Genomic DNA, 57,671 nt, shown 5'->3' on the forward strand with positions numbered 1-57,671 from the left:
AAGCTGAGTTCCATGCCTTTTTTGCGTTTACTCCGCTCATAGATTCACCATTTTTTATTAGTAACAAGTAATTGAGGGATAAGTTATGTTTACTTCTCTCGTAGTCTTGATTGTTATATATTTTTTAAAGTCTGCCCTGACAACCATAGTAATAATTACAAATGGTTTAGTTGTTTCATTTGAGTTTGGTTATTGGAATTAGTAATCGTTAGGGCAGCTTTTTATCAAAGATGAATTATACATCTAATTCTTAAAACAAGTAGTAATCAGTAAACCCTATAGCCTATGGTATAACAAACACAATTAAACAAAAAAAAGACTTCCTACCTCGTCGCCAAACTAGTATAGGAAGCCGAAGCTTATTAAACTATTGTTCAATTAAACTAAACCAATATTATGAATAAATTTTCATTATACAAGGGTAGGACAGTAATTGGCTATGCCTTTTTAATATGGGTATATCTTTTCTGCCTCACTTGTTTGGCTCAAAGTCCAAAACCTACTACACTACAAACCATTAGTGGTATCGTATCAGATGCCAACGGAGCACTGCCCGGCGTTACCGTTACCGTGAAATCCACTACACAAAGTACAATCACGGACACAACGGGAAAGTATTCAATCCAAGCGACCGAAGGAGATATACTTATTTTTAGCTACATAGGCTACAAGGAAACCACAGTAGCCGTTACAACAAACAGTGTGATCAATATTACGATGACGGAGGACGCCACTACTTTACAAGAGGTAACCATAAATGCAGGTTACTACACCGTAAAAGACAAGGAACGCACCGGCAGTATAGCCAAGATAACGGCCAAAGATATAGAGCAGCAACCGGTGAGCAATCCGCTGGCAGCCATGCAAGGGCGATTATCAGGGGTTAACATTATTCAAAATTCAGCCTTGCCCGGGGGGCGATTCAGCATACAGGTACGCGGATTAAACAGTATCCGCTCCGATGGTAACGACCCATTATATATTATCAATGGAGTGCCTTACTCGTCACAATCGCTTGGTGACAATACGGTTTCCTCGGCTGCGATTACTGGCTTGACCAATCCGCTTAATAACATCAATCCGGCCGATATTGAAAGCATCGAAGTATTAAAGGATGCCGATGCTACGGCCATTTACGGATCTCGCGGGGCTAATGGGGTAATACTGATAACGACCAAAAAAGGCAAGGCAGGAAAGACAAGCTTTATGGTAAACGCATTTTCAACAGTAGGCAAGGTTGCCCTAGAGATGGACATGATGAATACGCAACAGTATTTAGCAATGCGTACCGAAGCCTTTGCCAATGATAATATAGCAACCTATCCAGCCAATGCTCATGACATTAACGGAAATTGGGACCAGAGCCGCTATACCAACTGGCGCAAAGAACTCATAGGAGGCACAGCCAATATTAGCAGTGCACAGGCGTCGGTATCTGGCGGTAGTAATAACACCCAATTCCTGGTGAGTGGCACCTACCGCAAGGAATCAACCGTTTTTCCGGGGGAGGCGCACTTTGGCCGAGGTGCAATACACAGCAGTATTAACCATAAATCGGAGGACAATAAATTCAGTATAAACTTTTCGGCCGACTATACCGGTGATAAAAACACCTTGCCGGGAAGAGACCTAACCTCGCGCGCCTATACCTTAGCACCCAATGCCCCGGCACTGTACGACGAAAACGGCAACCTAAACTGGCAGAATGGCACGTGGATCAATCCCTTGGCTACGATTGAAGGCGCCTATATTACCGCGAATCAAAACTTAATTGCTAATACGACATTATCCTATAAAATAATGCCCGGTTTGGAAGCCAAAGCCGCTATAGGGTACAATGAGATACATACCTCACAAAATGTAACGGTACCCTTGAGTACTTACAGCCCCTTTGATACGGCAAACCACGAAGCTTTGTTAATGGTGAATGCAGGAAACGGACGTTCCTATATTGTCGAACCCCAGTTAAACTATGGTAAGAAATGGGGTAAGCTAGACAGTAAAATTTTAGTTGGTGCCACGTTCCAAAGTCAGAAATCGACCAAATTGGCGCAGACAGGTTCGGGCTTTACGAGTGATGCGCTAATTAATAGTTTGGCTGCCGCTACTACAGTACGAGTGCTGAGCCACACGGTTACTGATTATAGATACAGTGCACTTTTTGCGAGACTCAACTTGGATTGGGACAATCGTTACATACTAAACTTTACCGGAAGACGGGACGGCTCAAGCCGATTCGGGACGGCGAACCGCTTTGCCAATTTTGGCGCTATCGGTGCTGCTTGGATTTTCAGTAACGAAAAAGGACTGAAGGACAATAAGCGCGTTTTGAGCTTCGGCAAGCTACGAGCCAGTTATGGCACCACGGGCAATGACCAAATAGGGGATTACCAATATTTAGATACCTACCAAGTCTCACCTTATTTGTACGATGGAGTAGTAGGATTAACTCCCGCACGCTTGTTCAATCCCGATTTTGGTTGGGAGACCAATACAAAATGGGAAGTAGCGGCCGAACTTGGATTTTTACAGGATAGAATTTTCCTCTCAGCGGCTTATTTTAAAAACCGCTCGGCCAATCAGTTAATTGGTGTTCCGCTTCCGGGGACTACAGGATTCCCAACAATACAGTCTAATTTTGATGCAACAGTAGAGAACACAGGCCTTGAACTTGAGTTGCGAACAGAAAATATTAAAAGCAAAGACTTTTCCTGGACTACCAATATAAACTTTACGGCACCTAAAAACAAGCTTGTTGCGTTCCCTAATCTTGAATTGTCCACTTATGCCAATTTACTGGTTGTGGGCGAATCATTGTTTATTACCAAAGGATACGACTATACTGGTATAGACCCGGTGACAGGCACTTATACCTTTAGGGACTATAATGACGACGGTCAGATTTCTACTCTCGATAAGCAAGCCATTATGGATACAGCACCCGAATTTTATGGAGGTATTACCAATCAGTTGAATTATAAAAATTGGAGTCTGGATTTCCTTTTCCAATTGGTAAAGCAACAGGGCAGAAATTACTACTTAACATCACCGCTGGCTGGTACTATGGCAAATCTTCCTGCCGATTTTACCAGTCATTTTCCATCTAATGGTACTGCGAGTGCCTCACAGATATATACTACCGGACAGAATGGTTCAGCGGTGGATGCATACTATAATTTACTCGACAGTAATGCAACCGTAAGTGATGCTTCCTATGTTCGATTAAAAAGCATGAGTATTGCGTATACACTGCCTTCCAAATGGTCTAAAGCACTAAGCGCTAAAATTTACCTGCAGGGACAAAACCTCTTGACTTTTACAAAGTACAAAGGCATTGACCCCGAAAACCAGTCGATGAGTTCTTTACCACCGCTAAGACAGTTCACACTTGGAGTACAATTGGGATTCTAACTTTAAAAAACAAACGATGAAAACACAAATTTACAATAGTCTAATGGCAATCCTTCTGCTTTGCAGCAGCTTAGGTTGTTCCGATTTTACAGAAGTGGATACACCACAATCACAACTGACGACACCCGATGTTTATCAAAATGTGGAGACTGCAGAAGCGGCTGTTTCCGACATTTACGCCCATATCAGAGAACTAGGAATGGTCAGTGGCACACTGGGTGGGGTCTCGGTATTGCTCTCCTGCTATTCGGATGAAATGCAGTTCACCGCTCAAAACGCTGATATTGCACAATTTTATGACCACACCATGGTGCCGTCAAACGGCTTGCTAAAACCATTATGGGCCAACACGTATACAGAAATATATGCTGCCAATATGGTACTGGAAGGATTGGCAGGCGCTACGGCAATCAGCACGGCAGATAGGGAAAGACTGACCGGTGAAGCGTACTTTTTAAGAGCGTACCTCCATTTTTACCTGATCAATGTTTTTGGCGACATTCCGTATGTGACCACCACCAATTATGTGACAAATGCAACCATAGGGAAAACACCTGCCTACGAGGTGTTGCAAAAAGTATCGGTCGACCTTTTATTGGCAGAATCGTTGTTAACGAACACCTATCCATCCACAGAGCGGGTTCGTGCCAATAAAGCCACTGTGCAGGCATTACTGGCAAGGGTGTATCTGTACCGAGAAGATTGGACGAATGCCGCCGCTAAAGCAACAGCCGTTATTGACAATCCAACCTATGTTTGGGTGAACAATCCTGCCACGGAGTTCCTGCGCCAATCAACTTCCACCATATTGGCATTGCATCCCGGTACTCCGGGCTTAAACGCCAAAGATGGTCGTACTTTTATTTACTCCAGCGGACCGCCATCTAAACCGTTTTTGTCGCCACAGTTCGTCGCCTCCTTTGAAACCGGAGATTTACGACGAACCAATTGGGTACGCACAATCACTACCGGCGGGGTGAATTGGCACATGTCCTACAAATACAAAAAGACCGGTGCCACGGCAACATCAGAAGAATACACCATTTTGTTCAGACTGCCCGAACAGTATTTAATCAGAGCCGAAGCCTATGCACAGCTTAACAATGTAAGTGGAGCGCAAGCTGACATTAATAAAATAAGAACTAAAGCAGGATTGCCGGCCACAACAGCAGTAACACAAACCGACCTGCTGGCAGCCGTAGCCAAAGAGCGAAAATACGAACTGTTTACAGAGCAGGGGCACCGTTGGTTTGATTTAAAACGAACAGGGCAGGCTGCGGCCGTGCTATCCCCAATCAAACCCAATTGGGAGGCTACCGATTTGCTTTTTCCGCTACCGGCGACCGAACTGCTTTTAAACAATAACCTATTACCCCAAAATCCCGGATACTAATGAAACAGACTATGTATGTGTTGATGATGATGGTGTCGCTTTTACAGGCGGTACCCTCTTTAGGTCAAAATAAGACCAAAAAACAGCTAACCGTGGCCGACTATGCCAAATGGAGTAGGTTGGTGGACGAAAAAATTTCTGCCGATGGCAAATGGGTAAGTTACAAACTCAATTATGATTACGGAGCAGACACCCTTTTTGTACAGCAAAGCCAAGGAAAGAAAAGAATCGCATTTCCTGAGGCTGAGGAGGGTTCGTTCAGCAAAGACGGGAAGTATTTGGCGTTGGTAGAAAAGGAAGGCAAACTCAGAATACGGGACCTTGGTAATAATCAAGAAAGGACCTACTTAGACGTAATAGACTATGAGTTTACCGAAAAGGATTTGGCGATTGTAAGTAAAACCGAAAAAGAACAGACGCTCACGGTATTCAATTTGGATACCGGTCGTGAAACCGTTTTTGAGGACTGTAGCGAGTGGGCAATCAGTAAAGACGGCAAAATTGCCATGGTGTCAAAGCAAGCGGTGCAATACTACCATAAGGCAGCAACAACCAAGCTGCCATTTTCTGATACAGGCTACAGAAAGCTAACGTGGAATGATGCGGCAAATGCCATTTGTTTTCTGGAACCGATGACAAAAGCCAATGATATTGTCTCTTTCAAGATTTACCACTACAATTTAGAAAGCCATAAAACTAGCGTACTAAATCCGTTTGAAAGTCAGATGCTAAAAGGCCAGGTGATTTTCGGAGAAGGAAACGCCGCGCTACGATTTTCAAGTGACGGGAGTCAGGTTTTCTTCAGCTACAGCGAACCCAAAAAGAAAGAGGTCAAACAATCCTTTGAAGTTTGGGATACAGACACGGTGTATGAATACGGCTGGAACAAGTTGTATGGCGACCCCAAACCCTTGAACAAAGTAGCCTCATGGATTCCGGCAGAGAATAAAGTGGTGCTGATAGGTACCAATGAACGTCCGAATGCCATGCTAACCATTGATGGCAAACATGCCGTTTGTTACGACCTCAAGCAGTATGAACCCCAGTATGGGCATGTAGCTCCGGCGGATATGTATTTAAAAAATATGGAGTCGGGAGAAGAAAAATTATGGTTGACCAAGCACACTACAGCACCCGGCATGACCGGAGTCTCGCCAAAGGGCAACTACCTGTATTATTACAAGGAAAGAAATTGGTGGATTTATGATATTCGAAAAGGTAGGCATCAAAACGCAACCGCAACTATCCCTATTGCCGTTACTGACCACCAACGCTATGAAGCCGGACCACCTTATCCGTATTATAGTCCGGGCTGGTCGGCTGACGAAAAGTACTTTATAGTGTATGACCGCTACGACTTGTGGCTTATTAATGTCCTTGATTATTCTGCAAGAAGGATTACACGAGGGAAGGAGATGAACGTGCAATTTAGAATGTGTGAAGAATTGTATCCGTTAGCAAGAAAACAATATAAAGACGAATACTTGGTCAGGGACATTGATTTCTCCAAGGGATTGCTTTTATACGCAAGGTCTGATAACGGTGAAAGTGGCTATTACAAAATGAACCCCGATTTTTCAGTATCAAAAGTCCTCTTTAGTAATTCGGGAAAAAACAACGTGCAAAAAGCAGCGCATACCGAGGATTATATTTTTGTGGAGGAAACTGCGGTAAACCCGCCAAAGCTAATGCACTTTAAAGGCAGTCAACCGGCAAAAACTGTTTTCCAATCCAATCCATTGGCCAAAAACTACAGCTGGGGAGAGGCGGAATTAATATCCTATCAAAATAAGGAGGGTGTACCGTTAAAGGGCATTCTATACAAACCGGCTGATTACGTTCCGGGTCAGCAGTACCCTATGGTGGTTTACATTTACGAAAAGCAATCTTACGAATTTCATGATTACATTGCTCCAACCGAATATGATGTTATAGGCTTTAATGCGGCCAACTATTTTCTGGATGGATATCTTGTGTTGTTTCCGGATATAGTTTATACTCCGGGTGAAGTAGGGCTGTCAGCATTAGATTGTGTGGTGGCTGCTGTAGATAAAGTTAAAAGTAGGGGTATAGTCGATGACAATAGGATTGGACTTATTGGTCATTCCTTTGGAGGATATGAAAGCGCCTTTATCATTACACAGACGAATGCTTTTGCAGCGGCAGTCAGTGCCTCCGCCAACACCAATTTGACCTCGAGTTACTTTAACTATTTGACAGAAGGGCGACGCTATAATGCTTGGCGCTACGAATCGCAACAAATGAGAATGGGTTTTTCACCCTTTGACAACTGGGAGGCCTATACTAGGAATTCTGCATTCCCCAATGCAGCAAAATGTCAAACACCTTTGTTAAGTTGGGCAGGAAAGAAAGACAATAATGTCCTTTGGACGCAAGGATTGGAATTTCATTTGGCTTTGCGAAGACTAGGGAAGAAGAATATTTTTATTGCTTACCAAAATGAAGGGCATACTGTAAAAGACCCCAAATTGCAAAAGGATTTGACAAGGAAAATTAAAGAGTGGTTTGATTTTTACCTAAAAGAAAAAGCACAGTAGAGAATTAGTAAAGAAGCCGAAACGATTTCGTTTCGGCTTCTCTTTTTGCTAATTTACTTTTCTGTACAATTCAATGACACAGTCGGTTTGGCCGTTCATATCATAAAGAAAAGCACCGCTGGTACCTATGCGGCATTGCGGTTTGGTATCGTCATCAGTACACAAAGTACTGGTTACGTCACAATCGTCTTCCGGGTTGTGTCCCCAGATATCGACCACTGCACCTGCTTCGGGAGCCGGACTAAAAGCAAATGCTGCAAAAATGGCAAAAGCCACAGCAAATAAAGAAAAAACGGGTTTTAAAAACGTTGTTTTCATAATAGTAATATTTAATAGTTGATGACCTACTCTGTTACAGGTTTTCGGTCTTCCCCTGATACTGCGCTGTATATTGTCATAAAGGAATTTATAATGACCAAGGTTTATAATAATCAGTTTTTAATCGTTCCACGGTGAGATGTTTACCGTTGAGGTTGACAACATAATCGTTAATTACAATAAACTCATCCATACTTATATTTTGCTTATGGTAGATATAGAAACTGAAGGCGTAAGTGTTGTTTTTAAGATGATACACATCAATGATGGAAGCCTTGCCCCACATGATTTTAGGCTCATATTTACCCATCAGAGCTGAATTAACAAAAAGATAATTACCATAGCTAGCCACGAGCCGATTGACCAATAGTGGCTGTTCAGCCAATACATTTTGATTTTTCGATTTGATTTTAGCCACTTTAACCTGAGCTTTGCTGATGGTATCAATAGTTTTTCCTGTCGTTTGAAGTGCAAGATTTGGATTCGTAATCAGGAATTGATTGCGATAAAAATAAGTATAAATAATTTGATGGGTTTGTCCATTGTAGGTGAGCAGCCCACTAGTATCAAATAAGCCATCGACTTGTTTTTGAAGAAGATTTTGGTGTAAGGATAATTTATTTTCTTCACCAAACGACAATAACCCAAGCACATTTTCTTTTGTTTTGGAACTTATAGCCCTTACCACGGCAGTTTGCTGGTTAATAGGTAAGAAGGCACTGAAATAATCATTTTGATGACTTTTCAATTCAGCTTTCCAGGTTAGAGTATCGCCAACAAAAACACAAGGAACAGTGCCATCAGTAAAGTAAAAGTAGGGTGGCTTAATAGTCAATCTGGGTGCTTTGTATTGAAAATCCATTCGGGGTAAATCAATACGAACTTCTTTCTTTTTAGTCAATTGAAGATCGTAAACCGTCACTAATAGTGGTGCTGTGCGATTGCCGAGGTAAATATGTTTGGCATCATATCCGGCGATGTAATAGGAGGAATAGGGAAGTTCTATGCTTTTTTTGGCTGTAGTCGGATGTTTCGGAAAGCGTCTTATAAAGTTATTACGATGGTGAATAGTATTCTCAGATAATAAAAACAATACCACCACCACGACAATCCCCAAAAACATACCGGCCAAAGTAGATCCTCTTTTAAATAGCAATCCTTTTCTTGGATTGTCGTGTAGTAGTAAAGCAATTATATTTAGTATGAAAAATGAAACATTAAAAATCAAATGTTGGTTCCAACTGAGTTTCTCAAGTATCCCGCCACAGGAGCAAGGCACAAACGGACTAAAATGTAGCATGATAAATATATAGGTGGTAAACATCACCATCAAACACAAAGAAGCATACAAACCCAAATACCGTGTCCCACCAAAAAACAACAACCCCACAATCACCAACTCAATCCCCGGAACAGCATAAGAAACAAACCCTGCATAAGCACTCAACAACGGCGACTGCCCCAACTGCACCTGAAAATTCTCAAAATCCAATATCTTATTAACCGCCGCATACACATACAACACCATATGCAACAGCACAACAACATAAATAAACCCGGATTTAAAAGAAGCAGAAAGTTTCATCACAATAGTGTTTTGATATTTACTGTGGTAAAGTTTTGAATTTAAAGCCTTTACAAAAGGTTAATTTTGGAGTTTTTTCAGGTAAAAGCGGAGTGTGCTTATGAAATCAGACCTGAACCGTTTTCTTTGGTTATGCTACTTGGGGAATAGTGGTATTTTTTCTTGAATGCTTTTAAGAAGCTGGGATAATCACTAAAGCCGCAACTAAGGGCAATATCTTTAAAAGGAAGTGAGGTATCCTCAATAAGCAAATGAGCTTTTTTCAGCCGTTCATCATTGTAAAATTGATAAATGCTCGTCTTTTGCAGTTTCCGGAAACTTTCTTTTAAAGCAAATTCGTTGGTGCCAAACATTCGTGCCAGTTGCCTTGTAGAGGGCAGGGGTTCCTCTAAGTTATTATAAATGTAGTCAAGGACCTTTTGAACCATAAGTAATTTGGTGTCACTTGAAATCGCCAAATCAGTCTTACTAAGACTATACGGATGGGAATAATTCATTTCCTCTAGTTTTTCCGCCACCTGATTGAGCAGGGTCACCAAAGCATTAAAAGAGTCATCGGCACCAACCAACACCATTCGATACCTCAAGTTACCATTAGCAATGGCTAACAGCATACGGTAAATGGCTTTAATCCGTTCTTGGTTTTCTGACGGGTGCATAAATATAAAGAGATGAAATAGTCGGAGAGAAATCAGGAAAGTAGAACCAAAACTAAAAAATAAAATTACCGAAATAAAACACTATAGTGTGCGATTCGGGAATTACCTACCCTAATTAGCAAGCAAAAAGCCAATAAATAAAATATTTCACAGAAAAATTCTCAACATGTAAAATTCAACCTCCACAACATTGTCTTACTGAGCTTGCAGAAGGAAAATCACTAATAAAAAAGTACAAAATAAAATTCTTTGCGCCTCCGCGGCTTTGCGAGCCAATTATAAAAATCGTAGGAAATTGCCACCCTGTCCCGATAGCTATCGGTAGTCAAAGCGCTGCTTCCAACTCACAACTCACAATTCACAACCCATAACTCCTAACTCTTAACTCCTAACTCTTAACTCTTAACTCTTAACTCTTAACTCCTAACTCACAACTTACAACTCACAACTCCACAACTAAAAAAAGCCCCCAATGAGCAAAAACTCATCGAGGGCAATTTCTGGCAACAATACCTTAGTTAAACCTTGCTAACCTTCACCACAGCAGAACTATTATACGAACCATCTTGTAAAGCATACATTTCCCCGTTAACCTCTTGATAAAACGCCAAGCACAAAACCAAAAAAAGGGGATGAGTACTGGCAGCCGTTACCTGATGACTGTGATTTAAAGCCACAGTAGGCAATCCATTCCACGGCAACACAGCACTTTCATTAGTGTCAACCACAAAAGTCCGATTCACAAAATCAAGCTCAGCGCCACCGCTGATGATTTTATAATGCGTAGCACCATCTGGTGCCATAATCATTTCCGTCGGAACATAAGCCGGAATCTCGAGTGTTAGAGTTCCGCTCATTCGGTCTATAGTCCCTGAGTAGGGTGCATAAAACGTCGAACCCAACGGAGACCTACTGTTAAATTCAAAATCAGTAAGCAAACCCAAATCACCATCAACAACATTTCTTTGTCCTCGAGCACTACTCATGTCAGCATGAAGTACTTTCATCATTTGTCCATGCAACCTACTCACAACGCGGTTATCAGAATTCAGCAGTAGTGGTCGCACCGCCATTCTCAATAATTTACCGGCCCGTGCAGCCCTGCCAAACTCCATCGCATTTTCTCTCGACCTCTGAAAAACGGGGTCCTTCTTAATTCTCTTTCCGCTCACACCGCCTTTTTCGCGGATAAGGTAACCATCCTGACTTTTATAAAAGTTGATGTCACCCAAGGTGCCCTGCACCTTTAATGGTCCTCTTTGTCTGGCCATAATTTTAAATTTTTACGATTAATATTCATTTTCATTGATCCTCATTCCGATTATCGTTGCAACTAAAATCTAAATAATGAACACCAAAGATTACACTAAGAATCTAATTCTCAAACAGAGAGTGTAAGAAATCGTCTATAATTACCAATAAATACCAATAAATACCAATAATCATTTCTATTGATCTATAACCATAATAACCAAAAACATCTACTGTTAACAATAGAATTGAGTATCCTAGGCAAAGGGTATTGACTAGAGTTAATTACTGTTTTACACTATAATAGGATTTATTTAATAACCTATGTAGTTATTTTAGGTTTGATATTAAGAATTTGATATCAAGAGGACGAAGCCCGGTGAGCTTCAGGCCTGCCTGCCGGTAGGCAGGTACCCGAACTTTAGTTCGTTTCAAATCGTCACATTTTCACCTCCCTGAAGTATAGCTAGTGTATAGCTAGTCCATAGGAAAGCCCTACTTAGTGTATGAGTAGTGTATCAAAACATGCATTATGTCAAATAGATTTGACCCTAGCGAAGCGAAGAAGTAAATTAAAAAGTTGACATTAAAAATTTGATATTAAGAGGAGGAAGCCCGGTGGGCTTCAGGTATGCGAACTTTAGTTCGCTTTAAAATCTTAGCAGGAATGGATTACCTCCGGTGATCCCGTTCTGGGTTGCCCTAAACGATAAAAACCAAAACACGGCAATCAGCCGTGTTTGTTTTTTTATTTTCTGACCATTTACAAAAGCGAACTTTTGACATGGTCAGAAAATAAAAAAACCGAAACGAAAGTTTCGGTTTTTCTCGGTGGGCGATGAGATTTGATATTAAGAGGAGAATGTCCAGTGGACATTCGGCATTACATTTTAAATACTTGTGAGTGATGAGGATTACCTACGGTGATCCCTTTCTGTGGTGCCCTGAACAAAGAAAACCTGTGGCTGATGCTCAGCCTTGTTTTTTTATTTTCTATCCGCTTACAAAAGTGAACTTTTGACACGGCTATAAAATAAAAAAACCGATTAGTTTCCTAATCGGTTTTCTTTGTGGGCGATGAGGGATTCGAACCCCCGACCCTCTCGGTGTAAACGAGATGCTCTGAACCAACTGAGCTAATCGCCCGTCTTGCGCTTGATTGCGAGTGCAAATATAGACCGTTTTTTTGATTCTGCAAATTAAAATGAAAAAAAATTACAAAATTTCTGCAACGACAAAAGTGCTTCCGCCTACATAGATGAAGTCATTTGAGGAAGCTTTTTTTGTAGCGTTCTCATAAGCGTTTGAAACAGAATTATATATTTGACCCTTAAGTTCAAAATTGGAGGCTTTTGTTGCCAAAATTTCAGCTTCCAATCCGCGAGGAATATTAGGTTTGCAGAAATAATATTTTGCATTTTTTGGAAACAAAGGCAGAATGTCGCCTAGATTTTTGTCATTCACGACACCCAAAACAATGTGCAATTGGTCAAATTTTTCCTTTTTCAATTGGTTTAAAACAATCGATAAACCATGGGCGTTGTGAGCCGTGTCACAAATAATCTTTGGATTTTCGCCTAATTGTTGCCAACGACCTTGTAAATTGGTGTTTTGGATCACATTCAAAAAGCCTTTTTGAATATCTACTTCCGAAAAGTGAAGCAGTTGTTTTTCTTGCAATACTTTCAAAGTTTGCAATACCGTTTTTTTATTGTGAAACTGATAATCGCCCAACAAAGTCGTAGGATAATCTTCCTGAACCAAATCGGAAGCAAAGTAAATCTCGGATTGCGTTTCTTTGGCTTTCGCTTCAAAAACCGGTTTGGTTTTGCTTACATATTCGCCGATAACCACGGGAATATTCAGTTTGATGATTCCGGCTTTTTCAAAGGCTATAGCTTCGAGCGTGTTTCCTAAAAACTGAGTATGGTCTAAACCAATATTGGTGATTACAGAAACCAGCGGCGTGATAATGTTAGTAGAATCCAATCTGCCGCCCATACCAACTTCAATAATATTAATGTCAGTTTGTTCTTTAACGAAGTATTCAAATGCCAGTCCAACACTCATTTCAAAAAAGCTCAATTCATGGGCTTCAAAAAAGGATTTGTTTTTGTTGATAAAATCACAAACATAGTCTTCTGAGATAGGTTTGCCATTAATTGTAATTCGTTCTCGATAATCTTTTAAATGTGGTGAAGTGTACAACCCAACTTTATAACCTGCTTCTTGTAAAACCGAAGCGAGTAGGTGAGATGTTGAACCTTTGCCGTTGGTTCCGGCTACATGAATGCATTTTAACTGTCTTTCCGGATTACCTAAATGATTGGCTAATAAAACGGTATTGGTGATGTCTTTTCGATACGCCGTGGCACCCTGCGTTTGGTACATCGGTAATTGGTTAAACATCCAATCAAGTGTTTCTTTATAAGTCATAATAAAAAAAAGAATAGCTTTCGCTATTCTCCTAATTTGAAATTGATAACAATGAATCCAATTTGAGTTTCCGGAGCGTTACTGTCGGGTTGCCATTTGAATTTTCGTGCTGCTGAAAGAGCAGGATTAACTAAACACGGATTGGTATTGGTTGTTCCTTGTGCATATTTTGCCGCTATCACGTTTCCACTTCGGTTAACCGTAACTTGTACTACAACCCTTCCTTCCTCGTTACAATCTTGTACTTCTTTGGCAGGCGAGCTTAATCTTCTTCCTTTTAAACCCCAACTCGTTCCGTTTCCTGAACCATTTCCGGTTCCACTACCATAAAAACTATTGGCATAACGGTCGCCATTTGGGTCACCTTTATCGCCCGGTAAGTTGTCATTACCATGACTGGCTTCAGCACCGGTTGTTTTTGGGCCATTTATTAAACTTTCCAAAGCACTAGTGGTACTTTGTGATAATTTTGGTTTGGGTTTAACGACTTCCTTGACTTCTTTCACAGGTTTTTTAGCGTCTGTTTTCTTGATAACAGGAGCGTCTGAATTATCCTGTGTCGCAACTTCATCTTCTACCGCTTTTTGTGGCGGTGTATATTCCGGTTGTGGTGAAGATTTTACCGGTTCAAGTGGCTGTACTTCGCCTTGACCAACCTCAGAGGTGCCAAAGTTGATGGCTATACCATTTTCAGGTGGCGGATCCATGTAGGTCAATCCGAAAAAGAAGCATAACAAAAGCAATATCACAAAAATTACTGTTGTGATGCCAAATGATTTTTTCTCTTCTTCTGTTTCTAAAAACTTCATAATTGAGTTATTTAGGTCTTACGGCCAATACAATTTTCATTTGATTTCTATTGGCAATATCCATTACATAAACGGCTTTTTCAATAGGCACGCCTTCTTCTGCTCTCAGAATAATTGGCATGTCTTTGTCTTTAGCGGTAAGCGACAATAATTGTGCCTCAATTGAACTTTCTTCCACCGGAGTTTTGTCGATGTAGAATTTCAAGTCTTTATTGATACTTACCGAGATACTTTTGTTACTATCGGTTTTCCCTTTTGCTTTAGGCAATACTAAATCCAAAGCATTAGTGGTGACCATAGTCGATGTCAACATGAAGAAGATCAACAATAAGAATACAATATCCGTCATAGACGACATATTGAATTCAGGACTGACTCTATTTCTACCTCTTAAATTCATCTTATTTCTTTTCGTTTAGTAAGTCAAAAAACTCAACACCGTTCAACTCCATTAAGTGAACTACTTTGTCTGTTTTTACCACTAAGTGATTGTAACCAATGTAAGCAATTAAGCCTACAATTAGTCCAACAACAGTTGTGGTCATAGCAGTGTAAATTCCTTCTGCCAAAGCGCCAACTTCTATTTGTCCACCACCGCTTGCCATTTTATGAAACGCCATTATCATTCCGACTACAGTTCCAAGAAATCCGGTCATTGGACCAGCTCCGGCAATAGTAGCTAGCATACTGGTGTTTTTTTCTAACCGGTAAACTTCTAATTTTCCAGCATTTTCAATGGCTGTATTGATGTCTTCTAATCTGTTACCGATTCTGGAAATTCCTTTTTGGATTAATCTGGAAACTGGTGAGTTGGTGGAAGCGCATAACATCTTGGCCGAATCAATTCTCCCATTAGAGATGTGGTCTTTAATCTGCATCATAAAATTATTGTCTATTTTAGAAGCCGCATTGATGGCCATTAGTCTCTCAAAATACAAATACAACGCAAAGAAAAGCATCACAAATAAGGCAATCATAACGATTTGTCCGGCTAAACCGCCACTGGTTAAAAGTTCCCAAATAGAAATGGTTTTCTCAACGGGTGCTACTTCTGTTAAAGCATCTTTGGCTACTGAAAGTGAGTCGGCTTGAAGAAATAAACTCATGTGATTAATAGGTGTTAAATGGTTATTGGATTGATGTAAATATATTTATAATCTTTTGATGTAAAACAATATTTTAGTTTTACTTTAACTTCTTAAATGTATAACGCAAAAAAACTTAAAATATTATACCAATTGTTTTAAGGCAATTTCAAAAGCAGTTGCGCTGATATTCTTCTTGTCTGAATTCAAAGCGTAGGCTTTATCCAAGGCTTTTTTTATCGTTTCCGAAATGTCATAGAAGATGGCTTCGTCTGTCATTTGTACTTTTTTCTCCATGAAGTAAGCAAAAACTCTGGCCATACCACAATTGGATATAAAATCCGGAATCAAACTTACTTTGCTGTCTGTCTCCTCCATAATCGAGCCAAAAAATATTTCCTTGTCGGCAAACGGTACATTGGCACCGCAAGAAATTACTTCTAGACCATTGGTAATCAAGTTGTCGATTTGGTTTTTGGTTACCAATCTTGAAGCGGCACAAGGCGCAAAAATATCGGCACCCAATGTCCAAATTCTTTCGTTGATTTCGGCAAACGGAATCATATTTTGGGCAACCAATTTATTACCGTCTTTATTTAAGAACAACATTTTAATTTCTTCAAAAGAGAAACCTTCTTCTTTAATCACACCACCATCGCGGTCGATGATGCCGACTACTTTGGCACCCATTTCAGCCAAATAAAAAGCCGCAGCCGAACCTACGTTTCCAAAACCTTGTACAATCGCTTTTTTGCCTTGTACATCACCACCGTAAATATTATAGTAATGACGAACCGCTTCAGCAACGCCAAAACCGGTAATCATATCGGCAACAGTATATTTTCGCAATACATCCGGAGAAAACTTAGGGTTTTCTATTACCTTAATTACACCTTGACGCAATTGGCCGATTCGGTTGATTTTATCGGCTTCTGTCGGTTTGAAATGCCCGTTGAAAACGCCTTCTTGCGGATGCCAAACACCGCATTCCTCGGTAAACGGAATAACTTCGTGGATTTCGTCTACATTCAAATCACCACCGGTTCCGTAATAGCTTTTTAACAAAGGAGAAACGGCTTTGTACCAACGTTGCAACACGCCTTTTTTGCGTGGATCATTCGGGTCGAAATTAATACCGGACTTTGCACCACCGATTGCCGGTCCTGACACTGAAAATTTCACTTCCATAGTTTTGGCCAAAGACAATACTTCATTCATGTCTAAGCCTTTTCTCATTCTCGTTCCGCCACCGGCAGCACCACCGCGAAGGGAATTAATTACGGTCCATCCTTCGGCTTCAGTTTCAGCATCTTTCCAGTTGAATACGATTTCAGGTTCTTTGTTTTCGAATTTTTTTAATAAGTCTTTCATTGTTTTGTTTCATCTGAATTGGGTTCAGATTATCATTTTAGTTAGAGTCAATTTAGTTTGCGGTGCAAATATAGTAATTATGAGTTAGGAGTTATGAGTTAGGAGTTGGGATTTGTTTTTAAATATTTATTTGATTTACTCGGAATTGTATCTTTACTTTTTGTGACCTAAAAGTTTTTTTTTACTTTAGTAAGGTTATAGTTACTGACTTTTTAATAGGTATGAGAAAGAGAGATAAGCTGGCCATCATTAGACAATATTATCCCAATGCTTCCACTACTATAGATAGTGTAAATCGGTTAATAGATTTTGTAGAAGAACAATTGGATTTAGAACCTAATCAAGTTATGTTGGCCGACAGTATTTGTAGTGATGATGTGAATAGTATTCAATATCCGGTTAGAACGCATGAATTTTTAGGGCCGTTTAAAATGGGCGGACTAGATGGTTTTCCATTTACCGGTTTGACCGGAATGGGCGCTTTTGCCAGCCATGTTCCTGACGAAGGCGCTGTTTTTATTTATTATGGTCCGCATATTGGCATTTCAAAAGAAGGATAGTTGGTGAAATACATCGTTTTGGTCAATCTAAAAATTCGGGATGTTGTGGTGCAGCTCGAGCAGCTTTGGGTAAATTACAAAATAATCAAATCCAAGAAGGTAATATCACCGAAATGGATTATCAAATGAATACTTTGGAACAAATTGTCCTCAAAGAGAAAAACAGAATTACATCGGCAACAGTTCCGCTATATGAAACTACTGAGGTTATTTATGAAGCCATAGATAAGCGAATAAATGAATTGGTTGAGGCTACAACTTACAATTGTAAATATGTAATATTGGTAGGAGCCATTCTCATTAATAGTGATACAGATATAGGTTCGTTTAGTGCTACAAAGCGCTTTGACGTGATTGAACTGGCTACTGGCAAACGAATTGATTACCTTAACAAATATCTTTTATAAGCTATGTATACTAAAAGAAATTATGGTTTTTGGCAAACCTTTAATTGGTCGAAAATGCCTTTTATTTATGGGGCAATTTATGCGGGTATTGTTTTATTCGTCTATTATTGGTTAAAAAAAAGTTACGAAATAGACATTTCCTTACCTTGGCAACCCATCAGCGTATTGGGTATTGCTGTTGCTTTTTATTTGGGATTTAAGAATAATGCCAGTTATGACAGAACATGGGAAGCCCGTAAAATTTGGGGTGGAATTGTCAATAATAGTAGAACTTTTGGAGTGGCAGTAACGGCTTTTATTCAAGGATCAAAAAAGGAGGAAATCCAAAAAAGAATTATTTACCGCCACATTGCTTGGATGACTGCTTTGCGCTACCAATTGCGTTTGTCTCGTGAATGGGAACATCAAGAAGAAAGAATCAAAGGCATCTATTTTCCGGAGGCTACGGATAAGTATTTTGACAATCTTGATGGGGAACTTTGCCAACTTTTGGCTAAAGAAGAACTCGAGGATTGTATGGGTAAAGCCAATATTGCGGTACAAATTTTAAAACACCAAGCGAATGATTTACAAGCTTTGCGTGACCAAAATTACTTTGATGATTTCAGACACATGGAGTTTCACAAACTAATAGGTACTTTTTATGACGACCAAGGGAGAAGTGAACGGATTAAAAACTTCCCTTTTCCAAGGCAGTACGCTTCAGTGGCGTTGTGGCAAGCCCTTATTTTCTCCGTCTTAATTCCTTTTGGGATGTTGAATGTTTTTGCAGATGCTAAAGAATGTTCTCATTTATTGGTAGTGCTTTTTTCAGCCTTAGTGATTTGGGTTTTCTTTTTGATGGAAAAAATTGGAGATTACTCAGAAAATCCTTTTGAGGGTTCGTATAACGATATTCCGATTACGGCTATTTCCAAAGGTATTGAGATTGATTTGCGCCAAATGATAGACGATGAAAATATTCCTGCGCCTTTGAAGAGCGAGAATGGTTTTTTGATGTAGTTAAGGTTGAAATATTATTCCACTACTATGATCCTTCTTTGCACCTGTAACACTACTCAAAACATTAATCTCTTTCCTTAATTTCAATACGCCGAGTAACCCAAAAATCAACGCTTCTTTGTATTCTAAAGTTTTAGCATCGGGAACAATTAGTTCTAATTCGGGTAAGTAATCTTGCATGCTTTCTAATAGAAAAGTATTGTAAGCACCGCCGCCGGTTATGAGCATATTACCACTTCTGTCGGGTAAGGCAAAGGCTGTTTGCTTGGCAATGTGCTTGATAAAAGTATGCATTTTGTCTTCAATACTCAGGTCGTAACTTTCCATCAATGGCAACACAATCGTTTTGACAAATTCAAAACCCAAGGATTTCGGATAAGGTTTTTGGTAATAAGATAGGTTATCCAATTCTTCCAATAAAGTCATATCGGTTTCTCCTGAACGAGCTATATCTCCTTTGTCGTCATAAGATAAGCCGAGTTTGTTCGCATAAAAATTCAAAACCGTATTCACAGGCGAAATGTCAAAAGCAATTCGTTTTCCCTCTTGTTCAAACGATACATTGGAAAAACCTCCCAAATTCAAGCAATAATCATAATCGGAGAATAAAATTCGGTCACCAATCGGTACCAAAGGCGCACCTTGTCCACCGAGTTTCACATCTTGCACTCGGAAATCACAAACGATGGTTTCGCCAACAATTTGAGCAATTTCTTTTAGGTTGCCAATTTGCAAAGTGTAACCATTTTGCGGTTGGTGTAAAATGGTATGGCCATGACTGCAAACGGCATCGAGATTTTTGATTTTATGTTTTCGGATAAAATCTTTGATGATATTACCTAATAAAAAGGTGTAATCTTTGTTGAGTTGGGTCAATTCTTTTTTTGAAAAGTCAACCGCTGTTCGCAATTTGTTTAACCAATCGTCGCTATAAGAAATCGTTTCACTTTCAAGGATTTTATATTGCCATTTGGCACCAATTACCCTAAAATGAACATGTGCCAAATCAACGCCATCCAACGATGTGCCCGACATGACGCCGATAACGGTATAACTTTCTTTCAACATTGGCTAAATTTACGAAAACGTTTGAAATTGTAACTTTTAAATCCTATTTTTGCACACCAAAATTAAAGAAACAACAAACATAATCGTTACAATTTATGGATTTTAATTTAACCGAAGAACAGTTAATGATTCAACAAGCTGCCAGAGATTTTGCTCAAGCGGAATTGTTACCCGGCGTAATAGAAAGAGACGAACATTCTAAATTTCCCACCGAACAAGTCAAAATGATGGCTGATTTAGGATTCATGGGAATGATGGTCGATCCAAAATACGGTGGCGCCGGTTTAGACAGTGTTTCTTATGTTTTGGCAATGACCGAAATTGCTAAAGTAGATGCTTCGGCTGCGGTAATCATGTCGGTGAACAACTCTTTGGTGTGTGCCGGAATGGAAAAATACTGTTCGGAAGAACAAAAAATGAAATATTTAGTGCCTTTGGCCAAAGGAGAAGTAATCGGTGCGTTCTGTTTGTCTGAGCCGGAAGCCGGAAGTGATGCTTCTTCGCAAAAAACTACGGCCAAAGATATGGGTGATTACTATTTGTTAAACGGTACCAAAAACTGGATTACCAATGGTGGAACAGCTTCGACTTACTTAGTAATGGCGCAAACCGATGTCGAAAAAGGACACAAAGGCATCAATGCTTTTATTGTTGAAAAAGGTTGGGCAGGTTTCGAAATCGGACCCAAAGAAAAGAAAATGGGTATCCGCGGAAGCGATACACACTCGTTAATGTTTACCGATGTAAAAGTGCCGAAAGAAAATCGTATCGGAGCTGACGGTTTCGGTTTCAACTTCGCGATGAATGTGCTGAATGGCGGAAGAATCGGGATTGCTTCTCAAGCTTTGGGAATTGCCACCGGTGCTTATGAATTAGCGTTGAAATATTCGCATGAGCGTAAAGCTTTTGGGAAAGAAATTTTCAAACACCAAGCCATTGCTTTCAAATTGGCCGATATGTATGTGAAAATCACGGCTGCCAAAATGTTAATCATGAAAGCAGCTTGCGAAAAAGATGAAGGTAAAGACATCGCACATTCCGGAGCTATGGCGAAATTATATGCTTCTGAAATTGCTTTGGAAGTGGCCAATGAAGCAGTACAAATCCACGGTGGAAACGGTTACGTAGCCGAATACCACGTAGAAAGAATGATGCGTGATTCAAAAATTACTCAGATATACGAAGGTACTTCAGAGATTCAAAGAATTGTGATTTCGAGAGGTTTGGTTTCTTAATCAAATCGTTAACAAATAGAGAAACCCTTTTAGTGTAATTACTGAAAGGGTTTTTTATTGGAATAAATTTATACATTTACACTATGTATGAAGAATTAAAATATTGGTATCTCCGCGATCACAAATTGTTTTGGACACTAAGCATGTCACAAATCAAGCAGTTGTGCATCATCACGGGTTTTAAAAAAGCCAAAAAAGGCGATGTGATTTATTTTTCTTCTTCGGATTTGCCTCGCGTTTTTTTACTCAAAAAAGGCAATATCAAAATTGTTTCCATAGATGAAGACGGAAACGAAACCATCAAAGATATCATCGAAAAAGGCGATTTGTTCGGTGAACTTGAACTCGATAGTGATAGAAACTCTAATGAATACGCCAAAGCACTGACAGATGATGTCGCTATTTGTAGTTTTCTCTTGTCGGATTTTGAAGATTTGTTGTTGCGTAATCCGAGTTTGGCGCTGTCTTACACCAAGTTTGTCGGCTTGAAATTAAAACGCATCAAAAACAACTATGCCAATTTGGTTTCCAAAGATGCTAAAACAAGACTACTAACTTTTATTAAAGATTGGGCGGAACGCGATGGCAAAAAAGACGGCAATAGAGTAACGATTCAAAACTATCTTACCCAAAACGATATCGCTCAAATCATTTGTACTTCACGACAAACCGCTACCGTTTTATTAAATGAATTAGAAGAAAGCGGCTTGATGCATTACGGCAGAAAAGAGATTATCATTGAAGATATTTCGAAGCTCTAAGGTTTTTTGTCCCAATTGTAAACTAACCGACAAAACCGCATTTCATGGTGTTATACTTTTGCTTTATCAAATTAGATAATTTAAAATTAAACACATGAAATCAATTTTAATTCTCGTTGTTACTTTTCTTTCTTTAACAACATCAGCGCAAAATTCAAGAGCAACTCATTTCAATTTAGATAAAAAAGTAGCCATTCAAGGGTATGATCCTGTTGCTTATTTTACGCAGAAAAAAGCCGTAAAAGGCAAAAAAGAAATCGCTTCCACTTATGAAGGTGTAATTTATTATTTTTCTTCTCAAGCCAACAAAGAAGCTTTCGCCAAAAATCCTTCCGGTTATGAACCACAATACGGCGGTTGGTGTGCTTTTGCGATGGGCGATTATGGTGAAAAAGTAGAAGTCAACCCGGAAACTTTTAAGATTTTGGATGGCAAATTGTATTTGTTTTACAATGCTTTTTTCAACAATACTTTGAAAAGCTGGAACAAAGACGAATCCAACCTAAAGAAAAAAGCCGATGCCAATTGGAAAAAGATTAGTGTTCAGTAATCAGTAGTAACTTCTAAATAGTCTAGTAATCTGACTTTCTAATAATCTAAAAATGAAAAACCCAATTATATTATGGATTATCAAACTCACCGCCGTGATAATCCTGTTACAAACTTTATACTTTAAATTCACCGCCGCCGAGGAAAGTGTGTACATTTTTAAAACCTTAGGCATTGAGCCTTTTGGTCGAATTGGTTCGGGTGTGGTCGAATTAATCGCTTCGATTTTAATCTTAATTCCGAGAACAACTTTACTAGGTTCATTTTTAGGATTATGCACGATGTTGGGAGCGATTTTTTCTCATATATTTGTTTTAGGAATAGAAGTGCAAAATGATGGTGGAACGTTATTTATTTTGGCTGTAATTACATTAATAAGCTGTTTGCTTTTGGTGTATGCAGAACGAAATAAAATTCCGGATTTGTTACGATTTAAATTGTAAAACTATTTTTTGATCAAAATCGTAACTAATGAATAAACAAACAACAACTAAAATATGCTTATTCCGGCCATCAACAAAACCCTAAACGAACTGTCAAGCTTGGTCTCGCAACTTTCAGATGACGATTATTGTTGTCCATGTCACGACTTGAGCAATGCCACGATTGGTGAACACACACGACACATTATCGAAATGTTTCAATGTTTGGAAAACCAATACGAAAACGGCATTGTCAATTATGATATTCGAAAACGAGATTACTTGATTCAAACCAATACGACTTTCGCCAAAGAATGTATTGATACTATTTTGAACCAAGTCGATAAACCCAATAAAGAATTACAATTGCAACAAATTGTCGATGGCGAAGAATTGCTAATCGACAGTAATTACCAACGCGAATTGTTGTACAATTTAGAACATTGTATTCACCATCAAGCGTTGATTAAAGTGGCGATTCTTCAGTCGAAAACCATTGAAATTGATGCCAATTTTGGCGTAGCGCGTTCTACCATCGAATACCGAAAACAATGTGCACAGTAAGTTTTGTCAAGGCCAATGGTAAAATTATCATTTCGTCAAACCGTGATGAGCAAATCATTCGCCCGAATGCCATTGAACCCAAAACGTATCACCTCAATAATAAAAAAGTCATTTTTCCCAAAGACAACAAAGCCGGTGGCACTTGGTATGCCATTGACGAACATTCTAATGTGTTGGTTTTATTAAATGGTGCCGAAGAAAAGCATTTTTTAAAAGACAGTTATCGCAAAAGTCGTGGTTTAATTGTACTCGATTTAATCGCTGCCGAATCGCCTTTGGAAGCTTGGAAAACCATTGATTTACTCAATATCGAACCGTTTACTTTGGTTTTATTCGAAAGTCAAAAACTATATCAATTGCGTTGGAATGAATCGGAGAAAAGCATTTTAGAATTAGACACCAATCAAAGTCATATTTGGTCATCATCGACTTTATATTCAAAAGAAATCCGAGAAAAAAGAGCGAATTGGTTTTATACTTTTCTCGATATAAAACCTGAAGTCAACGAAGCAGAATTATTCAATTTTCACCGTTATACCGAAGAAGAAAACAACGAACACGGCTTAGTCATCAACCGAAATAATATTTTAAAAACACTCAGCATTACACAAACCATTTTGGAACAAAACAAAGTAACAATTCATTATTCAGATTTAATTGCCGAAAAAGAATATGCTAACGTTTTTATATCCGTATAAATCATAAACCTGAAACCTGAAACCTGAAACTTGAAACTCTGAACCTGAAACTTTGAAACTCTTCCTCCACAAACTCTTCCATTGGGAATATTGGCCGTTCAAAATTGTTTACATCCCGATATATTTTCTTTGGGCTTATTATGCGTTGAAAGCTCGGACGATTTTCTTTTTCAATACTTGCAATCCAACCATGCGAAACGGAGGTTTTATTATGGATAGTAAAAAGGAAATCTATGATTTAATTCCGCAACAGTTTTATCCTAAAACCAGTTTGGTTAAAGAACAGTTGCCTTTTGAAGAAGTCGGAAATATTTTGAGTAATGCCAAAATCGAGTTTCCTTTTATCGCCAAGCCTGATATCGGTTTGCGTGGTTCAGCAGTGAAAAAAATTAACACGCTTGACGATTTAAAAAGTTATCACAACAAAGCCAATTTTGATTATTTAGTGCAAGATTTGATTCCGTTTCCGAATGAAGTCGGGATTTTTTATGTCCGTTATCCGCAGGAGAAGAATGGTAGAATCACCGGAATAGTCGCCAAAGAATTCCTAATCGTTGAAGGTGATGGTTGTTCAACGATTGAAGAGTTACTGAAAACCAATCCACGATACGAATTGCAATTAAAAGCCTTGCAAAAAGAATACGGCAACCAACTCAAAGACATTTTACCCAAAGGCGAAAAGCGCAATTTGGTTCCTTATGGCAATCATGCTCGCGGAGCGAAATTTTTAGATTACAGTCATTTAATTTCTCCGGAATTGACCAAAGTGATTGACAATATGTGTCTGCAAATCGATGGGTTTTATTTTGGTCGAATGGATTTGATGTACAATAATTGGGCAGAATTGGAACAAGGTAAGAACTTTTCCATTGTAGAATTAAACGGCGCGGCGAGTGAACCAACCCACATTTATGATCCCAAACATTCATTGTTTTTTGCCTGGAAAGAATTGGCGCGACACATTACGTATATGTATGAAATCAGCGTGGAAAATCACAAACGCGGTTATGATTATTTGCCGCATAAAATCGGGATGGAACAGTATAATTTACATTTGGAACAAAGCAATAAGATTGTCAACTTTTAATGCAAAACTTAAAAAACATATTCGTTGGATTTATAGTAAGTTTCATCGGGTCAATTCCTTTGGGATATTTAAATGTTGTGGGTTTTCAGGTTTATCAAAAATCGGGTTTGTCGCCAACAATCTTGTATTTATTAGGTGTAATCATTATAGAATTTTTCGTGATTTATTTCACCCTGATTTTTGCAAAACGATTAGCTGAAAATAAAAAGTTAACCAAATATATTGAAGGCTTTTCGATTGTTTTCATGTTTGTTTTGGCCTATATTTTTTATTCTAGTGCCGATACTAAAAGTAATTTTTCAATAACTTTTAATTATGTGCCATTTCTTCTGGGAATTGTATTAAGTTGCCTCAATTTTATCCAAATTCCGTTTTGGACCGGCTGGAATCTTTGGCTTTTGAATGGCCATTATATTGAAATCTCGGGTTCGAGAAAGTATGTTTTTGTTTTGGGAACTATTGCCGGAACTTTTTGCGGTATGCTGACCTTGATTTTGGCACTGCATTACTTTGCTTCTAATGTTGGCTTTTTGGCCAAATATTTAATGCAAGTCATTATTCCGCTTGTGTTTATCGGATTTGGGATTTGGCAAGGATTTAAATTTTGGAAGAAATATTGCTAATGGTTTTCAAATCCTTACTTTTAGTATATTTACGACAAGAAAGAAACTCATGAAGAATATCATCATCACAGGAACTTCGCGTGGCATTGGTTACGAATTGGCTTTGCAATTTGCCCAAGCCGGACACCAAGTTTTAGCCATTTCCAGAAAAACACCACAAGCTTTACTCGAAAACGAAAACATCACCTGTCTTTCGGTAGATTTAGGACAAGAAGAAGAATTGTCTGAGGTTGAAAAATTCCTTTCAAATGCTTGGAAGCAAGTCGATATCATTATTCACAACGCCGGAATTTTAGTCAATAAACCGTTTGCTCAAATCACACAATCCGATTTTGAGAGTGTTTACCGAGTAAATGTTTTTGGTGTGGCCAATTTGACGCGAATTTGTTTGCCATATCTAAAAAAGGGCAGTCATGTGGTTTCCATCAGTTCGATGGGTGGCATTCAAGGCAGTATGAAATTCCCGGGATTGGCGGCTTACAGTTCGAGTAAAGGCGCGGTAATTACGCTTTCAGAATTGTTAGCCGAAGAATACAAAGAACACGGCATTGCTTTTAATGTTTTGGCACTCGGAGCCGTGAATACCGAAATGTTGCAAGAAGCTTTTCCGGGTTACGAAGCCCCAATTTCTGCAGCAGAAATGGCTAATTACATCTTCAATTTTGCTCTAACCGGTAATAAATACCACAATGGTAAAGTGATTCAAGTGTCTTCTTCAACACCATAATTTTTTAACCTGAAACTTGAAACCTGAAACACTTTGAGCGAAGTCCTTTCCAAATATTTACCCGAACACGCAGTGTCGTTTTGCTTTGAACTAATCAAAAGCAACAATGTGCATTTGAAAATCGTCAACGAACGTCAAACCCGTCATGGAGATTATCGCCGCGCAGTAGGAGGAAAGCATGAAATCACGGTGAATGCCAATTTAAATAAGTATCGTTTTCTGATTACTTTGGTTCACGAAATTGCACATTTGGTGGCTTATGAAAAATTTGGGAGATTAATCAAACCGCATGGCAACGAATGGAAGCATACTTTTCAAAGATTGATGGTGCCGTTTATTCGACCTGAGATTTTTCCGCATTCGGTGTTGCCTTTGGTGGCCAATCATTTTAGAAATCCAACCGCAAGTAGCGACACTGATGCCCGATTGGCTTTCGCCCTAAAACAATTCGACGAAAGAAAGCCTGATATTCATTTTGTTCATGAAGTACCAAGCGGAAGTTTATTCAGAATCAAAAACGGCAGAATTTTTCAAAAGAAAGGCTTACGGGTTAAGCGTTACGAATGTTTGGAAGTCAAAACCGGAAGATTGTATTTATTCAACGCCAACGCTGAAGTTGAAATAATTCCTGGATAAGATGATAAAGAGAAAGCCTTATTTGTTGTTGTTTGTGGTTATTGTAACACTAATGATTGGTTATTTTTTGACCGATGCAAAAGCTACTACAATCTTAAATTGTCATGACATTTATTTTGTAACATTAAAGAGGACTATATTCCTTTTTTTTATTTTGCTGTTCGGAATATGTTCTCTCATCTATCTTATTCTGGATATGCTAAAAGTTCAATTATGGAAGAAGAGCATTTGGATACATATTATAGGAATTATTCTGTCAACTGGTTTATTCTTTTTGATAGATTATCTTTCGGAAATTTATGAGTATAGGCAAAAAACAGTTGAAGATTTGATTAGTCCTCCGAATTATCAATTATATTTTGGTGTGTCAATTTTGATTTCAATTTCACTACAATTGTTTTTTTTAATAAATATCTTTGCATCCATAATCAAAAAACTCAGAACCTCGGATTCTCAGTAACTCAGTACCTTAAAAATGAACAACAATTATTACGCAATATTAATGGCCGGTGGCGTTGGTTCCCGATTTTGGCCGGTAAGTACTACCGATTTTCCAAAGCAATTTCATGATATGTTAGGTTCGGGCGACACTTTGATTCAAAAGACCTTTAGTCGTTTGGCTAAGTTGATTCCGGCAGAAAATATTTTCATTTTGACTAATGAACGTTACAATGGTTTGGTTTTGGAACAATTGCCCATGGTGAAGCAAGAGCAAGTGTTATTAGAACCGGCAATGCGTAATACGGCGCCGTGCATTTTATATGCTTCGCTAAAAATTCAAAAACTAAACCCAAATGCCGTAATGGTTGTCGCGCCAAGCGATCATTGGATAGAAGATGAAATAGAGTTTACCAATAATTTACAACAGTGTTTTGATTTTTGCCAAAAAGAAAATGCTTTAATGACTTTAGGCATTCAACCGACTTTCCCCAATACAGGTTTTGGTTATATAGAGTTTGATGAAAAAGACTTAAATCCGATAAAAAAAGTCAGTCAGTTTAGAGAAAAACCCGATTATGAAACCGCCAAATCGTTTTTAGAAGCCGGAAATTTCCTTTGGAACGGCGGTATTTTTATTTGGAGTGTGAAGTCGGTAACCGAAGCTTTTGAAAAATTCCAACCACAAATGAATGCTTTGTTCCAAAAAGGTTCAGACAGTTATAATACTCCAAACGAAAAGCAATTTATCAACGACAATTACAGTAAAGCTGAGAATGTTTCAATCGATTATGCCGTAATGGAAAAAGCCGACAATGTTTATGTTTTGCCGGCCACTTTCGATTGGAACGATTTGGGAACTTGGGGTTCGCTTCATGAAAAACTCGATAAAGACGATCAAAACAATGCCGTCGTAAATGCGACAGTAATTTTGGAAAATGCTTCTAATAATATCATTCGTTCCGATGCTAAAAAGCTTGTTGTTATTGATGGTTTAGATGATTATATTATTGTTGATAATGAAAATGTACTGATGATTTATCCGAAAAGTAAAGAACAAGACATCAAAAAAATCACAGCCAGGGCTAACGAATTATAGATGAAAAGACCTCAATACTCATCTAGAAGTGTTAAAAACTAAGAATTTACGTAACCGCAAAGTTTTTATTGTATCTTTCCATTTAGTTTTGTCAGAAAAAAATAGTGCTAAATGAACGGTTTTAAATTGAAGTTTACTTTTGTCTTTTTGCTTATTACACAGTTGACGTTTGGTCAATTATCCAATTTTACTCTAACAGTCACCAGAACCAATGAAACTTGTACAGCCAATGGAACGTTGACATTCAATGTTTCAGGAACGACAACAGGATCAACTATTTTGTATTCCATATATCGTTTGCCTAATGTTTCCACTCCGGTATCGATTCAATCAACAAATAATTTGGCCGGGCTAATTGCCGGAACTTATAGGGTTATTGCCACTCAGTCTTTAGGCGGTGATAACGGAACGCAACAACAAGATATTGTTATAGAAGATTTGGTTGTTGACTTAACTTATCAAGTAAGTAGTGTTAGGGAAACTTGTGGAAATGATGGAACAATAAGCGTGAATGTTTTATCGGGTACCGTCGCAACCAACGGATTGATTTACGAATTGTTTTCCGGGCCAATGATCAGACCGTTGCAAACCTCCAATGTCTTCAATAATTTAACAGCCGGTGAATATCTGATTAGGGTTTTTGACAATTGCGGAGAAGGTGTTGTACAAACGTATAATTTGCAAAGTGCTGATACCGATTTAGTATTTGATTTATTTCCACCTAATTTAGCCAGCTGCACAACGGTTAGAATAGGCGCCGGTTTTGAATCTGTTTTGCCTTATCCTCAAGGGGTTGTGAAATTTCCTTTGCAAATAGTGACTACGCTTATTCCGCCTTCAGGACCAGCCATAACATATACGCAGACGATTTCAAATGGTATCGAGTTTTCGCAAATAGTTCCTTTGTTTGCCAATCAAAATTACAGCTATACTTTCACAATAACCGATGGTTGCGGCACAGTTTACACGTTAAATGGCCAAATAGATGATTTATCAGTCGAAGCCAGTTACCAAGTTTTACCTGAAGATTGTACGCACCAACAAGTTACTTTCTTTAGGGTAACAGATGTGATTTTAGTTTCAGCACCATCGGGTTTTTCGACAACATTGCCACAGAGTTATACTGCTTCTATTGTCAACAATTCCGTTACAATTGGGGGGTTAATTGCCGGGACTTATGTTTTTAATACCATAGATACTTGTGGGAATCCACAAGAATTTACTATCGAGGTTATAATATCTGAAGTAGCGCCACCATTTACTTTTTTATACAATGTAAATTGTCTTACAGGCTCAGTAATCATCAGCGGAATATTAGAATTGGTGATGATTTCCGCACCACCAACTTATAACGTTCCTTTACCACATGACTATACAAGCTTGATAAATGATGCCAATTATGCCACATTTGAAAATATCCCGGTTGGAACTTATGTTTTTGAGGTGTTGGATTTGTGTAACCAACCACAGCCAGTAGTAGTAGTTATTGCGCCGGTTTCTGTAAATCCAATTCTAACTGTTGCTGAAGGATGTCAAGATGGTTTTGGTACGATTCGATTGACAGGACAATTTACTTCAATTTCAATGACTGCTGCTCCCACATCCTATGGTGTAAATTTGCCGTTAAATTTGATGGGAAATCTAATTTCCAATGGAACTACACTTGTTTTAGACATGTTGCCTGCCGGAAATTATGTCATTCAGTCGATGAATCTTTGCAATGTTCCATACACTACCAATATCACGATTTTGGGTCATCAGGATATTACTAATGTTACGGTTACACCAAATTGCGGCTCATTTAATCTTAATTTAAATAACACAACAAATACTGATATAACAACCTCTTATTGGTTGCAAAAGTTAAACACTGCGACTAATGATTGGGGTCATCCTCTGACCAATGTAGTTTATGACAATGGGACGTACCCAAATAACATTAATTCTGTTTTATTAACGAATAATAGCATCAATTATAATTTAGCTTACCAAGGTCATTTTAGAATTTTAAAAGTATTCGAAAGTTTTGAGTTGAATAATCCGGATCCTGTGAATTGTTTTAAAACGATTTATGAATTTGATTTCAACGGATTACCGCGAATTAATGATGTTTATGCTGTTTCTTGTGGTGGCACTTTTGAAGTTATTGTAATGGCAGAAGGTTTTGCCCCATTGCAGTATAGGATAACTACCAGAAATGGTGCGTCATTTGTAGTTGAGAACGGCAACTCCAATATTTTTACAGGTTTACAACCTGCTACTTATAACTTTCAAGTGGAAGATGCGTGCGGGAATTTTTTAAATAGCGCTTTTGAGATTTTGAGTCCAAATCCACTAACCATTTCCGCTAATGAAATCAATTGTGACGGAGAGAATCTTACATTGTCGGCACCTAATTTTTCCTTTTTTCAGTACGAATGGTGGAAAGACAACAATACTACAAATATTCTCAGTACTACAAGTTCATTAAGTTTTGCGCCTTTTAATTCAGCTGTCAATAACGGAACTTATCATGTTAGAATAACTTATGCCAATAATCAGAATTCGTGTTTAAATCAAGTGCTAAGTTATACGGTGACGGTTACCAATGTTCCTCCGGATGCAGGAATCGGTGGTTCGTTTACCTATTGTGGTCGTCAAGGCAGTATCGATTTGTTTACTCTTTTACAAGGCACATTTGATACCGATGGCATTTGGGATGAAATGACTTCAAGCGGTGCACTTACTAACAATATTTGGGATTCGAGCAATGTCGCTTTTGGTAGTTACGAATTCAGATATCATGTAGATGGTAGTTGTAATTTCTTTGAAGAAGCTTTTATCAATATTACTATAAATGAAATCCCAACAATTCCGACAGCTAGTGCAGCTAGTGTCATTTGCGAAGGCGGAAATCTTCAACTATATGCAACCAATGTTCCAAATGCCAATTACCAATGGACCGGACCAAACGGATTTACTTCAACAGTACAAAATCCTATTTTCAATACTATTTCTCCAAGTATCAATGGAACCTATACGGTTACAGCTTCCCAAAACAATTGTCAATCCGGAAGTTCAAGTGTGGATGTTATGGTGAATGCTTTGCCGGAATTCGAGTTAAATCAAAATTGTATTGAAGGCGAATATGTAGTAACGGCAACACCGGTCAACAATTCATTCGATCCTTTGACCGCTAATTATACTTGGACAGGGCCAAACAGTTTTACGTCCGCTCAAAATCCGATTGTCATTACTCGTGGTGAAATAGGTATTTATAATTTGACAGTAACAGATGGCAATGGTTGTTCGGTGGCTCAATCGATAAATGTGATAAGAACGATTTGCTTTATTCCGAATGTGATAACACCGAACGATGATTTTACTAATGACAGCTTTAATCTTGCCGGTTTTGAGGTAGACAGAATTGAAATCTACAACCGTTGGGGCCGAAAAGTATATGAGAAAAACAATTATATTGATGAATGGCATGGCCAAAACATGAAAGGAGAAAGACTGCCTGATTCGACCTATTATTATATTCTCAGTTTAAGAACCGGTGAAAATAAAGTCGGTTGGGTTTTTGTCAGCAACAATCAGTAAGCTATAAATCGCCTTTGTTCTGCGCTTTTCTGATTTTTTTGAAAAGATTGGAAGAATACACAAAATCGGTTATCGCTTCGTTATCGGTTTTGAAGATTTCTTTCTTCGTTCCTTCCCAAGCTAGAACGCCTTCTTTGAGGAATATGATTTTTTCGCCAATTTCCATTACGGAATTCATATCGTGCGTATTGATTACTGTGGTGATGTTATATTCTACCGTAATTTCATGAATCAAGTTGTCAATGACAATCGCCGTTTTTGGGTCAAGTCCTGAGTTAGGTTCGTCACAAAAAAGATACTTCGGATTGTTGACAATCGCTCTGGCAATCGCTACCCGTTTTTGCATTCCACCTGAAATTTCAGAAGGTTTTTTATGATTGGCATCGATTAGATTCACACGGTTGATTACAAAATTGACACGTTCTTTAATTTCGGCTGCCGACTTGTTGGTAAACATTTTCAAAGGGAAACCAACGTTTTCTTCTACAGTCATACTGTCAAAAAGCGCACTGCCTTGAAATACCATTCCGATTTCGGTGCGCAAAGCTCTTTTTTCATCCGGAGTCAAATCAGAATAAATTCTGCCGTCAAAAGCAATAGTTCCTTTGTCAGGTGTATGAATTCCTAATAAACTTTTGAGTAAAACCGTTTTTCCCGAACCACTTTGGCCAATTATCAAATTGGTTTTTCCGGTCTCAAAAACGGTAGAAATCCCTTTTAAAACTTTGCTTTCGCCAAATGACTTTTCGATGTCTTTTACTTCTATCATTAGGTTAAAAGTAATTGTGTTAATATATAATTGGCCAAAATAATAGTTACCGATGTCCAAACAAAGGAAACCGTACTGGCCTTTCCAACTTCTAAAGCGCCACCTTTCATATAATAGCCGTGAAATGAAGGAATCGTGGCCAATAACATAGCAAAGACAAAGGTTTTGATAAAGGCATAGGCAATATGAAACGGAATAAATTCTTGTTGAATTCCGGTGACAAATTCGTTGCTTGAAGCAAATCCGCCATAAACACAAGCAATATAACCACCAAAAACTCCCAAAAACATCGAAATTCCAATGACAAAAGGATAGAGTAAGAGGGCAATGATTTTTGGGAAAACCAAATAGTTCAAAGAATTAACTCCCATAACTTCCAAAGCATCAATTTGCTCGGTAACACGCATCGTTCCTATACTTGACGTAATAAATGAACCCATTTTCCCCGCCATGATAATTGAAATAAAGGTTGGCGCAAACTCTAAAATTACTGATTGTCTCGTTGCAAAACCGATGAGGTATTTCGGAATCAAAGGATTGGTTAAGTTTAATGCTGTTTGAATAGCCACTACACCGCCTACGAAGAAGGAAATAAAGCAAACAATTCCAAGCGAATCAATGATTAAATCATCAATTTCCTTGAAAATCAATTGCCTCATGGCCGACCATTTTGTGGGTTTGTTAAATACTTCTTTTAACATCAAGAAATATTTTCCTATTTGAGATAAATAGCGAACGAGCATCATAGGCTTAAAATAATGTCAAAAATAGTGATAATAATGTGAAAATATACCAATTAATGAATGTAACAATTTTTGAAATGCATTAATACCATTGTTATATTACTACATTATTTAATTGTTACATTAATTTTTCTTTCATTTTCTTCCAACGGTAATTGCGGATGAATTGCGCTTGTTCTCTGGTGACTAATAATGGTTTTTTGGCTGATTTGGCTTTCCAAAATCCTTTGATATAATCAATAAAGAGTAGCAGTTTTCCTTTTCGCATCGCCAGTTTTAAAGAAGCAATGGCTGTGATGAAAAATCCGTAACCCAAAGAATAAAATGCTTCGCCTTGTTTGTAACGCGCTGTTTTGTTATAGTTCGCGCCGGTTGGTTTGAGGTGTTTGACTTTTAAAGATTCATCGGTAACGACTTTCCAGTTGTAAAATTTACAAAGGAGTTCGTCCACCGTGTCCCAACCCATAGCCGGTTTCAAACCGCCAATTTGTTCGAAAGTAGCTTTTCGATACGCTTTGAAAGCACCGCGGATGTGGTCTTTATCAGTCAGGTTTTCCAAAATCCAGTCGCCGTTTTTCTCGATATAAGCAAAGCCGCCAACCATTCCGATTTGGTCATCCGATTGGAAATGTTTGATTATCGTTTCAAAATAATTCGGAGGAAAAATCAAATCGGCATCGGCTTTCACAATGATGTCATAGTCTTGATTAATAAAATTCAGCCCAAAATTAAAAGCATTGATTACTTTGCTTCCGGGTAAATGTTTAGCATCTGATTTAACGAAAACACTCGAAAAAAGTCCCGGATATTCAAAACAAAAAGAGTCAATGATTGTCTTAGAGTTATCAGTTGAATTATCATTTATAACCATTACATTTTTGGGCAAAACGGTTTGTTCCAACAAGGATTGTAATGTTAAGCCAATGAATGCTTCTTCATTATGAGCCGGGATGATTATTTGATAATTCATGTTTGTTTTTATGAGACTGAAAACTATTTTCGCTCTGCGTAAACCATATAATATCTCGGCGTGAAATACCTCAATAACGGTCGGAAACCTAATTTTTTTACAGGATGCGTAAACTTCACTCGGTCTACAATTTTCCAGCCGGTTTTTTCTAATAACCAATCGAGTTGCCAATCTTCAAATTCGTGGTAATGTCTGTCCCACATATCGGTTTTGCTTCGGTAAGCAGGAGAAAACCACAAACGCAGCGGAATAGAGATTAAAATTTTATCGGCTTTTACGTTTTCTAAAACGGTATACGGATTGAGCAAATGTTCGAAAATTTCAAACGCGGTAAACACTTGGTAGTTTTCGCTTTGCAAAGCTTTTTGGTCATTGTCTACGTCTTCACCTTTGGTATTGATAACAGTATAACCATTGTCTTCCATGATTTTGGAAAATGGGTTGGGTACGCCTAAATCCAAAATAGTTTCAGAAGTAGCAATGTGTTTTTTTAAAAACTGAAGGGTAATGTTAAAGCGTTTACTCGGATAGGTCTTCTCGTACATGTAAAATGGTTTCAGGTTTCAAGTTGAAAAAAATTGTCTGTAAAATTAGTAATATAACCTGAAACTTTGAACTTTAAACTAGAAACAAAAACTTTTTATGTTTACATCTGATACACAATCGCATTCACATTCATTCCGGCACCAACAGAAGCAAAAAGAATCACATCGCCTTTTTGAAGGGAATGACCTTTCAATTCTCCTTTTACCAATAAGTCATAAAGTGTTGGAACAGTAGCCACACTTGAGTTTCCTAATTTATGGATACTCATCGGCATGATATCATCGGGAGTTGTTTGCCCGAACAGTTTGTAGAATCTTTGAACGATGGCTTCATCCATTTTTTCGTTGGCTTGGTGAATCAAGACTTTTTTGATGTTGCTGATGTCAATACCGCTGGCTTCTACGCATTCTTTCATGGCTTTGGGTACCTGACTTAAAGCAAATTCATAGATTTTTCTGCCGTGCATTTTGATATAACGCACATCAGGATCATGGTCTTTATTGAAAGAGTTGCCAAAGAACAAATAATAAGCTTCATCATAAGTGAAAGTGGCAGAAGCATGGGCTAAAATTCCGCCATCATCTTCTGTAGCTTCAATAATTGTAGCACCTGCGCCATCGGAATAAATCATGCTGTCGCGGTCGTGCATGTCGACTACACGAGATAAAGTTTCGGCACCGATAACCAGGCATTTTTTAGCCATTCCGGCTTTGATAAAAGCTTGTGCTTGGATTACACCTTCCACCCAGCCCGGACAACCAAAAAGCATATCGTAGCAAACACATTTTGGGTTTTTGATACGCAAATCAAATTTTACTCTCGTAGCCAAACTCGGCAATAAATCGGTTTGAATGGCGCCTTTTTTTACGTTTCCGAAGTTGTGTGCAAAAATGATATAATCTAAAGTTTCAGGGTCAATGCCTGAGTCTTCAATGGCTTTTCGTGCAGCAATAGTGGCAATGTCCGAAGTTTGTAAATCATCCGTTACATAGCGGCGTTCTTCGATACCCGTGATGTCGTAAAATTTCTCAGTTATGACTTCATTCGGCAGCGGAAACGGTGTGCCATCATCATTAAGGAAAACGTGCTTGGTAAAGTCTGTATTGGTAACTATTTCAGTAGGGATATAACTTCCTGAACCCGTAATTTTTATGTTCATTGCTTTATGATTTCATTACTAAATTATTAATAAATTTTTTCAAGAGTGACTGTTTTTTTGAAATTTTGAAATAATTATGAAATGTTTATCAAAAGTTGGTTAAAATTATAAATACGATAATTAATTGGTGTTCTGCTGCGCAATTTTTATCTGCATGACGGTAGCAATACTCAAGGCTTGGGTTTTAATTTGTTCCGCTTTTTGACCTTTGAAATTCTCATCTACCGTGTTATAAAAATGGTTTAGCCAAATCTTGAATAACTCAGGTGTTAACTGTTCTTTGGTGTTGATATCTAAATGAATTTGGGTTAAATTCTTGGTATAGCCACCGGTCCCCAAAATGGCTTGCGACCAAAAGGTCACTAAAATAGGCAAGTGCTCTTCGATTTTTATTTTGACTACGTCGGTGAAAATATAACTGATGGAATTGTCAGCCAACAGTTTTTTGTAGAACTCATCTACCAATAAGTATAGGTCGTTTTGGTTTTGGATGTCTTGCATCATTTCTTTATTTGGCACAAAAATAAAACTTTACAAGTTCAGATTTCCTGACTAAAATCAGTTTTAAAAGAAAAGGTTCCAAATTCAAAACTTGAAACCTTTTATTAATTACTAGTCACTAATGACTAATTACGCTATTACATATACGCTTCAATCGGCGCACAAGAACAAACTAAGTTTCTGTCACCGTAAGCATCATCTACACGACGCACGCTTGGCCAGAATTTGTTTTCATGAACATAATCTAAAGGATAAGCCGCTTGTTCGCGAGTATATGGGTAAACCCAAGTATCATCGGTTAACATAGCTAAAGTATGAGGCGCATTTTTCAAGACATTATTACTGTCATCCGCTGAAGCCGCTGCTATTTCTTTTCTAATCGAAATCAAAGCATCGCAAAAACGATCTAATTCGGCTAAGTCTTCAGATTCGGTTGGTTCTACCATTAAAGTTCCGGCTACCGGGAATGAAACCGTTGGTGCGTGGAAACCGTAATCCATCAAACGCTTAGCGATATCTGTAACTTCGATACCGTTTTGTTTGAAAGCACGACAATCTAAAATCATTTCGTGTGCTGCGCGTCCCATTTCTCCGGAATATAAAACCGGATAATGTTCTTCTAAGCGGGCTTTCATATAGTTAGCATTCAAAATCGCATGTTCTGTCGATTTTTTTAAGCCTTCAGCACCCAACATGGTGATGTATCCATAAGAAATTAAACACACTAAAGCCGAACCATAAGGTGCAGCAGAAATAGCTGTAATTCCTTGTTCGCCACCAACTTTGATAATAGGATTGGTTGGTAGAAACGGTACTAACTTTTCATTGACACAAATAGGACCAACACCAGGTCCGCCACCACCGTGAGGAATTGCGAACGTTTTGTGCAAGTTTAAGTGACAAACATCAGCACCAATCGTGGCCGGATTGGTTAAGCCAACTTGCGCATTCATATTGGCACCATCCATATAAACCAAGCCACCATTGTCGTGGATGATTTTGGTGATTTCGCAAATAGCGCTTTCAAAAACACCGTGAGTAGAAGGGTAAGTTACCATCAGTGCCGAAAGATTATCTTTATGCTCAATAGCTTTGGCTCTTAAATCTTCTACATCAATATTACCGTTTTCCATGGTTTTGGTTACGATGATTTGCATACCTGCCATAGCCGCAGAAGCCGGATTGGTTCCGTGAGCTGAGGATGGAATCAAACACACATTTCTGTGGTTATCGCCACGAGATTGGTGGTAAGCACGAATTGCCATCAAACCGGCGTATTCACCTTGTGCACCGGAATTCGGTTGCAAAGTAGTTCCGGCAAAACCGGTCACAACATTCAATTGTTGCTCTAATTTTTTAAGCATCGTGATGTAACCTTCAGCTTGTTCGATAGGAGCAAATGGGTGAATACTGTTCCAATTCGCCATAGATAAAGGCAACATTTCTGCGGCAGCATTGAGTTTCATCGTACAAGAACCTAACGAAATCATCGAGTGGTTTAACGACAAATCTTTGCGTTCTAATTTTTTGATATAACGCATCAACTGAGATTCAGAATGATGGTTGTTGAAAACATCGTGCGTTAAGAACTCTGATTTTCTGATTAAAGTATCAGGAATCATTTTCAAATCTTCAAATTGACTAATTTTCAAATTAGATTTTCCGGTTGCTTCTGCAAAAATCGCTATGATTTGGTTCAAGTCGTTTAAGGAAGTGGTTTCATTTACAGAAATTGAAATAGTTCCACCATCTACATAGAAGAAATTTACTTCGTGTTTTTCTGCAATTGCTCTTACTTTTGAAGCATCTGCTTTTACGGAAATCGTATCAAAGAAAGCAGTATTCGTTTGGTAAACACCTAATTTATTTAACGCATCGGCCAAAGTCACAGCTGAAGCATGTGTTTTATTGGCGATGTATTTTAATCCTTTTGGGCCGTGATACACCGCGTACATTCCGGCCATAACGGCTAGTAACACTTGTGCTGTACAAATGTTTGAAGTAGCTTTTTCACGTTTGATGTGTTGCTCGCGAGTTCCTAAAGCCATGCGCAAAGCACGTCTTCCGTTAGCATCGATAGAAACACCGATGATTCTTCCCGGCATGGAACGTTTGTATTCTTCTTTCGTGGCAAAGTATGCCGCGTGTGGTCCGCCGTAACCCATTGGAATACCAAAACGTTGAGTAGTTCCAACTACCACGGCAGCGCCCATTTCTCCCGGAGAAGTTAATTTGGCTAAGGATAAAATATCAGCAGCCACCGCTACTTTAATTTCGTTTTCATTGGCTTTAGTAATAAAAGCACTGTAATCGTTTACTTGACCATATTTCCCCGGATATTGTAAAATGGCTCCGAAGAAGTCAGTCGAGAAATCAAAAGTTTCGTGGTTGCCCACTACTAATTCTACTCCGATTGGTGTAGAACGTGTTTGTAAAACCGATAAAGTTTGGGGTAAAATTTCTTCAGAAACGAAGAATTTACAAACATTATTTTTCTTTTGGTCACGTGTACGAACATCAAACAACAAGGCCATAGCTTCTGCTGCAGCCGTTCCTTCGTCTAACAAAGAAGCATTGGCAATTTCCATTCCGGTCAACTCGATAACCATGGTTTGGAAATTCAAAATCGCTTCTAAACGACCTTGAGCAATTTCGGCTTGATAAGGCGTGTAGGCAGTATACCAACCCGGATTTTCAAAAATATTTCTTTGAATAACGGCCGGAACAATCGTTGGATGATAACCCAAACCGATGTAGGATTTGAATACTTTATTTTTTTTGCCCAATTCTTGAATATGCGTTAAATACTCATATTCGGTCATGGGTGCGTCAAGATTCAGGTCGTTTTTCAAACGAATGTCATCCGGAATGGTTTCGTAAATTAATTGGTCAAAAGATTCGACTCCGATAGTTTTGAACATGTGGTTTAGGTCGCTCTCACGTGGACCTATGTGGCGTAATGCAAATGCGTCTGTTCTCATTAAATGGTAAGTTCTAAAAGTGTGTTTAGTTGTGCGTGTTTTGTTAGAAAACGAGTTGGTTTTTTAACGCCAACAAAAGTAATTATTAATGTTCTAATTTTGTGCTAAACAAAGTCTAATATTTTGAGAATTTTTTAACCAAAAAGGCCTCTTATTAACACTTTGCTTACTTTTGAGTTATGCTATTTTTAAAACGACTTCTCGACTTTTACATCAACAGCAGTATTCATGTGGGTTTGGCTTTGTTTTCTTTGACTTATGTTACGGCCTTTTCTAATGAATTGTGCCGACACATTACTTATCCCAGTTGTGTTTTATTTGGAACAATTATAGGGTATAATTTTTTGAAATATTTTGAGGTTTTTAGAACGGGTAAATTCTATTCTATTAAATATTACGGAATTGTTTTGGTTTGTCTTGTCTCTGTTTACGGATTTTATTTTTTCTTTAAAAGGATGGTCTATCCGATTCAGCTTCAAATTTTTATTGCCGGAACATTGGTTTTGATTTATCCGCTGCTGAGAAAGTATGGTGTTTTTAAAATGTTTTTTGTCAGTTTCGTAATCGCTTATTTGACCGCTTTTGTTTTTATCAATGATTTGCCTGCTTACAAAGGAATCGCTGTACTTGAGTTTTTTAAACGATTTGTTTTCATCAGTGCTTTAATGATTCCGTTTGAAATTTATGACAGCCAACATGATGATAAAACGCTGAATACTTTACCTCAAAAATGGGGTATCGCTACTGCAAAAAAAGTTGGATATTTATTGCTAATATTGTTCGTTGTTTTAGAGATTGTCAATTTTAATATCAATAACAATGTCAAATTTCAATATTTGTTGATGGCTGTTGTTATTGCTTTTTTAGTTGCTATGGCCATTCGTTTTTCAACTACAGAAAGAAGCAGGTATTTTACTTCCTTTTGGACGGAAAGTATCCCGATATTGTGGTTTTTTTTAATCTTGATTTTCAGCTAAATTTTTCAGTATTCTATTTCTTTTCGATAGTAAATTTTCCAAATGTTTTCGGAGAAGTATTTTGTTGAATAATTTGCCGACAATTCCAAATGGAACTTTGTATTGCAAAAAATCAATCATTGCAGTATGGCCGTTTTGAGTCACAAAAGTATGCTCGTGGCGGAAGTATTTAAACTGACCTTTGATCATCTCATCCACAAAATAATTGGGCGATTCCATTTCGGTAATTTGGCTTTGGTGTTTCAGATAGAAACCAAAGTGTTTGCCTCGAAAAGTAACCGTTTCTCCGAGTTCAATCAAACCCGAAGTTCTTCCGGCAATGGCCTTTTCATTGGATTGCACCATTGATTGTTGGTGTACATCAATGTTTCGGGCCAAATCAAAAACAGTTTGAATCGGTGCGTTTATTTTGGTGATGAGACGAATGGTGGTCATGGGTTTAACTTTTAGGCAATCACATTTTGTTGGATTTGATTTTCTCTGGCTTTTCTTTTACCTCTGAAGAAGAAATACAGATTTAGGAATAACATTAAGCCAAGATAAATAGTAAAGCCTCCGATTTTATAGCTCAGTTTTTCGATTAAAAGTTGATAAGAGTTATTGTAAAGATTCATTTCTAAAATCATCAAAGCAAAGCCAAGATTGAGCAAATAAAATCCGGTTTCAAAAAGTTTGTTGGTGGCATTGGCAATTTCTTCTCTGCCTTTAAAAATGTCCAACATGTATATTTTACTGTTTTTGAAAAGTGTTTTAGAAACATAATAGGTAAGAAACAATACGATAGGTAAATAAATTGCGTAACCGATTAAAATTTTTGAAGTTTCCATGATAATGAGTATTTAAATTATTTTTTGAATGTATTTGGTAAGAACGTATAGGTTGATGTAATGCATAAGGGCAATTGTCCCGATAATAATCGCCGATTTTAGGGCAATGACCTCAATTAGTTGGTCGAAAGTCACTATTTTTTCCCAAGAAATTAAGGTCATGGCACAGTAGCCAATGTTCAGTAAGTAATAACCCAACAATAATACTTGATTGATTTTATGACACAACTCTATATGGTCGGGAATGAGTTGGGCGACATAAATATTGCCATTTTGGTAGCAAATTCGGCCTACTTTGACAATGATAACAATGGTTATCGATAAGTAGATGGCGTAACCAATGATGTTGAGGTTCATGATGCTAATTTTTTATAAATGATAAAGGATAAAAAAGCGGCTAAAAGTATCGGAATTAGGAATAGAAAATATGTTAAGTAATCTGAATAGAAACAATTCATATTAAAATACCACAAGGAGAAGAATAAGATAACAAGTGATAAATAAGTTATAATAAATTTATTTTTGGGTTCAATAATTAAGATAAATAAAGATAGGATTACCTGAATAAAACCTGTTATCATGGTAGAATAAAGAGAATATATTATTGAAACCTCTTTGTATATAGGATATGTTATTAGAATCAAAAATGGCAATCCAATTGCAAATGAGTTTAAGTGTTTAATGATTTTCATAATTATTTATTATTTTAAACTTTCAGAAAAAAATGAAAGTTTTGATTAAAAAAAAGGTTATTTAATTCGTTTTTTTTCTATTGTTTTTTATCTGTCTCATTGAATAGCCAATACAACTTCTTTTTTAATATCTAATTTTTGAATTGGCTATTTCATAAATTTTAATAAAATTTGTGCCAACCAGTTGTCTTTGTATTCGGTCATCTTGTCTAAAACGTTGTCGGCTTTCAAAACAAAATCATACAATTTGGTGGTTTGTTCTACGAAATGTCTTTCTTCCGCTGTACCGTCAGCTTCGATAGAAGAGACTTCTTTCAGCACTTTTAAAGCTGGTTTGATTTCTCGTTTGCTGCGTTCTTTGGAGATTTTTACGGCCAATTCATCTAAGTCTTTTTCGGCAGTGAAATATTCTCTGCGTTCCCCGGTTTTGTATTCTTTGTAAACAATGCCCCAATCCATCAAAGCTCTTAAGTTCATGCTGGCATTGCCACGAGATATTTGCAATTCCTCCATAATGTCTTCCATTGAAACGGCTTCGTTTGAAACCATCAATAAGGCATGAATTTGCGCCATGGTTTTGTTGATGCCCCATTGCGAACCTAATGCACCCCAAGTTTGAACGAACTTATTTTTTGCTTCTCTGAATTCCATAAATCAAAGGTAAATAAAAGTTTTTAAACTTTCAAAAAAAAATGAAACATTCTGATATTTTTTTATTTTTCCCTAAAATGAAGCTTTGTTTAAAAAAAGAAATGTTTTTTTTATTTAACGATTTTCTTGTGTAAAAACCATCAAGATTGTAAATTTGTTGAAAATAAATCACTCTTAGAGTTAAATAGGTTTTATTGGTTTTTAAAAGCTGTAAAACAGCATAATTTAGCTCTGTTAACTAAAAATTATTAAACTATGAAAAAAACTACTTTACTAGCAAAACAGGGAAACTCTGTTTTTTTTAAAAGCTGGTACTCGGTCTTTTTGTTGTTGCTGCTTTTTGTTTGTAGCAATACTGTATCGGCTCAGATAACCAATTATTCTTTTACGCAAACGGCAGCAACTTATGCGCCCATTTCAGGCGGTACTGTGCTTTGGTCCGGTTATGACGGCTTTGATGACCAAACGGCTACTGTTACATTGCCAAATTCGTTTGTATATCAAGGTGTAACTTACACTTCAGTTTTTGTTAGTGCTAACGGATATGTTTTATTCGGAAGTACAACCACAACGAATACCCCAATTTCGGCTGGTCGTAATGCTGTAGCAGCTTTTGCAGCAGACTTAGATGCTAAAGCTGCAAGTGCAGGTACAGGGGTTCCTGAAGTAAGATGGGAACAAGTGAATAATGAATTTGTGCTACAATGGGCAAATGTATGTAGGTATGCTGCTACAGGTGCTGGAGCTACATCAGCAGAAAACTTGAATTTTCAAATTCGTTTAAATACTTCAACCGGTGCAATTAAAATTGTTTATGGAGCTTGTGTTGATAGACTTGTTCCATTGACTAGCGTATACCCTCAAGTAGGTTTAGGTGGTGGTTCTACAACTGTTTACAGCAATAGAACTATTCTTGCCGGTGGTGGCGATTGGATAAATTCTACAGCAGGTACTGCTAACAATAATACAATGGCGTTCAATGGTACTACTGTACCAAGTGACGGTTTGACTTACACATGGACACCACCAACTTGTATTGCGCCTTCAGGACTAACATCAGGTAATATAACACTGAACAGCGCTACTATTTCTTGGACAGCCTCAGTTTCAGTTCCAGCAAATGGATATGAATATGAAGTAAGAACCTCAGGGACTGCCGGAAGTGGTGCTACCGGATTATTTACCAGTGGAACTACAAACGGACTAACTTTACCATTGTCGGGATTGAGTGCAAATACCGCTTACACCTATTATGTAAGAGCAGATTGTGGTTCTGGTGATTACAGTACTTGGGCTTCAGCAAGTTTGTATACAGGACATTGTATTCCGTCATCAACTTCGGGTGCAACTTACATCAATAACTTCTCAACTACAGGAGGTTCAACTAATATTTCAAATTTAGCTTCAGGTTATACGGCAACTGGATACCAAAATAATTATGATACTGCAACAGTTAGTCAATATCCAACTGGGACAATCAATTTTGCTTCTGATATTGTAGGTGGTACTGTTGGAACTTCTATTTGGGTTGACTGGAACAATGATTTAATATTTGATAATGCTACAGAAAGAGTTTTTGTTACTACAGCTTTTGGTGGTAACCAAACAGGAAGTTTTGTAGTGCCAAATGGGACTGCTTTAGGTGATTACAGGATGAGAATTAGAATTGACTTCAATGCTATTGCTCCTGATGCATGTGCTAGTACCAATTTAAGAACAGAGGCAGAAGACTACAAGCTTACAGTTGTTGCACAGCCTGCCTGTTTAGCGCCTTCAGGTTTATCGGTTAATGCTGTTACAGCTTTTACGGCCACACTTAATTGGACAGCATCAGTTTCCACTCCAAGTGATGGTTATGATTATTATTATTCGACTTCTAATACTGCTCCAACTTCTGGAACAGCTCCTACAGGAAGTGTTGGTGAAGGAATTATTACGGCTCCTATTTCTGGTTTAACACCAAGTACTGATTACTTTGTTTGGGTAAGAAGTAACTGTGGTTCTAACGGAACAAGTGATTGGACTTTATCTCCGGTTACATTTAAAACTTTATGTGATCCACCGGTAATTACCGGAACTGCTTCTGGTTCAGTATGTGGTCAAGGAACTGTAAATTTATCAGCAACTTCCAATGAAGGAACTATCACATGGTATGCAAATCAAACAGGAGGAACTGCATTAGCTACCGGAGAAAATTTTACAACGCCAAGTATTAATGCTACAACTTCTTACTGGGTACAAGCAGCTACTGGAACAACACAATCTTCAGGTAAGCCTGCTCCACCAACAACAGCAACAGGGACGTCTATTGTTAACTGGGGAATTGTTTTCAATGCTACCGAAAGCGTTAATTTACAAAGCGTGTCATTATATTCAACTACTGCAGGTACGGTTAATATTAAAGTAACTAATGCAGCTTTAACGGAGTTGTATTCTACAGGTGATATCGCTATCGCTGCTGGTGGAACTACCACCCCTAATATTGTTCCTCTAAACTTTACAGTTCCTGCCGGAACGGGTTATAGAATTTTAGTTAAAGCTTACACAGGAGTTACCCTTATTCGTGATTCATCTACCTTGGCTTTCCCTTACATTGGAACCGATGGTATTGTTAGCGTTACTTCTTCTGAATGGGGCGGAACTACAACAGGTACTTATTATTATTTTTATGATTTAAAATACAATACTGGATGTACTTCTGCCAGAACAGAGGTTGTGGCTACGGTTGCAACTCCTCCGGCTATAACATTAAGTACTAACAGTACTGCAGCAGTTTGTTCAGGTGAATCAACAAGTCCTGTTACTATTACTACAGGCGGTGATGATTATGATACTTATGTTTGGTCTCCGACTACAGCTGTATCAGGTGACGCTTCCAACGGTTGGGTATTTAATCCAACAGCAACGGCAAGTTATACTTTAACCGCTACACAATCTACAGGAGCATTGTGTTTAAACACAGCGAATGTAACAGTGAATGTTAATCAAAATCCGGTTGTAACGGCTTCAGCTTCTAATCCAACTATTTGTGAAGGAAGTTCAACCATGTTGACAGCATTGACCAATACATCCGTGCCGGGTTCTTTAGCGGTTGGAACTGCTACAACATTAACAGGTGCTACGACACAGCCAACTGCATTTTGTAATCGTTGGGCTCAATATTGGAACCAAACTGTTTTCACAGCCGCTGAACTTCAAGCATTAGGTTTGAGAGCCGGTAACATCAATTCGATAGCTTATGAAATTACAACATTAGGATCTGGAACTAATGTGACTAATTTCTCTGTTAGAATAGGAACTACTACCAATTCAACCATGACCACATTTGTTACAACAGGTTTAACAACAGTTTATGGTCCGGCAACTTATGCTCACGCTGTGGGAGTAAATACAATAACTTTTGATACACCTTATGTTTGGGACGGTGTTTCTAATATTATTGTCGATATTAGACAAAACGGTGCTGATAGTACAAATAATGCGATTACTTATTATACAGCTACAACAAGCAACATGACCGTTTCAGCTATTACCAGTACAACTTTTGCAACAAATCCAATTCAAAACTTAGTGGCAGCAAGTACTGTAACTCCAGCGCTATCATTACAACGTTTGAATGTTGTTTTCGGTGGACAAGTAGCGGCCACTGGTGCAGGTGATTTGGCATGGACATGGAATCCGGGTGCTTTAACCGGCAATTCAGTAACTGTTACGCCAACTACAGATACAACTTATACTGTAAGAGGAACAAATACTACTACAGGCTGTTACACTGAAAACACCGTTGCTGTTGTTGTAAATGCAGCACCGGCTCCAACAGGAAATGCTGTGCAAACCATAGAAGTTGTTGATGCAGCTGACGCTACGGTTGCAGATTTAGTAGTAGTTGGAAATGATATTGCTTGGTACGCTTCTGAAGAAGACGCTATTGACGATGTAAACCCATTAGCATTGACTACTCAATTGATTAGTGGCGCTACTTACTATGCTGTAAATACTTCAGTTGAAGGTTGTAGAAGTGTTGCTTTTGCAGTAACAGTAACCGTAACTTTAGGAAACACTTCATTCGATTTGGCTGGATTAAAACTATATCCAAATCCAACAAGTAATGAATTGAACGTTGAGTACACAACGGCCATTACTTCTATTGAAGTATACAACTTGGTGGGTCAAAGAATCGCTGCTAAAAATGTAAATGCCATCAGCACTACTGTTGACATGTCGCATTTAGCCAACGGCACTTACTTTGTAAAAGTTCAAGCCGAAAACGCTTCAAGAACCATCAAAGTAATGAAAAACTAAACCTAGTTTATCACTATAGAGAAAGCCACCGAAAGGTGGCTTTTTTGTTTTAAATAAGATTAGGGCGTTCCCTTCGGGCCGCGCTTTCCGCAGTACACGGTACTTGCTCCAATCGCTAACGCGAACCACTGTGCATAAAAAAAAACCGAAGCCTAAACTCCGGTTTCTAAAAATCTAATGATCTAACAATCTAAGCAGTCTAAATCAATCCCGCGCGTTTCAACAAAGCTTCCGGTTTCGGTTCTTGTCCGCGGAAACGTTTGTATAATTCCATCGGTAATTCGGTACCGCCTTTGGAAAGGACGTTGTCTTTGAATTTCGTCGCAACTTCTTTATTGAAAATGCCTTTTTCTTGGAAATACGCAAAAGCATCGGCATCCAAAACTTCCGCCCATTTATAACTGTAATAACCCGAAGAGTAACCACCTTGGAAAATGTGCGAGAACGAAACACTCATACAATTTTCAGCAACATCAGGATACAATGCGGTGTGGTCCATGGCGGCTTTTTCAAAGGTTTTTACGTTGTCAATGGTTTGCGGTTTCGCATGATAAGCCATGTCTAATAAGCCGAAACTCAATTGGCGTAATGTCGCCATTCCTTCTAAGAAACTCGCGCTTTCTTTTATTTTATCTACATATTGTTGAGGAATGATTTCTCCCGTTTCATAATGTTTGGCAAACAACGCCAAAGCTTCCGGTTCGTAGCACCAGTTTTCCATTACTTGACTCGGCAATTCCACAAAATCCCAATAAACAGAAGTTCCGGATAAACTCGGATAAGTCGTATTGGCCAACATGCCGTGTAAAGCGTGTCCGAATTCATGGAATAATGTCGTTACCTCGTTAAAGGTGAGAAGTGAAGGTTTGGTTTCGGTTGGTGGTGTAAAATTGCACACGATAGAAACATGCGGTCTTTCATTAACGCCGTTCTTTATATATTGCGGTTTAAACGATGTCATCCAAGCGCCGTTGCGTTTGCCTTTTCTCGGGAAAAAGTCGGAGTAGAAGATGGCAACCAATTTTCCTTCAAAGTCTAATACTTCAAAAGTTTGTACATCGGCGTGGTATTTATCGATGTCGAAAACTTCTTTAAACGTGATTCCGAATAATTTTTCAGCCACGGTAAACGCACCGTTTAATACGTTTTCCAATTGGAAATAAGGCTTTAAAATCTCGTCGTCCAAACTGAATAATTTTTGCTTCAATTTTTCCGAATAATAAGCGCCGTCCCATTTTTCCAGACTTTCTAATCCGTCGAGTTCTTTGGCGAAAGCCGTTAGTTCGGCAAATTCTTTTTGGGCAGCCGGTTTGGCTTTTTCCAATAAGTCATTCAAAAACGATTGTACTTTTTCGGGGTTTTGCGCCATTCGTTCTTCCAAGACAAAGTGCGAATGCGAGTTATAACCCAACAATTGTGCTCTTTCGTGACGCAAAGCCACTATCTTTTTGACATTTTCTTGGTTGTCGTATTCATTGTTTTGAAACGATTTTTTTCCGGCAGCGATTGCCATTTCTTTTCGCAATTCTCTATTGTCAAGATAAGTTACAAAAGGCAAATAACTTGGAAAATCTAAAGTAAAAATCCAGCCTTCTAAATCTTTTGATTTGGCTAACGAACGCGCCATTTCTTTAGCACCATCACGTAAACCTTGTAGATCGGCTTCGTTGGTGATGTGCAATTGGTAATTGTTGGTTTCTGCCAAGACATTTTCACCGAAAGTCAATTTAAATTTGGCCAAATCAGCGTCAATTTCGCGTAAGCGGTTTTTTTTATCTTCTGAAAGTAGCGCTCCGTTTCGGGCAAAACTTTTGTATTTTTTGTCTAATAAAGTCGCTTGTTCAGGCGTTAAAGACAAATTATCTTTTTGATCGTGAATGGCTTTGACTCGTTTGAATAAATCTTCATTCAGCGCAATATCATTGCCAAAAGCAGTTAATAGCGGAGAAACATCTTGGGCGATTTTTTGCATTTCGTCACAAGTCTCGGCCGAGTTTAGGTTGAAGAAAATCGACGACAATCTGTCCAATTCCTGACCCGAAAAATCCAAAGCTTCAATGGTGTTTTCAAAAGTCGGCGCTTCCGAGTTGTTGATGATGGCATCGATTTCGGCTCTGGCTTTGGCAATATTTTCTTCAAACGCTGGTTGGTAATCCTCCATTTTGATTTGAGAGAATGGCGCAGTATTGTGTTTGGTTTGGAAATTTTGAGTGAGTATTTTCATTTTTTTGTTTCACAGAGTTTCACAGAGCATCTCAGAGATTCACAGAGTAATTCTTTGTGTAGCTCTGTTTTTTCTCTGTGTATCTCTGTGTAATAATTTTATTTTTTCAGTTCATCCGATGATTTGTTCACCGCTTCTTTCAAGCTTTCTTTGTAGAAAATAATTTTATCGAGTACGCATTTGTCGTGACTTCCGATTATTTGTGCGGCTAAGATACCCGCGTTTTTGGCACCGTTTAAAGCCACAGTCGCCACCGGAACGCCGCCGGGCATTTGCAAAATAGACAAAACCGAATCCCAGCCGTCGATAGAATTACTCGATTTTACGGGAACGCCAATCACCGGCAAAGGCGACATGGAAGCAACCATACCCGGCAAATGCGCAGCGCCACCGGCACCGGCAATAATCACCGAAATCCCGCGATGGTGTGCGTTTTTGCTAAACTCGAATAATTTTTCAGGCGTTCGATGGGCCGATACGATATCGACTTCTGTTTCGATGTCAAATCCTTGAAGGATGTCGATGGCTTCTTGCATTACGGGTAAATCTGATTTTGAACCCATGATGATGGCTACTTTGCTCATTTTATTTTTGTTTCAAGTTTCAAGTTTCAAGTTTCAAGTTGTTTTTAGTGTCTATTGAACACTGATCACTCTGATACTATTTTTTACTTCTTCCGCAATCTTTCTCGCTTCAGTCATATCTTCATTGACAATGGTAACATGTCCCATTTTTCGGAACGGACGGGTTTCACGTTTGCCGTAAATGTGTGGCGTTACGCCTTCAATGGCCATAATCTTTTCGATATTTTCGTAAACGACTTGTCCTGAAAAACCTTCTTCGCCCACCAAATTTACCATAATTCCGGCTACTTTGCTAGCGGTGTTGCCCAAAGGTAAATTTAAAATAGCGCGCAAATGGTTTTCAAACTGCGAAGTGTAACTCGCTTCGATGCTGTAATGACCCGAATTGTGTGGTCTTGGCGCGACTTCATTGACCAATATTTCATCGTCAGCAGTTTGGAACATTTCTACTGCAAGCAATCCAACGTGGTTAAATGCTTCTGAAACTTGTAGTGCAATTTCGGTGGCTTTTTGCGCTACTTTTTCATCAATTCGTGCCGGACAGATTACATATTCTACTTGGTTGGCTTCGGGATGGAATTCCATTTCCACTACAGGATAAGTTTTTACTTCACCTGAAACCGAACGAGCAACGATAACCGCTAACTCATTTTTAAAAGGAACCATTTGCTCGGCAATACATTCTACATCGGGTAAGTTAATTAAATCAATAGCTGAACGCACAATTTTTACTCCGTTGCCATCATAACCAAATTGGGCACATTTCCATACAAATGGAAATGCTAATTCGTCTTTTTCAATGGATTTTTTCAAATCGTTTAAATCTACAAAACGTTGGTGTGGTGAAGTTGGAATATTGTTAGATACGTAAAAATCTTTCTGCTTTCCTTTGTTTTGGATCATTCGCAACGTTTTTGGCGAAGGGAAAACCGGTAAACCTTCGGCTTCCAGTTTATCCAAAGCATCGAGATTGACATTCTCAATTTCGATAGTTAGTAAATTAACCAGTTTGCCAAATTGGTACACGGTATCAAAATCCATCAAACTGCCTTGGTAAAAAGCGTGTGCACCAAAACGACTTGGTGCTTCTTCGCTGGAGTCGAGTACATAGGTTTGAATGTCGAACTTTCGGGTTTCGGCCAAAATCATTTTGCCTAATTGTCCGCCACCGAGGATGCCGAGTTTAAAATCGGAGGAAAAGTAATTCATAGTGTTGTTGTAGTTGTGGCGCAAAGATAAGTAATCCGTAAAACTATCGCAATCGTTTTAAAAGGTCTTTCACTGCGGAGCGATATCCGGGTGTTTGGTTTTCGAATTCTCGGGATAAAATGAGTTTCAATTCTTCGTTTATCCAGGAATATTTTTTACCCAAATAGTATAAAGCTCTCATGCTGTAAGCAGCATTAGCAGCTTTGTCGGTTTGAATCAGCCAGTCTAAACAAGCTTCGATAATCTTTTCTTCTTGGGTTTCGGTTAAGGTTATTTTTTTACTTTGCGCCAAAAACAAACAAATTTTCGACAAAGAACGGATGGCAGAATCAGAAGTATAGCACTTTAAATTTTGGCAAAAATCTTCCAGATGAGGTTGGATTAGTTCAAGCTTTTCTTCAAAAACCAATTCTAAAATCCAACAAGCTTTGTGGTGGTTTTTATCCTTAGTGTTAAAGCTGATTTCGAGTAAATCTTTTAAATATTCAGGGTTTTGAAAGACAAAATTCTTATTATCGTCTCTGCTTTTTCGATGAGCTGTACTGTTGGCGATGGTTTTATAGTAATCGGGATTCATTTCGTAAATATACCAATTTTGCAAAAAAGTTAAAATACTTGCTACTTGATACTTAATACTTGCGTAAATTTGCACCTTATTTAAAATTCAATCCAAAATGATACACCTACACGATAAAACTTTCGAGCCGTTTATTTCTTCAGAAGAAATTGATTTTGCGATTGCAAATATGGCCAAGCAAATGGACGACGATTTTTTTGACGATGTTCCGGTTTTTATAGGTGTTTTGAATGGTGCTTTCATGGTTTTGAGTGACTTGATGAAGAAGTATCGCGGGATGTGTGAAGTGAGTTTTGTGAAAATGGCTTCGTATGAAGGCACGCAAACCACGAATGATGTAAAACAATTAATCGGTTTGAATCAAGATTTAGAAGGTAGAACGATGGTAATCGTAGAAGATATCGTTGACACAGGAAACACTATCGAAGAATTAAAAGTCATCTTCAAAGAAAAAAAAGTGAAGCATTTAAAAATAGCGACCTTATTCTTCAAGCCGGAGGCTTATAAAAAAGACATCAAAATTGATTACGTTGGGATCAGAATTCCAAACAAATTCATCGTTGGTTACGGTTTAGATTACGATGGTTTAGGGAGAAATTTGCCCGACGTTTACCAATTGGCACAATAAAAAGTTGTCAGTTATCTGTTATCGGTTAAAGAATAATCGTAACAAGCTGATATTTAATTCATAACTTATAATTCATAACTCATAACTACTAAAATGATTAACATCGTTCTTTTCGGAAAACCAGGTGCAGGAAAAGGCACACAAGCTGAATTTTTAAAAGGAAAATACAATTTGACTCATCTTTCTACAGGAGATATTTTCAGATTTAATATTAAAAATAATACTGGATTAGGCCAATTAGCCAAGACTTTCATGGATAAAGGTGATTTGGTTCCCGATGAAGTAACGATTCAAATGTTGCAAAGTGAAGTGGATAAAAACCCAACATGTGCAGGATTTTTATTTGACGGTTTCCCGAGAACCATTGCGCAAGCAGAAGCTTTGGACAAATTCTTAGCATCAAAAGGACAAAACATCACCGCTACGGTAGCTTTGGAAGCTGATGATGAAATTTTAGTGCAGCGCTTGTTGGAAAGAGGAAAAACTTCGGGCAGGCCAGATGATCAAGATGAGGAAAAAATCCGTAACCGTTACCAAGAATACAACGAAAAAACCGCACCTTTGATGGATTATTACGATGCGCAAGGTAAGTTTCACGCCGTAAACGGAATTGGTTCAATCGAAGAAGTAACAGAGCGTTTAAGCAAAGTAATAGACAATTTATAATTGAAATTTTTGGTTAGAAGGTTATATACTCATAACTTATAACTTATAACTTATAACTCAAAATGGAGATACTCATTATTCTTTTTTTAATCCTGTTAAACGGTGTTTTTTCGATGTCGGAAATAGCTCTGATATCGGCACGCAAAAACCGGTTAGAAACGGCGGCGAAGAAAGGAAATACGAATGCTAAAGTCGCTTTAGACTTAGCCAATTCTCCCAATAAATTTTTATCAACCGTACAAATCGGAATTACTTTAATCGGAATTTTGACCGGTATTTATTCGGGCGATAAAATCACCTCAGATGTTCAACTATTTGTTGAGAGTTTTGAATTTTTAAAACCATTTGGTCATAGTGTTGCGGTGGGAATTGTGGTGGTTATTTTGACCTTTTTCTCTTTGGTTTTAGGCGAATTATTGCCCAAAAGAATAGGGTTGAATTATCCCGAAGCCATTGCCAAAGCAGTAGCGGTTCCAATGAAAATGGTATCTATAGTTACTATGCCGTTCATTTGGTTACTGACGGTTTCAACGGATTTTATTTTAGATGTTTTAAAAATTAAACCAACTGCCGACGGGAAAGTAACCGAAGAAGAAATCAAAGCCATTATCAAAGAAGGAACTGAAGGTGGCGAAGTACAAGAGATTGAACAAGATATAGTGGAACGTGTTTTCCACATTGGAGATAGAAAAGTAAACTCTTTAATGACACATCGAAAATCGATTGTATATCTTTCTTATGACGATACAATCGAAGAATTAAAGGCTAAAGTGTTAGACGAATTGCACTCGGTTTATCCGGTTTGTCATGAGAATTTGGATGATGTTGTGGGAGTCGTTTTGCTGAAAGATTTGTTTGCCAGTTTTGAAAAAGGGCCATTCGATTTAAAAAATATTACTAAAGATCCGGTGTATTTGATTGAGCATACTTCAGCGTATAAAGCGTTGGAAAATTTCAAAAAATCAAAAGTGCATTATGCTTTGGTAACCGACGAATATGGTGTTTTCCAAGGGATTATTACGCTGAATGATATTTTAGAGGCTTTGGTAGGTGATGCCGCCGATTTTTATGAAGATGAATTCAAATTAATTCCCCGAGAAGACGGAACGTGGTTGGTTGATGGACATTATTCGTTACACGATTTCTTGACGTATTTCGATATGGATGAATTGATAAATGACTATGATGTAACCACACTTAGCGGTTTAATTATGACCGAATTAGGTAATATTCCCAAAACAGGTGAGAAACTCATTTGGAACAAATTTGAATTAGAAGTCATCGATATGGATGGCGTAAAGATTGATAAAGTGCTTGTGAAAGCGATTAAAGAGTGAAATAAGTTGACAGTCCCAGTCGCAGTTTGCAGAAAGTTGTAAATTAAATAGCGAAACTGAGACTGAATACTGAGACTGAATACTGAAATTATGACAGAAGGAAATTTTGTAGACTACGTAAAAATTTATGTTTCTTCCGGAAAAGGAGGAAAGGGTTCTTCGCATCTACACCGAGAGAAATTTATTGAAAAAGGTGGACCCGATGGTGGTGATGGAGGTCGCGGCGGTCATATTATATTGAAAGGAAATAAAAGTCTGTGGACCTTATTTCACTTAAAATTTGCCCGTCACGTCAAAGCCGGACACGGTGGCGATGGAGGAAGTTCAAGAAGTACGGGTCATGATGGAGAAGATAAAATAATCGAAGTGCCTTTAGGAACCGTTGTTCGAGATAAAGAAACCGATGAGATTTTATTCGAAATCACGGAACATGGCGAAGAAAGAATTTTGATCAAAGGAGGTAAAGGAGGTTTAGGCAACTGGCATTTCAGAAGCTCAACGAATCAAACACCAAGATACGCCCAACCCGGAATGCCGGCGGAAGAATTGGACGTGATTTTAGAGTTGAAAGTCTTAGCCGATGTTGGTTTAGTAGGTTTTCCGAATGCCGGAAAATCGACTTTATTATCAGTGCTCACTTCTGCCAAACCCAAGATTGCCGATTATCCGTTTACGACTTTAAAACCAAATTTAGGCATTGTTGCTTACAGAGAATTCAAGTCTTTTGTGATGGCAGATATTCCCGGAATCATTGAAGGCGCTGCCGAAGGTAAAGGTCTAGGACATTACTTTTTGAGACATATCGAAAGAAATTCAACTTTGTTATTCTTAGTTCCGGCCGATGCGGATGATATCAAAAAGGAATATGAAATTTTGTTAGATGAATTACGTCGTTACAACCCGGAAATGCTCGATAAAGACCGTTTAATTGTGGTTTCCAAAAGCGATATGTTAGACGACGAATTAAAAGCAGAAATGCGCAAACAATTAGACAAAGACTTTAAAGGAATTCCTTATATGTTTATTTCTTCGGTAGCCAATCAAGGTTTGACGGAGTTGAAAGATAAGCTTTGGGAGATGCTCAATGTAGATACCCAAGAACCTGAAAATAGTCATGGTATATAAATAAAAAAATCCCGTCAAAAATGGCGGGATTTTTTTGTGGTTATAGAAATTAAAATCGGTATCCTAAACCTAGTTTTATGAAATTGGCGGTTGTATTGTATTTGGAGTCCGGAACACCTTCAGGAGTACTACTCAATTTTATGCCATCATACTGAACTTGTGCAAACACTTTTTTAGTAATGTCAAAGGAAAAAGAGATATTGTAATTTAAGCCACTTAAACTTTCTGACTCATTACTATTGATTTCGCCTATTTCTTCATCAAAAGCACTACCACTCGAATTGAATTGCATAAAAGTATAGCCTAAACCAAGCGCAGGATGTAATCTCGGAATGCCTTTTAGTTTAAGCTCACCAAATATTCGAGGTTGAAAATTATAATTTTTAGTTTTAAAACTAATATCAGAACCGTTTAAGCTATAAGTTAAATAATTGGCATTTAAGGAAACACCAAAGGCAAAAGCTTCCTTGTCTGAAAATCTATATTTTATACCCACATCAACCAAACCATCATAGTTGCTTATAAAGTTGTCGCCGGATGGAATTGGGTAATTCAGTTCAATAGAAGTTTTTTCTTGTGAGAATGCTTGTAAAGCAAAAAATAAAAGTAATGAAGAGATAATTTTTTTCATGAGTAAGGTTTATTGGGCTAAAGTAAAAAAAATAATTTTTAAAGAGAAACCTTATGTCATTATGCTGGAACAATTAATTAAGATATGCAATCACTATATCGTTGTAGTTTTTTAACAAAATTTTAAATTCATTTCCTCAAAAAAAAGTATCTTCGCAGTCGTTTTTAGACTATTTGATATAACAAGTATTTTTTTCAGATAGACTATTAACATTCAGACTATTAACTTTTATAACATAACAATGAAGAAAATTATTTTATCCTTGATTGCAGCTATCATGCTTGTTCCAACGAGTGTAAAAGCTGACGAAGGAATGTGGTTTTTGATGTTTCTCGAAAGATTGAACCACCGAGACATGCAAAAAATGGGCTTGCAATTGACAGCCGAAGAGATTTACAGTATCAACAATCACAGTTTGAAAGATGCTATTGTGCAATTCAACGGAGGTTGTACTGCGGAAATTATTTCTAAAGATGGTTTGGTTTTAACCAATCACCACTGTGGTTATGACGCGATTGCAGAATTATCTACTGCTGAGAAAAACTTATTGAAAGATGGTTTTTGGGCAGAAAACAGAAAAGCGGAAATCAAACCAGCTAGTTTGTTTGTTCGTTTTTTCGTAAGAATGGATGACTGTACCAAACGTATTTTAGCAGTTGTTACGCCTGGAATGAGCGAAGCAGATAGAGAAAAAGCCATCAATGCTGAAATCGCTAAAATTGAAAAAGAAAACAATGCCGGTGGAAAATACACCGTTTCTGTTCGTCCTTTTTTCCAAGGCAATGAATATTACTATTTCGTTTACCAAGATTACAAAGATGTTCGTTTGGTAGGAACGCCACCGGAAAGTTTAGGGAAATTTGGAGGTGATACTGATAACTGGGAATGGCCACGTCACACGGCCGATTTCTCTATGTTTAGAGTATATGCTGACAAAGACGGAAATCCGGCTGATTATTCAGAAAGCAATGTTCCGTTACAACCAAAACACTATTTACCGGTTAATATTGGTGGTGTAAAAGAAAATGACTTTGCTATGATTTTAGGTTATCCTGGTAGAACCAACCGTTGGATGCCAGCTAGCGGAATTGAGCAAAACGTAAAATTTGCTTATCCTGCTTGGGTTGAAGGTGCTAAAACCGGTATGGACAACATGAAAAAATACATGGACCAAAGTGATGCATTGAACTTGGTTTATGCTTCAAAGTATGCTTCAACTGCAAATTATTGGAAAAACC

General features: G+C 38.1%; 51 protein-coding genes and 1 tRNA gene (1 of these 52 only partly in view). 25 read left to right on the top strand and 27 right to left on the bottom strand.

The genetic code is table 11. The annotated features are described in order from the left end of the window. Positions 1-396: 396 nt before the first annotated feature. The 3 genes from ACK4R1_RS10790 (at position 397) to ACK4R1_RS10800 (ending at position 7,362) form a co-directional block, all read left to right on the top strand. Positions 397-3,411: a SusC/RagA family TonB-linked outer membrane protein gene (locus ACK4R1_RS10790; RefSeq protein WP_409686714.1), complete on the top strand. Its 3,015-nt coding sequence runs from the start codon at positions 397-399 to the stop codon at positions 3,409-3,411. A gap of 16 nt (positions 3,412-3,427) precedes the next feature. Continuing rightward, a complete protein-coding gene (locus ACK4R1_RS10795) occupies positions 3,428-4,804 on the top strand; it encodes a RagB/SusD family nutrient uptake outer membrane protein (protein ID WP_409686716.1) in 1,377 nt (458 codons plus the stop codon). Positions 4,805-4,896: 92 nt separating this feature from the next. After that, entirely contained in the window at positions 4,897-7,362 is a 2,466-nt protein-coding gene (locus tag ACK4R1_RS10800) for a S9 family peptidase (RefSeq protein ID WP_409686718.1), read from the top strand. Positions 7,363-7,410: 48 nt separating this feature from the next. Here the strand turns inward: ACK4R1_RS10800 and ACK4R1_RS10805 are convergent, their stop codons facing one another. The 10 genes from ACK4R1_RS10805 to ACK4R1_RS10850 form a co-directional block, all read right to left on the bottom strand. Next, positions 7,411-7,680 carry a hypothetical protein gene (locus ACK4R1_RS10805; protein ID WP_409686720.1) on the bottom strand — a complete coding sequence of 90 codons (270 nt, stop codon included), beginning with the start codon at positions 7,678-7,680 and terminating at the stop codon, positions 7,411-7,413. Positions 7,681-7,768: 88 nt separating this feature from the next. After that, positions 7,769-9,265 carry a MauE/DoxX family redox-associated membrane protein gene (locus ACK4R1_RS10810; protein WP_409686721.1) on the bottom strand — a complete coding sequence of 499 codons (1,497 nt, stop codon included), beginning with the start codon at positions 9,263-9,265 and terminating at the stop codon, positions 7,769-7,771. A 98-nt stretch (positions 9,266-9,363) separates the two neighbouring features. Continuing rightward, the gene (locus ACK4R1_RS10815; RefSeq protein ID WP_409686723.1) at positions 9,364-9,924 is read right to left on the bottom strand and encodes a helix-turn-helix domain-containing protein; all 561 of its coding nucleotides are present in this window, start codon (positions 9,922-9,924) and stop codon (positions 9,364-9,366) included. A 518-nt stretch (positions 9,925-10,442) separates the two neighbouring features. Then, positions 10,443-11,168, bottom strand: a complete 726-nt coding sequence (locus ACK4R1_RS10820; RefSeq protein WP_409686725.1) for a hypothetical protein — start codon at positions 11,166-11,168, stop codon at positions 10,443-10,445. 1,078 nt (positions 11,169-12,246) lie between these two features. Next, positions 12,247-12,321 (bottom strand) — tRNA-Val (locus ACK4R1_RS10825). Between the two features lie 69 nt (positions 12,322-12,390). Then, positions 12,391-13,611 carry a bifunctional folylpolyglutamate synthase/dihydrofolate synthase gene (locus ACK4R1_RS10830; RefSeq protein ID WP_409686727.1) on the bottom strand — a complete coding sequence of 407 codons (1,221 nt, stop codon included), beginning with the start codon at positions 13,609-13,611 and terminating at the stop codon, positions 12,391-12,393. A 23-nt stretch (positions 13,612-13,634) separates the two neighbouring features. Beyond that, positions 13,635-14,420, bottom strand: coding sequence for an energy transducer TonB (locus ACK4R1_RS10835; RefSeq protein WP_409686728.1), 786 nt, complete (start codon positions 14,418-14,420; stop codon positions 13,635-13,637). 7 nt (positions 14,421-14,427) lie between these two features. Further along, complete coding sequence (locus tag ACK4R1_RS10840) at positions 14,428-14,820, bottom strand: ExbD/TolR family protein (RefSeq protein ID WP_409686730.1); 393 nt, start codon at positions 14,818-14,820, stop codon at positions 14,428-14,430. Position 14,821: 1 nt separating this feature from the next. Next, positions 14,822-15,526: a MotA/TolQ/ExbB proton channel family protein gene (locus tag ACK4R1_RS10845; RefSeq protein WP_409686732.1), complete on the bottom strand. Its 705-nt coding sequence runs from the start codon at positions 15,524-15,526 to the stop codon at positions 14,822-14,824. Between the two features lie 123 nt (positions 15,527-15,649). After that, a complete protein-coding gene (locus tag ACK4R1_RS10850; protein ID WP_409686734.1) occupies positions 15,650-16,876 on the bottom strand; it encodes a Glu/Leu/Phe/Val dehydrogenase dimerization domain-containing protein in 1,227 nt (408 codons plus the stop codon). 221 nt (positions 16,877-17,097) lie between these two features. On the opposite strand from ACK4R1_RS10850, the gene ACK4R1_RS10855 reads away from it, so the two are divergent. Genes ACK4R1_RS10855 through ACK4R1_RS10865 form a run of 3 tightly spaced genes read left to right on the top strand, consistent with a single transcriptional unit; the run spans position 17,098 to position 18,845 of the window. Continuing rightward, a complete protein-coding gene (locus ACK4R1_RS10855; RefSeq protein WP_409686736.1) occupies positions 17,098-17,436 on the top strand; it encodes a hypothetical protein in 339 nt (112 codons plus the stop codon). Between the two features lie 8 nt (positions 17,437-17,444). Beyond that, positions 17,445-17,843: a hypothetical protein gene (locus ACK4R1_RS10860; RefSeq protein ID WP_409686885.1), complete on the top strand. Its 399-nt coding sequence runs from the start codon at positions 17,445-17,447 to the stop codon at positions 17,841-17,843. A 3-nt stretch (positions 17,844-17,846) separates the two neighbouring features. Next, positions 17,847-18,845, top strand: coding sequence for a bestrophin family protein (locus ACK4R1_RS10865; RefSeq protein ID WP_409686738.1), 999 nt, complete (start codon positions 17,847-17,849; stop codon positions 18,843-18,845). Here the strand turns inward: ACK4R1_RS10865 and ACK4R1_RS10870 are convergent, their stop codons facing one another. Further along, complete coding sequence (locus tag ACK4R1_RS10870) at positions 18,846-19,913, bottom strand: anhydro-N-acetylmuramic acid kinase (RefSeq protein ID WP_409686740.1); 1,068 nt, start codon at positions 19,911-19,913, stop codon at positions 18,846-18,848. A 95-nt stretch (positions 19,914-20,008) separates the two neighbouring features. Between ACK4R1_RS10870 and ACK4R1_RS10875 the strand changes: the two genes are divergently transcribed. From ACK4R1_RS10875 to ACK4R1_RS10930, 12 genes are all read left to right on the top strand, one after another. Further along, the gene (locus ACK4R1_RS10875) at positions 20,009-21,148 is read left to right on the top strand and encodes an acyl-CoA dehydrogenase family protein (RefSeq protein WP_409686742.1); all 1,140 of its coding nucleotides are present in this window, start codon (positions 20,009-20,011) and stop codon (positions 21,146-21,148) included. 83 nt (positions 21,149-21,231) lie between these two features. Continuing rightward, entirely contained in the window at positions 21,232-21,909 is a 678-nt protein-coding gene (locus ACK4R1_RS10880; protein ID WP_409686744.1) for a Crp/Fnr family transcriptional regulator, read from the top strand. 94 nt (positions 21,910-22,003) lie between these two features. Next, on the top strand, positions 22,004-22,459 hold the full coding sequence (locus ACK4R1_RS10885) for a YHS domain-containing (seleno)protein (protein WP_409686746.1): 456 nt from the start codon (positions 22,004-22,006) through the stop codon (positions 22,457-22,459). Positions 22,460-22,511: 52 nt separating this feature from the next. Beyond that, positions 22,512-22,901 carry a DoxX family protein gene (locus ACK4R1_RS10890; RefSeq protein WP_409686747.1) on the top strand — a complete coding sequence of 130 codons (390 nt, stop codon included), beginning with the start codon at positions 22,512-22,514 and terminating at the stop codon, positions 22,899-22,901. A gap of 54 nt (positions 22,902-22,955) precedes the next feature. After that, positions 22,956-23,444 carry a DinB family protein gene (locus tag ACK4R1_RS10895; RefSeq protein ID WP_409686749.1) on the top strand — a complete coding sequence of 163 codons (489 nt, stop codon included), beginning with the start codon at positions 22,956-22,958 and terminating at the stop codon, positions 23,442-23,444. Next, positions 23,432-24,142, top strand: coding sequence for an NRDE family protein (locus tag ACK4R1_RS10900; RefSeq protein WP_409686751.1), 711 nt, complete (start codon positions 23,432-23,434; stop codon positions 24,140-24,142). The genes ACK4R1_RS10895 and ACK4R1_RS10900 overlap by 13 nt, the downstream gene beginning before the upstream one ends. A 52-nt stretch (positions 24,143-24,194) precedes the next feature. Then, entirely contained in the window at positions 24,195-25,229 is a 1,035-nt protein-coding gene (locus ACK4R1_RS10905; protein ID WP_409686753.1) for a D-alanine--D-alanine ligase, read from the top strand. Then, positions 25,229-25,852, top strand: a complete 624-nt coding sequence (locus ACK4R1_RS10910) for a hypothetical protein (RefSeq protein ID WP_409686755.1) — start codon at positions 25,229-25,231, stop codon at positions 25,850-25,852. Before ACK4R1_RS10905 ends, ACK4R1_RS10910 begins: the two co-directional genes overlap by 1 nt. Before the next feature lie 49 nt (positions 25,853-25,901). Then, complete coding sequence (locus ACK4R1_RS10915; RefSeq protein WP_409686756.1) at positions 25,902-26,579, top strand: SDR family NAD(P)-dependent oxidoreductase; 678 nt, start codon at positions 25,902-25,904, stop codon at positions 26,577-26,579. 33 nt (positions 26,580-26,612) lie between these two features. Then, complete coding sequence (locus tag ACK4R1_RS10920; RefSeq protein WP_409686758.1) at positions 26,613-27,215, top strand: SprT-like domain-containing protein; 603 nt, start codon at positions 26,613-26,615, stop codon at positions 27,213-27,215. Positions 27,216-27,690: 475 nt separating this feature from the next. After that, complete coding sequence (locus tag ACK4R1_RS10925) at positions 27,691-28,752, top strand: mannose-1-phosphate guanylyltransferase (RefSeq protein ID WP_409686760.1); 1,062 nt, start codon at positions 27,691-27,693, stop codon at positions 28,750-28,752. A gap of 111 nt (positions 28,753-28,863) precedes the next feature. Then, positions 28,864-32,334, top strand: coding sequence for a gliding motility-associated C-terminal domain-containing protein (locus ACK4R1_RS10930; RefSeq protein ID WP_409686762.1), 3,471 nt, complete (start codon positions 28,864-28,866; stop codon positions 32,332-32,334). 1 nt (position 32,335) lies between these two features. Here the strand turns inward: ACK4R1_RS10930 and ACK4R1_RS10935 are convergent, their stop codons facing one another. The 7 genes from ACK4R1_RS10935 to gcvP all read right to left on the bottom strand — a co-directional run bounded on the left by ACK4R1_RS10935 (position 32,336) and on the right by gcvP (position 40,003). Then, positions 32,336-33,103, bottom strand: coding sequence for an ABC transporter ATP-binding protein (locus ACK4R1_RS10935; RefSeq protein ID WP_409686764.1), 768 nt, complete (start codon positions 33,101-33,103; stop codon positions 32,336-32,338). After that, entirely contained in the window at positions 33,103-33,849 is a 747-nt protein-coding gene (locus ACK4R1_RS10940) for an MlaE family ABC transporter permease (protein WP_409686766.1), read from the bottom strand. Before ACK4R1_RS10940 ends, ACK4R1_RS10935 begins: the two co-directional genes overlap by 1 nt. Positions 33,850-33,964: 115 nt before the next feature. Continuing rightward, complete coding sequence (locus tag ACK4R1_RS10945; protein WP_409686768.1) at positions 33,965-34,816, bottom strand: glycosyltransferase; 852 nt, start codon at positions 34,814-34,816, stop codon at positions 33,965-33,967. Positions 34,817-34,839: 23 nt separating this feature from the next. Beyond that, positions 34,840-35,361: a methyltransferase gene (locus tag ACK4R1_RS10950; RefSeq protein ID WP_409686770.1), complete on the bottom strand. Its 522-nt coding sequence runs from the start codon at positions 35,359-35,361 to the stop codon at positions 34,840-34,842. Between the two features lie 101 nt (positions 35,362-35,462). After that, complete coding sequence (locus ACK4R1_RS10955) at positions 35,463-36,521, bottom strand: 3-oxoacyl-ACP synthase III family protein (RefSeq protein WP_409686772.1); 1,059 nt, start codon at positions 36,519-36,521, stop codon at positions 35,463-35,465. Positions 36,522-36,641: 120 nt separating this feature from the next. Then, entirely contained in the window at positions 36,642-37,040 is a 399-nt protein-coding gene (locus tag ACK4R1_RS10960) for a group III truncated hemoglobin (RefSeq protein WP_409686774.1), read from the bottom strand. Positions 37,041-37,159: 119 nt separating this feature from the next. Further along, entirely contained in the window at positions 37,160-40,003 is a 2,844-nt protein-coding gene (gene gcvP, locus ACK4R1_RS10965; RefSeq protein ID WP_409686776.1) for an aminomethyl-transferring glycine dehydrogenase, read from the bottom strand. Between the two features lie 179 nt (positions 40,004-40,182). Here gcvP and ACK4R1_RS10970 point away from each other — a divergent pair, with 179 nt between their 5' ends. After that, on the top strand, positions 40,183-40,980 hold the full coding sequence (locus ACK4R1_RS10970; protein WP_409686778.1) for a hypothetical protein: 798 nt from the start codon (positions 40,183-40,185) through the stop codon (positions 40,978-40,980). Here the strand turns inward: ACK4R1_RS10970 and ACK4R1_RS10975 are convergent. The 4 genes from ACK4R1_RS10975 to ACK4R1_RS10990 all read right to left on the bottom strand — a co-directional run bounded on the left by ACK4R1_RS10975 (position 40,960) and on the right by ACK4R1_RS10990 (position 43,150). Further along, complete coding sequence (locus ACK4R1_RS10975; protein ID WP_409686779.1) at positions 40,960-41,415, bottom strand: SRPBCC family protein; 456 nt, start codon at positions 41,413-41,415, stop codon at positions 40,960-40,962. The genes ACK4R1_RS10970 and ACK4R1_RS10975 overlap by 21 nt on opposite strands. A gap of 11 nt (positions 41,416-41,426) precedes the next feature. Further along, complete coding sequence (locus tag ACK4R1_RS10980) at positions 41,427-41,807, bottom strand: hypothetical protein (protein WP_409686781.1); 381 nt, start codon at positions 41,805-41,807, stop codon at positions 41,427-41,429. A gap of 12 nt (positions 41,808-41,819) precedes the next feature. After that, positions 41,820-42,164 carry a hypothetical protein gene (locus ACK4R1_RS10985; protein ID WP_409686782.1) on the bottom strand — a complete coding sequence of 115 codons (345 nt, stop codon included), beginning with the start codon at positions 42,162-42,164 and terminating at the stop codon, positions 41,820-41,822. Positions 42,165-42,646: 482 nt separating this feature from the next. After that, on the bottom strand, positions 42,647-43,150 hold the full coding sequence (locus tag ACK4R1_RS10990; RefSeq protein WP_171222619.1) for a GbsR/MarR family transcriptional regulator: 504 nt from the start codon (positions 43,148-43,150) through the stop codon (positions 42,647-42,649). Between the two features lie 255 nt (positions 43,151-43,405). Between ACK4R1_RS10990 and ACK4R1_RS10995 the strand changes: the two genes are divergently transcribed. After that, complete coding sequence (locus ACK4R1_RS10995) at positions 43,406-47,452, top strand: GEVED domain-containing protein (RefSeq protein ID WP_409686785.1); 4,047 nt, start codon at positions 43,406-43,408, stop codon at positions 47,450-47,452. Positions 47,453-47,651: 199 nt separating this feature from the next. On the opposite strand, the gene ACK4R1_RS11000 is transcribed toward ACK4R1_RS10995, so the two are convergent. From ACK4R1_RS11000 to ACK4R1_RS11015, 4 genes are all read right to left on the bottom strand, one after another. After that, complete coding sequence (locus ACK4R1_RS11000; protein ID WP_409686786.1) at positions 47,652-49,676, bottom strand: M3 family metallopeptidase; 2,025 nt, start codon at positions 49,674-49,676, stop codon at positions 47,652-47,654. Between the two features lie 98 nt (positions 49,677-49,774). Further along, on the bottom strand, positions 49,775-50,260 hold the full coding sequence (gene purE / locus ACK4R1_RS11005; protein WP_409686788.1) for a 5-(carboxyamino)imidazole ribonucleotide mutase: 486 nt from the start codon (positions 50,258-50,260) through the stop codon (positions 49,775-49,777). Between the two features lie 51 nt (positions 50,261-50,311). Then, the gene (locus ACK4R1_RS11010; protein ID WP_409686790.1) at positions 50,312-51,469 is read right to left on the bottom strand and encodes a 5-(carboxyamino)imidazole ribonucleotide synthase; all 1,158 of its coding nucleotides are present in this window, start codon (positions 51,467-51,469) and stop codon (positions 50,312-50,314) included. Between the two features lie 43 nt (positions 51,470-51,512). Then, positions 51,513-52,046 carry a hypothetical protein gene (locus ACK4R1_RS11015; protein ID WP_409686792.1) on the bottom strand — a complete coding sequence of 178 codons (534 nt, stop codon included), beginning with the start codon at positions 52,044-52,046 and terminating at the stop codon, positions 51,513-51,515. Positions 52,047-52,143: 97 nt separating this feature from the next. On the opposite strand from ACK4R1_RS11015, the gene hpt reads away from it, so the two are divergent. From hpt to obgE, 4 genes are all read left to right on the top strand, one after another. Beyond that, entirely contained in the window at positions 52,144-52,674 is a 531-nt protein-coding gene (hpt, locus tag ACK4R1_RS11020; protein ID WP_409686794.1) for a hypoxanthine phosphoribosyltransferase, read from the top strand. A 93-nt stretch (positions 52,675-52,767) separates the two neighbouring features. Further along, positions 52,768-53,340 (top strand): adenylate kinase, encoded by a 573-nt coding sequence (locus tag ACK4R1_RS11025; RefSeq protein ID WP_409686796.1) that lies wholly within the window; start codon positions 52,768-52,770, stop codon positions 53,338-53,340. A gap of 113 nt (positions 53,341-53,453) precedes the next feature. Beyond that, on the top strand, positions 53,454-54,677 hold the full coding sequence (locus tag ACK4R1_RS11030) for a hemolysin family protein (RefSeq protein WP_409686887.1): 1,224 nt from the start codon (positions 53,454-53,456) through the stop codon (positions 54,675-54,677). 90 nt (positions 54,678-54,767) lie between these two features. Beyond that, positions 54,768-55,802: a GTPase ObgE gene (gene obgE, locus ACK4R1_RS11035; RefSeq protein WP_409686798.1), complete on the top strand. Its 1,035-nt coding sequence runs from the start codon at positions 54,768-54,770 to the stop codon at positions 55,800-55,802. Between the two features lie 49 nt (positions 55,803-55,851). Here the strand turns inward: obgE and ACK4R1_RS11040 are convergent, their stop codons facing one another. Next, on the bottom strand, positions 55,852-56,433 hold the full coding sequence (locus ACK4R1_RS11040; RefSeq protein ID WP_409686800.1) for an outer membrane protein: 582 nt from the start codon (positions 56,431-56,433) through the stop codon (positions 55,852-55,854). A gap of 241 nt (positions 56,434-56,674) precedes the next feature. On the opposite strand from ACK4R1_RS11040, the gene ACK4R1_RS11045 reads away from it, so the two are divergent. Continuing rightward, positions 56,675-57,671, top strand: partial view of a S46 family peptidase gene (locus tag ACK4R1_RS11045; protein WP_409686802.1) — the 5' portion only. The gene runs 1,154 nt beyond the window's last position; the window shows 997 of its 2,151 coding nt (coding positions 1-997); its start codon is at positions 56,675-56,677; the stop codon falls past the right edge of the window.

Origin of the sequence: Flavobacterium sp. (assembly GCF_046293665.1) — a bacterium.
Taxonomy (GTDB): Bacteria; Bacteroidota; Bacteroidia; order Flavobacteriales; family Flavobacteriaceae; genus Flavobacterium.

Bases quoted from the DNA above. Each gene is read 5' to 3' on its own strand.
- ACK4R1_RS10790 (WP_409686714.1), top strand. From the start codon at position 397: ATGAATAAATTTTCATTATACAAGGGTAGGACAGTAATTGGCTATGCC.
- ACK4R1_RS10795 (WP_409686716.1), top strand. From the start codon at position 3,428: ATGAAAACACAAATTTACAATAGTCTAATGGCAATCCTTCTGCTTTGC.
- ACK4R1_RS10805 (WP_409686720.1), bottom strand. From the start codon at position 7,680: ATGAAAACAACGTTTTTAAAACCCGTTTTTTCTTTATTTGCTGTGGCT.
- ACK4R1_RS10810 (WP_409686721.1), bottom strand. From the start codon at position 9,265: ATGAAACTTTCTGCTTCTTTTAAATCCGGGTTTATTTATGTTGTTGTG.
- ACK4R1_RS10815 (WP_409686723.1), bottom strand. From the start codon at position 9,924: ATGCACCCGTCAGAAAACCAAGAACGGATTAAAGCCATTTACCGTATG.
- ACK4R1_RS10830 (WP_409686727.1), bottom strand. From the start codon at position 13,611: ATGACTTATAAAGAAACACTTGATTGGATGTTTAACCAATTACCGATG.
- ACK4R1_RS10835 (WP_409686728.1), bottom strand. From the start codon at position 14,420: ATGAAGTTTTTAGAAACAGAAGAAGAGAAAAAATCATTTGGCATCACA.
- ACK4R1_RS10840 (WP_409686730.1), bottom strand. From the start codon at position 14,820: ATGAATTTAAGAGGTAGAAATAGAGTCAGTCCTGAATTCAATATGTCG.
- ACK4R1_RS10845 (WP_409686732.1), bottom strand. From the start codon at position 15,526: ATGAGTTTATTTCTTCAAGCCGACTCACTTTCAGTAGCCAAAGATGCT.
- ACK4R1_RS10850 (WP_409686734.1), bottom strand. From the start codon at position 16,876: ATGAAAGACTTATTAAAAAAATTCGAAAACAAAGAACCTGAAATCGTA.
- ACK4R1_RS10855 (WP_409686736.1), top strand. From the start codon at position 17,098: ATGAGAAAGAGAGATAAGCTGGCCATCATTAGACAATATTATCCCAAT.
- ACK4R1_RS10865 (WP_409686738.1), top strand. From the start codon at position 17,847: ATGTATACTAAAAGAAATTATGGTTTTTGGCAAACCTTTAATTGGTCG.
- ACK4R1_RS10870 (WP_409686740.1), bottom strand. From the start codon at position 19,913: ATGTTGAAAGAAAGTTATACCGTTATCGGCGTCATGTCGGGCACATCG.
- ACK4R1_RS10875 (WP_409686742.1), top strand. From the start codon at position 20,009: ATGGATTTTAATTTAACCGAAGAACAGTTAATGATTCAACAAGCTGCC.
- ACK4R1_RS10880 (WP_409686744.1), top strand. From the start codon at position 21,232: ATGTATGAAGAATTAAAATATTGGTATCTCCGCGATCACAAATTGTTT.
- ACK4R1_RS10885 (WP_409686746.1), top strand. From the start codon at position 22,004: ATGAAATCAATTTTAATTCTCGTTGTTACTTTTCTTTCTTTAACAACA.
- ACK4R1_RS10890 (WP_409686747.1), top strand. From the start codon at position 22,512: ATGAAAAACCCAATTATATTATGGATTATCAAACTCACCGCCGTGATA.
- ACK4R1_RS10895 (WP_409686749.1), top strand. From the start codon at position 22,956: ATGCTTATTCCGGCCATCAACAAAACCCTAAACGAACTGTCAAGCTTG.
- ACK4R1_RS10900 (WP_409686751.1), top strand. From the start codon at position 23,432: ATGTGCACAGTAAGTTTTGTCAAGGCCAATGGTAAAATTATCATTTCG.
- ACK4R1_RS10910 (WP_409686755.1), top strand. From the start codon at position 25,229: ATGCAAAACTTAAAAAACATATTCGTTGGATTTATAGTAAGTTTCATC.
- ACK4R1_RS10915 (WP_409686756.1), top strand. From the start codon at position 25,902: ATGAAGAATATCATCATCACAGGAACTTCGCGTGGCATTGGTTACGAA.
- ACK4R1_RS10925 (WP_409686760.1), top strand. From the start codon at position 27,691: ATGAACAACAATTATTACGCAATATTAATGGCCGGTGGCGTTGGTTCC.
- ACK4R1_RS10930 (WP_409686762.1), top strand. From the start codon at position 28,864: ATGAACGGTTTTAAATTGAAGTTTACTTTTGTCTTTTTGCTTATTACA.
- ACK4R1_RS10935 (WP_409686764.1), bottom strand. From the start codon at position 33,103: ATGATAGAAGTAAAAGACATCGAAAAGTCATTTGGCGAAAGCAAAGTT.
- ACK4R1_RS10940 (WP_409686766.1), bottom strand. From the start codon at position 33,849: ATGATGCTCGTTCGCTATTTATCTCAAATAGGAAAATATTTCTTGATG.
- ACK4R1_RS10945 (WP_409686768.1), bottom strand. From the start codon at position 34,816: ATGAATTATCAAATAATCATCCCGGCTCATAATGAAGAAGCATTCATT.
- ACK4R1_RS10950 (WP_409686770.1), bottom strand. From the start codon at position 35,361: ATGTACGAGAAGACCTATCCGAGTAAACGCTTTAACATTACCCTTCAG.
- ACK4R1_RS10955 (WP_409686772.1), bottom strand. From the start codon at position 36,521: ATGAACATAAAAATTACGGGTTCAGGAAGTTATATCCCTACTGAAATA.
- gcvP (WP_409686776.1), bottom strand. From the start codon at position 40,003: ATGAGAACAGACGCATTTGCATTACGCCACATAGGTCCACGTGAGAGC.
- ACK4R1_RS10970 (WP_409686778.1), top strand. From the start codon at position 40,183: ATGCTATTTTTAAAACGACTTCTCGACTTTTACATCAACAGCAGTATT.
- ACK4R1_RS10975 (WP_409686779.1), bottom strand. From the start codon at position 41,415: ATGACCACCATTCGTCTCATCACCAAAATAAACGCACCGATTCAAACT.
- ACK4R1_RS10980 (WP_409686781.1), bottom strand. From the start codon at position 41,807: ATGGAAACTTCAAAAATTTTAATCGGTTACGCAATTTATTTACCTATC.
- ACK4R1_RS10985 (WP_409686782.1), bottom strand. From the start codon at position 42,164: ATGAACCTCAACATCATTGGTTACGCCATCTACTTATCGATAACCATT.
- ACK4R1_RS10990 (WP_171222619.1), bottom strand. From the start codon at position 43,150: ATGGAATTCAGAGAAGCAAAAAATAAGTTCGTTCAAACTTGGGGTGCA.
- ACK4R1_RS10995 (WP_409686785.1), top strand. From the start codon at position 43,406: ATGAAAAAAACTACTTTACTAGCAAAACAGGGAAACTCTGTTTTTTTT.
- ACK4R1_RS11000 (WP_409686786.1), bottom strand. From the start codon at position 49,676: ATGAAAATACTCACTCAAAATTTCCAAACCAAACACAATACTGCGCCA.
- purE (WP_409686788.1), bottom strand. From the start codon at position 50,260: ATGAGCAAAGTAGCCATCATCATGGGTTCAAAATCAGATTTACCCGTA.
- ACK4R1_RS11010 (WP_409686790.1), bottom strand. From the start codon at position 51,469: ATGAATTACTTTTCCTCCGATTTTAAACTCGGCATCCTCGGTGGCGGA.
- ACK4R1_RS11015 (WP_409686792.1), bottom strand. From the start codon at position 52,046: ATGAATCCCGATTACTATAAAACCATCGCCAACAGTACAGCTCATCGA.
- hpt (WP_409686794.1), top strand. From the start codon at position 52,144: ATGATACACCTACACGATAAAACTTTCGAGCCGTTTATTTCTTCAGAA.
- ACK4R1_RS11025 (WP_409686796.1), top strand. From the start codon at position 52,768: ATGATTAACATCGTTCTTTTCGGAAAACCAGGTGCAGGAAAAGGCACA.
- ACK4R1_RS11030 (WP_409686887.1), top strand. From the start codon at position 53,454: ATGTCGGAAATAGCTCTGATATCGGCACGCAAAAACCGGTTAGAAACG.
- obgE (WP_409686798.1), top strand. From the start codon at position 54,768: ATGACAGAAGGAAATTTTGTAGACTACGTAAAAATTTATGTTTCTTCC.
- ACK4R1_RS11040 (WP_409686800.1), bottom strand. From the start codon at position 56,433: ATGAAAAAAATTATCTCTTCATTACTTTTATTTTTTGCTTTACAAGCA.